Below are 57,671 nucleotides of genomic sequence, written 5' to 3'. Positions count from 1 at the left end.
GGTCAGACTCCGGCACTCTCCGGTGATGCCCGTTTCGCCCCCATCGATCTGCCCTATGCCAAGGAGCTGTGGGATGTGCCGGTGATCGGCCAGCTCTACAGCGAGCTGCTGAGCGGCCACTCCCTGCTGGAGTACGTGGCGTTTGCCTGCGTACCGCTGGCCTGGTGGGTGATGTTCCGTACCCGCTTCGGTCTGCGTCTGCGGGCGGTGGGCGAGGCACCCGCAGCGGTCGATACCGCCGGTATCTCGGTGGTGCGGATGCGCTACACCGCGCTCATCATCGGCGGCCTGCTGGCCGGTATCGGTGGCACCTATCTGGCGGTGGCCCAGACGGCTCAGTTCATCCCCAACATGAGTGCGGGCAAGGGCTTTATGGCGCTGGCGGCGCTGGTATTCGGCAAGTGGCGCCCCTGGAATGCCATGGCTGCCTGTCTGCTGTTCGGCTTCCTCGATGCGGTCGCCATCCGCCTGCAAGGGGTCAGCATCGGTGGCTTCGCCATTCCGGTGCAGGCCATCGAGGCACTGCCCTACATCCTGACCGTGTTCCTGCTGGCCGGCTTTATCGGCCGCGCCGTGGCACCCAAGGCGCTCGGCACCCCCTATGTGAAGGAGCGGGAGTAGCGCCTTTTATTGCGATATTCCCGATCACACAGATAACAGCAGGCCCACTTCGGTGGGCCTGTTTTTTTATGGATTGAGTGGCTGGTTACAGCAGGAAAATGGTCGCCAGCCCGAGGAAGATAAAGAAGCCGCCGGTGTCGGTGATGGCGGTGATCATCACGCTGGCCCCCACCGCCGGATCGCGGCCGAGGCGAGTCATGGTCATGGGGATGATGACCCCCATCAGGGCGGCCACCAGCAGGTTGAGCATCATGGCCAGGGTCATCACCGCGCCGAGCGCCGCATCCTGATAGAGCAGATAGGTGGCAAGCCCCATGGTGCCACCCCACACCAGCCCGTTGATAAAGGCGACCCCGAGTTCCCGCAGCAGCAGGAAGGAGAGGTTGCCCGCCTGAATGTGCTGCAGCGCCAGCGCCCGCACTATCATGGTGATGGTCTGGTTGCCGGTGTTGCCGCCGATCCCGGCGACGATAGGCATCAGGGCCGCCAGCGCCACCAGCTGGGAGATGGTGTGCTCGAACATGCCGATCACCCGCGAGGCGACAAAGGCGGTGCAGAGGTTCAGCGCCAGCCAGGCCCAGCGGGTCTTGACCGCCTTGGAGACAGGGGCGAACACGTCTTCATCCTCGCTGATACCCCCCATCCGGCGCAGGTCGGTGTCACTCTCCTCATAGACCAGATCCACCACCTCTTCGACGGTGAGGCGGCCCATCAGCTTGCCCTTGCCATCCACTACGGCGGCGGAGAGCAGGTCATCCCGCTCGAAGGTACGGGCGGCTGCTTCGTCGTTATCCTCCGGATCGAAGGTGACCGGATCCCGCTCCATCACGTCGCTCACCAAGGTGGCGGGCTTGTGCAGCAGCACAGTGGTGAGGGCCAGCTCCCCCAGCAGATGGTTGCGCCTGTCGATGACGAACAGCTTGTCGGTGTTGGCGGGGATCTTGCCGCGCAGCCGCAGATAGCGCTGCACCGTGGCCAGACTCACCTCGGGGCGGATGGTGATGATCTCGAAGTCCATCATGGCGCCGACGGTGTGCTTGCCGTAGCGGATCACCTCCCGCACCCGATCCCGTTCTTCGGGGGCCATATAGGTGAGCAGCCGCCCCATCAGGTTGCGCGGCAGGTATTGGCCCAGATAGATCTGGTCGTCGATATCCAGGGTGCGCAGGGCGTGCAGCAGCTCCTTGTCGCTCATCCCGCTGATCAGGCTGTCCCACACCGTCTCCGACGCTTCGACCAGAATCTGGCCGCGCTTCTCCTCCTCCACCAGTGCCCACAGGGCATGACGCTCATCGGGCGGCAGCGACTCCAGTGCATCGGCGACGTCGGCGGCGGGCAGCCCGTTGACCAGCGCGGTGAGTTCGCTGGTCTGATCGCGCTGCTCGGCATCCTGCACCACCTGCGGGTCGAGCAAGCTGTCGGTGAGGGCGTCATCGCGCAGCAGCAGGGTGAGAATGCGAGATCTGTCATCCGCGCGCTGCCTGGCGCTGTTCTTGATGGGAAGAGACATGGGATGAATTCCTGAGAGGGTAGCCAAGGGCTCAATGCCCATAGGATACCAGACTTAAAACAGCAGGTTATGACCGTGATGGGAGAAGAGGGAGGTAAAAGTGAGGCCACCAGCTGGTGGCCTCATGATCGTTTGCCGAGAATCCCTCAGGCGAGGGCGCGCTGAGCCTGTGGTGCCGAGCCAAACCAGGCGAGCTGGTCGGCCAGCGTCACCACCGAGCCCACCATGATCAGCGCCGGACTCTCGACCCCCACCGCCAGCGCGGGCAACTCTTCGAGAGTGCCGCGAATGACCCGCTGGCAGGGTTGGGTGCCGCGCTCGATCAGCGCCACCGGCGTATTGCTTGCCTTGCCGTGGGCCAGCAACTGCTCGCGAATGGTGGCGCAGGAGGAGAGCCCCATGTAAAACACCAGGGTCTGCTTGTCTTTGGCCAGCAGCGGCCAGTCGAGATCCCGGGCGCCCCCCTTGCCGTGAGCGGTGACGAAGCGCACGCTCTGGGCGTGGTCGCGATGGGTCAGCGGAATACCGGCGTAGGCCGCGCAGCCGCTGGCCGCGGTGATACCGGGCACCACCTGAAAGCCGATGCCGCTGCCAACGAGCGTCTCCAGCTCCTCGCCGCCACGGCCGAAGATAAAGGGGTCGCCCCCCTTCAGCCGCACCACTCGCTGCCCCTTCTTCGCCTCCTCCAGCAAGAGCTGGTTGATCCCCTCCTGCGGTACGCAGTGGTTGCCCGCCTGCTTGCCGACGAAGATGCGTTTGGCATCCCGGCGCACCAGCGCCATCACCTCGTCCGAGACCAGCCGGTCATAGACCACCACGTCCGCCTGCTGCATCTGGCGCAGGGCGTGCAGGGTGAGCAGACCCGGATCGCCGGGGCCTGCTCCCACCAGCACCACTTCGCCAGCGCTGTGGCTCTCGTCGGCAAACAGGTGGTCGGCCAGCTGGTGGGCAGAGGCGTGATCCCCCCGTGCCAGCGCCTGCCCGAGCCGCTCCGCCCCGAGCAGCCGCTCCCAGAAGCGGCGCCGCTCGCCCATGCTGGCGAAGCGGGCCTTGACCCGCTCCCGCAGGCTGCCAGCGAAGGCCGCGACGGCACCCAGATGCTGGGGCAGCAGGGCTTCCAGTTTTTCCCGCAGCAAGCGGGCCAGCACCGGGGCCTTGCCGCCGGAGGAGATGGCCACCATCAGCGGCGAACGGTCGATGATCGACGGCATGATGAAGCTGGAGCGTTTCGGGTCATCCACCACGTTGGCGAAGATCCGCGCCTGATTGGCGCTCTGGTAGACCAGGGCGTTCACCTCGCGCCGATCGGTGGCGGCCACCACCAGCCACTTGCCCGCCAGTTGCTGCGGCGCGAATTCACCGGCCAGCCACTCTATGCTCCCGTTGGCAGCCAGTTCCGCCAGCTCGGGGTCGAGCTCGGGCGCTACGACGGTGAGGCGAGCACCGGCATCCAGCAGCAGGCGCGCCTTGCGCTCCGCCACCTCGCCGCCGCCGACCAGCAGCACGGGTTTGTTGTCGAGTCGGCAAAAGATGGGCAAGTAGTCCATGGGGCCTCCGGATCAGGCTGTTTGGGTCTGGTTGGCGGTGGTGGTGGCTTTGCTCACCGCGACCGGGCGCTCAGCCTTGGGGGTGGCATACCAGTAGCCAAGGCCCATAAAGAGGGCACCGGAGACGGTGTTGCCCAGGGTCACCCACAGCAGGTTGTGGCCGATGCCGCCCAGGGTGTAGGCCTCGGAGTGGGCACCAAACCAGGAGAGGGCGAACAGGGTCATGTTGGCGATGGAGTGCTCGTAGCCGGAGGCGATAAAGGCGAGCAGGCACCACCAGATGGCGATGAAGCGGGCGGCCCCTTCGGTGCGCAGCGCCATCCAGATGGCGAGGCAGACCAGCCAGTTGCACAGCACGCCCTTCATGAACAGGGTCAGCGCCGGTGCCTGGGTCTTGGCCAGTGCCACCTTGTGCGCCAGGCTGCCCGCGTCCGGCAGCAGGCTGCCGCCATAGGAGTAGATGAGTGCCACCACGACGGAGCCAATCAGGTTGCCCGCCCAGGTCTGCGGCAGGATGCGCAGCAGGTCGGCCATGGTGATCTTGCCCGTCTTCACCCCGAAGGTAAGGAACATGGTGTGGCCGGTAAACAGCTCGGAGCCGGCGATGATCACCAGCGTCAGGGCGATGCCGAAGGTCGCCCCCATCACCAGCGGCCGGATGCTCGGATCCACCAGATTGCCGAGGGTGAAGATCAGGATGATGCCGAGGCCCACATAGGCCCCCGCCATGGCGGAGCTGAGCCAGAAGCCGAGCTTGTCATCCCGCTCGAAGCGGTTGATGCGGGCCGCGTTGGCGGCGCACTTGTTAATGGTTTCCGTGTACATCTTGTGAGTCCTTGAAAGGGCTGCCTGCAGGCAGCCCGAAAGAGAGTGAAATCGGCTTTAGACGGCGACCCAGACCTGCTGGTCGCGCACTTCAACGGGATAGCTGTGAACCGACATCACAGGGTTGTCGAAACAGTGGCCATCGCTCAGACGAAAGCGCTGCTTCTTGAGCGGGCTGGCCACCCAGAGTTCGCCGTCGTGTTCGCAGATCAGGCCCCGCGACAGCACGTTGGCGGCGAAGAAGGGATCCCGGTTGTCGATGGCGAATACCTCGGCCGCCGCGCTCGGGCGGAACAGGGCGATCTGGCGCCCTTCCAGCAGAGCACAGACGCCGGTGCCAGGGAGTATGTCGTTGAGTTGGCAGGCAAGTTTCATCATTTGGTCTCCACCTCGATCTGGTAGACGGGGATGCGCTCGGCCGGGGTGGCCGGTCGGTGCTGGTCGCGTTCGCTGACGAACTGAACGTCCGGGTCGCGCTTGTCGCTGTTGATGAAGTGGCTGAAGCGCTGCAACGCTTGCTCTTCGTTGAGGGTGCGCGACCATTCGCACTCGTAGCTGTCGATAAGGCGTTGGATATCGCGCTCCAGCGTCTCGGCCAGCCCCAGCTTATCGTCGACGATCACCTCGCGCAGGTAGTCGACGCCCCCCTCCAGATTGCCGAGCCAGACCGAGGTGCGTTGCAGTTTGTCGGCGCTGGTGACGTAGAACATCATAAAGCGGTCTATCAACCGGACTAACGTTTCGCGGTCGAGGTCAGACGCCAGCAGGTCGGCGTGGCGCGGCTTCATGCCGCCGTTGCCGCCCACATAGAGGTTCCAGCCCGCGTCGGTGGCGATGATGCCGACGTCCTTGCCCTGCGCTTCTGCACACTCGCGGGTACAGCCGGAGACGCCGAACTTCATCTTGTGCGGGGTGCGAATCCCCTTGTAGCGGTTCTCGAGGAAGACCCCGAGGCCAACGCTGTCCTGCACGCCGAAGCGGCACCAGGTGCTGCCGACGCAGGTCTTGGCCATGCGCAGCGCCTTGGCGTAGGCCTGACCGGTCTCGAAACCGGCCGCCAGCAGCTTGCGCCAGATGGCGGGCAGATCATCCTTCTGGGCCCCGAACAGGCCGATGCGCTGGGCGCCGGTGATCTTGGTGTAGAGCTTGTAGTCGCGGGCCACTTCGGCCACCGCCAGCAGCCCTTCCGGAGTCACTTCGCCACCGGCCATGCGCGGGATGACGGAGTAGCTGCCGTCCTTCTGCATGTTGCCGAGGAAGATATCGTTGGTGTCCTGCAACGGGATGTTGCGCGGGCTCAGCACATGCTCGTTCCAGCAGGAGGCGAGGATGGAGCCGACGGTCGGTTTGCACACCTCGCAGCCATAGCCCTGACCGTGTTTGGCCAGCAGCTCGTCGAAGCTCTTGATCCCCTCCACCTTGACCAGATGGAACAGCTCCTGACGGGAGTGGGGGAAGTGGGCGCAGAGGTGGTTGTTGACCTCGATGCCCTGCTTCACCAGTTCGGCGTTGAGCACCTGACTGATGAGCGGCACGCAGCCGCCGCAGCCGGTACCGGCCTTGGTGTGCTGCTTGATGGCGGCGAGGGTGGTGTGACCCTCGGCGACGGCCTGGGCGATGTCGCCCTTGGAGACGTCGAAGCAGGAGCAGATCTGGGCGCTTTCCGGCAGGGCATCCACCCCCAGAGTCGGCTTGGCACCGGCGTAGGCGGGCAGGATCAGGGTGTCCGGGTGGCTCGGCAGCGGCAGGGCGTTGAGCATCATTTGCAGCAGGTTGCTGTAATCTTCCACGTCACCCACCAGCACGGCGCCGAGCAAGCGGCTGTTGTCCTCGCTCACCACGATCTTCTTGTAGACGCCAGCCTGATCGTCCTGAAACACATAGCTGTGGCTGCCCGGAGTGCGGCCGTGGGCATCGCCGATGGAGCCGACGGAGACGCCGAGCAGCTTGAGCTTGGCGCTCATGTCCGCCCCTTCGAAGCGGCTGTCGCCGCCGAGCAGATGGTCGACGGTGATCTGGGCCATCTTGTAGCCCGGTGCCACCAGCCCGAAGAAGCGGCCCTGCCAGGCGGCGCACTCGCCGATGGCGTAGATGTCGGGGTCGGAGGTGAGGCAGTGATCATCGATGACGATGCCGCCGCGCTCGGCGATGGCCAGATCACCGTAACGGCCCAGAGTATCTTGCGGGCGAATGCCGGTGGAGAAGACCACTACGTCCACCTCAAGCTGGCTGCCGTCGGCGAAGGCGAGGCGGTGTTTCGCCTGCTCGCCGCCATGCATCAGGATCTCGCTGGTGCTCTTGCTGGTGTGTACCTGCACGCCCATGGATTCAATCTTGCGGCGCAGCAGCTGGCCGCCCTGACCGTCGAGCTGCTCGGCCATCAGCACTGGAGCAAACTCCACCACGTGGGTCTCGAGGCCCAGTGCCTTGAGGGCACCGGCCGCTTCGAGGCCAAGCAGACCGCCCCCGATCACCACCCCGCTCTTGCCGCTCTTGGCGGCGCTGCGGATGGCTTTCAGATCCTCGATGGTGCGATAGACGAAGCACTCGTGGTGCTGGCTGCCCGCAATGGAGGGCACCCAGGGGTAGGAGCCGGTGGCCAGCACCAGCTTGTCGTACCCGACCACTGTGCCCTTGTTGGAGTGCACTTCGCGGTTGGCCCTGTCGATTGTTTTCACCGCTTCGCCGAGCAGCAGGCGGATGCCGTGCTTGTCGTAGAAACCGGGTTTGACGAGGGAGAGATCTTCGCTGGTGTGATGGGAGAAGTAGGAGGAGAGATGGACGCGATCGTAGGCGGGGCGGGGTTCTGCACCGAAGACGGTGATCTCGTAGCGGCCCGGGTCGGCCCGCTCGATCAACTCTTCGATGAAGCGGTGCCCCACCATGCCGTTGCCCACAACGACCAGTCTGACTTTGCTCATGATTGCCTCTAGTTTGGAGTAATAAAACATCATTCTGGGGCTAGGCTACCCAGTCAGTCGGGGCGGGCAATTGATGCAAATCAAGTGTCTATTTATATATCTCGTCAGGGGTAATTCGATAAAATTCAAAGATATGCAAAAATAGGTATACCAGTTGATGATTTCTGGGCTGGCTCGGGGTGAGGGATGGTGGAGGGAAAGCCCGGTTTACCAACTGCCGGGGAGTGAAAACTTCTGCCGAAAAAAGGCCGGCCTCGCACTGGCGAGACCGGCATCAATGGGCATCAGCTGAGCAAGGCGGCGCGTCAGGCGATATGGCGGCGGAACATGGCGAGCGCCAGCGACAGGGTGACGCCGGCGATGGCGAGCAGCGGCCAGAGCAGGGGCCAGGCGGCCGACCAGTCGAACCCCTTGAGGAAGACCCCCTTGAGCAGCACGATGAAGTGGGTGAGGGGGTCGATGGCCGCCAGCCACTGGAACAGTTGCGGCATATTCTCCACCGGCGAGATGTAACCCGAGAGGATCACCGCCGGTACGGTGAAGGAGAAGACCCCGAGAAAGGCCTGCTGCTGGGTCGAGCAGAACGACGAGATAAAAAGCCCGATCCCGGCCAGCGCCAGCCCGTAGCAGACCATGCCCGCCATCAGCAGGCTGAGGCTGCCGGCAAAGGGGAGGTGAAAGACAAAACGGGCGGCCAGCGCGACTATGCACCCTTGCCCCACCGCCACCATGATGCCGGGCACTGCCTTGCCCGCCATGATCCAGCCTGCGGTGAGGGGGGAGACCAGCAGCTGATCGAAGGTGCCCTCTTCCCGCTCCCGCGCCACCGAGAGGGCGGTGACAATCAGACAGCCGGTGGTGGTGATGATGGCCACCAGCGCCGGCAGGATATGCCAGTGGAACTCGACGTTGGGGTTGTAGAGGTTGCGTACCGCCAGCTCGGGTTGCCCCTTGCCCTCACTTTGCCAGCGGGCAATCACCTGACTGATGTAGCCCGCCGCCACCTGACCGCCGTTGGAGCGGCGGCCATCGATAATCAGCTGCACCTTGGCCGGTTCGCCGCGCGCCAGCCGGCGCGAGAAATCCCCCGGAATAATCAGCCCGAGCAGCGCTTGCTGCCTGGTGATGGCCTCGGTCATGCCCGCCTCGCCTTGCACCGGGATGATGGTGGTGAAGGCGGGCATATGGGTGAGGCGCTCCAGCAGCTCGCGGCTCTGGGCACCGCCATCCTGGTTGTAGATGGCCAGCGTGTTGCCGGTCACCTCCAGAGTGGCTGCGAACGGGAAGAGGGCGGTCTGCAGCAGCACCGGCATGATGAGCAGAAAGCGCCCCTGGGTATTGCCCATCAGGGCCTGCAGCTCTTTTCGGATCAGCCACCAGAGTCGGATCAGCATGGGTTACTCCAGAGTGCGCCGCGTCTTGCGGGCGGTCAGGGCCAGCCAGAAACCCGCCAGCAGCAGCAGACAGAAACCGTTGACCAGCAGGATCGAGAAGACGCTGCCCGCCTGATAGAGGGTTTGCAAGGAGCTTGCGAAGTAACGGGCCGGAATGAGGTGGGTGATGGCCCGCAGCAGCGGCGGCATGCTGGCGATCTCGAACACGAAGCCCGACAGCATCACCGCGGGCAGAAAGGCGGCGATCAGCGCCGCTTGTGCGGCATTGAACTGGCTGCGCATCACGGTGGAGAGGAACAGACCGAGTCCGAGGGCGCTGCCGAGAAAGACGCTGGTGACCAGAAAGAGCAGCACCAAGGAGCCGCGCCATGGCACGCCCATCACCGCCACCGAGAAGAGCAGGCAGAGCAGCATGGCGATGATGCCAAGGCCATAGTAGGGCAACAGTTTGGAGAGCAGCAGCTCCCCCTTGGTGACCGGAGTGGCGAGCAGCGCCTCCATGGTGCCGCGCTCCCACTCCCGCGCCACCACCAGCGAGGTGAGCAGGGCGCCGATGATGGTCATCACCACCGCAATGGAGCCCGGCACCAGAAAGTTGCGGCTCACCAGCGCCGGATTGAACCAGGCGCGGCTCTCTATCGACACCGGCATGGCGACCCCCTCGCCAGCGAGCCACCCCTGCCAGATCCCCTGCACATAGTTGGTGACGAAGTTGGCGGTGTTGGGCTCGGAGCCGTCGGTCAGCAGCAGCGCCTGCGGCGTGCCATTGCCCTGACCGGCCATGGCGCGGGAGAAGCCGTCATCGATCACCAGCAGGCCGCGGATCTCGCCACGGGCCAGACTGGCGAGCAGGGACTCCTTGCTCGGGCCGCTGTGGATCTCCAGTGCGGTAGAGCCGCGCAGGGCCTGCTCCAGCCGCACCGCCGGGGCGCCGCTGTCGGTACGCCAGATGCCGAGGCGCAGATGGTCCACATCCAGATTGATGGCGTAACCCATTACCACCAGCAGTACCACCGGCATGATGAAGGCGATGAGGATGCTGCTCGGGTCACGGACGATTTGCAGCGTCTCCTTGCGGCAGAGTGCCTGCAGTCGCCGACGGTTGATGCTCATGCGTCCTCCTCGCTGGCCCGCTCGACCAGGGTGATAAAGGCCTCTTCCATTGTTGGCAAAGAACAGGTCGGCAAGGAGCCGGTTGGCAAAGAGGTCGCCGCCTCTTTGGCGGCCAGCCCCTTGAGGTCGTCCGGGGTGCCGAGCGCCAGCAGCTTGCCGCGATAGATGAGGGCGATGCGGTCGCAATACTCCGCCTCGTCCATAAAGTGGGTGGTGACCAGCACGGTGACGCCGTGGTCGGCCAGCGCGTTGATGTGCGACCAGAACTCGCGCCGGGTCACCGGATCGACCCCGGAGGTGGGCTCGTCGAGGAACAGCAGCGGCGGCTCGTGCAGCAGGGCGCAGGCCAGCGATAAGCGCTGGCGCAGGCCGAGCGGCAGGGATTCCGCCTTCTGATCGAGCCAGGGGGTGAGGGCAAAGGCCGCCACCATGGCGTCGATCCGCGTCTGCTGGTGACGGCCAAACAGGCCGTAGATACCGGCGAAGAAGGAGAGGTTTTGCGCCACGGTGAGCTGCTTGTAGAGAGAGAACTTCTGCGCCATGTAGCCGAGGCGCTGGCGCGCCGCCGAGGGGCTGTGGGCCAGATCGATGCCGGTCACCAGCGCCTGCCCCTCGCTCGGGCGCAGCAGGCCGCACTCCATCTTGAAGGTGGTGGACTTGCCCGCCCCGTTGGGGCCGAGCAGGCCGAAGATCTCGCCGCGGCGCACCGCAAAGCTGACATCATCGGTGGCGGCAAAATCGCCGAATCGTTTGGTGAGATGGCGCGCCTCGATCACCGCTTCGGGGGAGACTCCCTGCGGCAGTTCGGCTTCCCGCATCCCGGCCGCCAGACTCGACTCCCCGCCGGGGCCGCCGCCGAGCAGGTCGATAAAGGCATCCTCCAGCCGGGGCTGGGCCGGTTGAAAGGCGCCATTAGCTCGTTGCAGATAATCCAGTTGCAGCTCCGCCAGCGGCGGGGGCGTCATGCCCGGGTGCAGCAGCAGGCGAACCCGCTCCCCCGCCACCGCGCCATCCATCACTGCGGGGTGAGCCAGTGCCCGGCGCAGCAGGGCGCGTCGCTCACGGCCATCCAGTTGTCCCGCCTCCAGCAGCCAGCAGCGGCTGGCCATGGCCCCCATCAGATCGGCCGGCGTGCCGCTGGTGCGCACCTCGCCATCCGCCATCAGCAGCACGTGGTCGCACAGCTCCGCCTCATCGAGATAGGCGGTGCTCCAGAGCACCGTCATTCCCCCCCTGGCCAGCTCGCGCACCATCTGCCAGAGGGCGCGGCGGGAGATGGGATCGACCCCGACTCCGGGCTCGTCGAGCAGCAGCACGTCCGGGGTGCCGAGCAGGGCGCAGGCCAGCCCGAGCTTCTGTTTCATCCCGCCAGAGAGCTTGCCCGCCGGCCGCGCGGTGAAGCGGGCGAGATCGGTGAAGGCGAGCAGCCGAGCAAAGGTGGGCGTACGTTCCGGCTCCAGTACGCCGCGCAAGTCAGCGTAGAGGGTGAGGTTCTCCAGCACGCTGAGATCCTCGTAGAGGCCGAACTGCTGGGGCATGTAGCCGAGGCGCTGACGCAGCAGATCCCCCTCGCTCACCGGATCCAGCCCCAGCACCCGGATGGTGCCCGCTTCGGGGATCAGCAGACCGGCCAGCAGGCGCAGCAAAGTGCTCTTGCCCGCGCCGTCGGGGCCCACCAGCCCGGTGATGCCGCCAGTCGGAATGGTGGCCGAGATGGCGTTGAGGGCGACCCGCTCGCCAAAGCGTTTGCTGAGCCCCTCAAGGGAGATGGCGCTGTTCATGGAGCCAGCCTGACGGTGACCGGCATCCCTTGGCGCAGGGCCGGGTCGGGGTCCTGCACCACGATGCGCAGCCGGTAGACGAGGTGAGTGCGCAGGTCTGGCGTCTCCACCGATTTCGGGGTGAACTCGGCGGTCGGCGAGACAAAGCCCACCACCCCGTGATAGGGCTGATCCGGCCGCGAGTCGGTGGTGAGGGTCACCCTGGCGCCGCTCGGGAAGTGGCCGAGCCAGGGCTCCTCCACATAGGCGCGCACCCAGATCGGCGCGGTCAGGGAGAGGTTGAAGGCGGTCGCTCCGCTCTGCACCATGCTGCCGTTCTCGACGGCGCGGCTGATGATGATGCCGTCGCTCGGCGCGGTCAGGCTGGCGTCTGCCAGCGCCAGTTCGGCACTGGCGAGCGCCGCTTTGGCCCCTTCCAGCTGGGCATCGGACTGGGCGATCTCCTCCGGGCGATAGCCGGTTTCGAGCTGGGCGAGCTGCTCGCGGGCGGAGCGCACCTGCGCCTGGGTCTGGTCTCGCTGGGAGCGGGCGGTATCGAGCTGACCGCGGGAGATGGCGCCGGTGGCTGCCAATGCGCTCTGGCGGCGCCACTGCTGGTCGGCCTCCAGCGCAGCGGCTTCGGCGGCGGCCAGTGCGGCCCGGGCGCGGTCGGTCTCTTCGCTGCGATAGCCTTTGTGGATCAAGGCGTTGGCGGCAGTGAGCGCAGCCAGATTGGCGCGGGCGCTGTCGCGGCTGTGGGTGAGGGGAACCGGATCGAGGCGGGCCAGCAGTTGACCGGTTTTTACCCTATCCCCCTCATCGACCAGTACCTGATCGACACGGCCGCCGACCCGAAAGGCCAGATTGACGTCGCGAATATCGACGTTGCCGTAGAGGATGGAGCCGTCAGCCGGGCGCCCCTGCCACCAGAGATAACCACCGATAACGGTTAGCAGCAGGGCCACGATTGCAATGCGTTGCTTCATAGCGCTTCTCCTTGAGGAATATTGCACTGCAACCAGAGGTAACCACTGAGAACGGCCAGCAGCAGAGCTGCCATAGGGATGATGGCGATGGGTTGTTTCATGCCGTGTCTCCTTCCTTGATGTCGGTGGGGCGCAGGCCGCGCAGGGCCCATACCAGCCGCTGTCTGGCGGCCTCGGGGTTGTCTATCTGGCTGATAAAGGGGGCCGCCTGTTCGGGCAGCCAGCCGAGCTGGCGACCGCTGCCGGCGATCACCAGCGGCAGGCCGACCGACCCCATGATGAAGATCATCAGCTGGAGCGGGTGACCCGCGACCAGCGACCCTTCCGCCTGTGCCATCCGTACCTGTTCGATCAGCAGCAGGGGATGACGGCGTGGCAGGCTGAGCAGAAAGCGTTGGGCCGCCCCTTCACCTGCCAGCGCATCGCCAAACAAGTGGTTGATAAAGCCGCGCTGGCGTGCCACCAGCCCGATCAGCGCCTCCATGGTCGCCTCAAAGATGGCGATGGCAGAGGGGTAGGAGCCTTTGGCTGCCACCGCCTTGAGCTCGCCATAGAGGGGGGCGTACCAGAGCTCCACCAGCTCATCGATAAAGGCGTCGCGGTTGCCGAAGTGGTAGACGAAGGAGCCGAGGTTCACCCCGGCCGCCGCTGCCAGCTCGCGCACCGTCAGGCCGCGCAGCCCCTTCTCGGTGGCGATGGCGAGGCCGTTATCGAGCAGTTTTTGCCGGGTGGGATTCATCTTTCGGGTTCCTGTTGCGCAGATTTCGATCTGATTTATACGTATGTATAAATCAATTGCGCAGAAGTAGACAGATCTTTTTTTGAGCAGATTTCAGCAGGGATGAAAAACGGCGGGCGTTGGCAAGGGGAGGCTTGGAAATGCGCCGGGATTGAACGGGTTGCCGCAGATAAGGGCCAGAATTCGGGCAGATGACGGAGGCGGTGGAGAAATAAAAAACGCCTCCGCGAAGGGAGGCGTTTTATCGGGAGGGGCGCGCTTACAGAATAAAGCGGCTCAGATCTTCGTCTTCAATCAGCTTGCCGAGGTGGGCGTTGACGTAGTCGGTGTCGATGACAAAGGTCTCGCCGGACTTCTCGGAGGCGTCATAGGAGATATCTTCCATCAGGCGCTCCATCACGGTGTGCAGACGACGGGCACCGATGTTTTCGGTACGCTCGTTGACCTGCCAGGCCGCTTCGGCCAGACGGCGGATACCATCCTTGGTGAACTCGATGTTGACCCCTTCGGTGGCCATCAGCGCCTTGTACTGATCGGTCAGGGAGGCGTTCGGTTCGGTCAGGATACGCTCGAAGTCATCGGTGGTCAGCGCGGTCAGCTCGACCCGGATCGGCAGACGGCCCTGCAGCTCGGGGATCAGATCTGACGGCTTGGCGATCTGGAAGGCGCCGGAGGCGACAAACAGGATGTGGTCGGTCTTGACCATGCCGTGCTTGGTGTTGACGGTGCAACCCTCGACCAGCGGCAGCAGGTCGCGCTGTACCCCTTCACGGGAAACATCGGGGCCCGAGCTCTCGCCGCGCTTGCAGATCTTGTCGATCTCGTCGAGGAAGACGATGCCGTTGTTCTCGACTGCGGCAATGGCCTTCTGCTTCAGCTCTTCCGGATTGACCAGACGAGCCGCTTCCTCTTCGATCAGCGCCTTCATGGCCTCTTTGACCTTGATCTTGCGCTTCTTCTTCTGGTTCTGGCCCAGGTTCTGGAACAGCCCCTGCAGCTGGTTGGCCATCTCTTCCATGCCCGGCGGGGTCATGATTTCGACGCCCATCGGGGAGGCGGAGAGCTCCAGCTCGATCTCTTTGTCATCCAGCTGACCTTCCCGCAGTTTCTTGCGGAAGATTTGGCGGGTGTTGGAGTTGTCGGCCTTCTCTTCCTCACCCCAGGTGTTGCGCGGGTTGGGCAGCAGGGCGTCGAGGATGCGCTCTTCGGCGGCCTCCTCGGCGCGGTATTTCATCTTCTCCATCTCGGTTTCGCGCACCAGCTTGATGGCGGCATCGGTCAGATCGCGGATGATGCTGTCCACTTCCTTGCCGACATAGCCCACTTCGGTGAACTTGGTCGCTTCCACCTTGATGAAGGGGGCGTTGGCCAGCTTGGCCAGGCGACGGGCGATCTCGGTCTTGCCGACACCGGTCGGGCCGATCATCAGGATGTTTTTCGGGGTTACTTCATGGCGCATCTCTTCGTCGAGTTGCATCCGGCGCCAGCGGTTGCGCAGGGCAACGGCAACGGCGCGCTTGGCATCGGCCTGACCAATGATGTGTCTGTCCAGCTCGTGGACGATTTCTCTCGGGGTCATCTCGGACATGATGGTGTTCCTGTATCCGGGGCGGGCAGGGCCCGTCCCTTGGGAAATTGGTTTTGGCTGGTGGCCTTATTTGGCGGCCTTACTTGGCTGCGTAGTCCAGCACTTCGATGGTGTGGTTGCCGTTGGTGAAGACGCAGATGTCGCCCGCAATCTTGAGGGACTTCTCGACAATGGTCCTGGCATCCAGCTCGGTGTTTTCCAGCAGCGCGATGGCGGCGGACTGGGCGAAGTTGCCGCCGCTGCCGATGGCGATGAGATCGTGCTCCGGCTGCACCACGTCACCGTTGCCGGTGATGATGAAGGATTTGTGTTCGTCGGCCACGGCCAGCAGTGCTTCGAGGCGGCGCAGGGCGCGATCGGTGCGCCAATCTTTGGCCAGCGCCACGGCGGCGCGCTCCAGATTACCCTGATGGGCCTGCAGTTTTGCTTCGAAACGCTCGAGCAGGGTGAAGGCGTCGGCGGTACCGCCAGCGAAACCGGCCAGTACCTTGCCGTTATAGAGACGATGAACCTTGCGGGCGTTGCCCTTCATGACGGTGTTGCCAAGAGAGACCTGGCCATCGCCACCGATGACGACCTGACCGTTGCGGCGAACTGAAACTATGGTAGTCACTTTACTTACCTCGCTTGAGCCGAATGACGGCCTGACTGTGCATGGCAAGAAAGATGGGGATGGTAAACGGGCTTTTCAACCCTGCCTTTGGTCGGGATAAACGGGGGGAGCAAACAGCGTGGGTGCGCGTGGCACCAAAAGAACAGGGCCGGGTGTTGCCACCCGGCCCTGCGTCATCGGTAAGCGGATTACCCTTTCTTGGGAATGCAGCCGCTGATGCCGGAGCTCTGCAGCTTGCTGTTGGCCGCGTCGGCGGCCGCCTTGCCGTTGAAGGGGCCCACCATCACCTTGTAGACGGTGCCGTTGGCGCCATTGATCACCTGCAGGCTGGAAGAGAGGCCGGCGGTGAAGGCGATACGTGCCTTGAGCGACTCTGCAGAATCCTGCGAGCGCAGGGCGGCGCACTGCATCATGTAGCGACCACTGTCGGCGGCTGCGGTCTGGGCTGGCGGGGTGGCCGCTTTAGCCTTGGCCGCTTCGGCGCGCTCCCGTTCCAGCTCGGCGCGGATCACCCGCTCCATCCGTTCCCGTTCGGCCTTGCGGTCGATCGCCTGCTCTTGCGCGTTGGCAACCGGTGCACCCGAGGTAGCAGGGGTGGTCGCCGGATTGGGCTGATAGGGCTTGGGCTGGCCGATGGGCGTTCCCGGTTGGGGAATGTCGGTCGGCACCGGCTGCGGCAGTTTTTCCGGCTGCAGGGTCATGGTATCTGCCGGCGGTGGCGGCAGCACACCCGGCTGGGTCGGCGGCTCTATGATATCGACCTGCTTGTTCTCAAGCCGTTCGATGTAGCTCCACTTCTCCTGAGGCAGCCCGTTATTCTGCGCTTTTGGCTTGTTGGCCTTTACCTGCTCCTCAATGGTGGGGGCGTCGTTGCCCTTGCCATTGATCATGTAAAGGAAGCCACCAAAGCCTGCCAGCAGTGCCACGACCAGCAGCACTGGAATAACAGGAAAGCGGCGAGGGGCCGCTTTCTTGGTATTGCGGCCACCCGCCCGACGTCGCGGGCGGCTGCCGACATAATCCCGGGTTGCCATCTATTACATACGCTCCAGGGTATGGATGCCCAGTACGCCGAGGCCCAGCTTCAGCACCTTGGCGGTGGCGGCGCACAGCAGCAGACGGCTCTGACGGGTTGCCTCGTCCACGCCATCCTTGTTGATCGGGCAGGCTTCATAGAAGGTCATGAAGTTGCCGGACAACTCGTACAGGTAGGTACAGAGCAGGTGCGGCATGCCTTTGTCGGCCACGCCGTTGACCGCGTCGGAGAACTGGATCAGCTTCTGGGCCAGCACCTCTTCCGCTTCTTCGTTCAGGGTCACCTTGCCGGTCAGCGTCTCGGCATCGATGTTGGCCTTGCGGAAGATGGACTGGATACGGGTGTAGGCATACTGCAGGTAAGGGGCAGTGTTGCCTTCAAACGACAGCATCATGTCCCAGTCGAAGATATAGTCGGTGGTACGGTTCTTGGAGAGATCCGCATACTTCACCGCGCCCATGGCGATGGCGTTGACCACGTTGGCCTTCTCTTCGGCAGAGAGGTCGCTGTTGCGGCTCTCCAGCAGGGCGGCGGCACGCTCTTCGGCCTCGTTCAGCAGGTCAACCAGCTTGACGGTACCACCGGAGCGGGTCTTGTAGGGACGACCGTCCTTGCCCAGCATCATGCCGAAGGCGTGGTGCTCGAGCGGTACGGATTCCGGCACATAGCCCGCCTTGCGGGTGATGGTCCAGGCCTGCATCAGGTGCTGGTGCTGACGGGAGTCGATGAAGTACATGACACGGTCGGCGCCCAGAGTTTCATAACGGTATTTGGCACAGGCGATGTCGGTGGTGGTGTAGAGGAAACCGCCATCGCTCTTCTGGATGATGACGCCCATGGCCTCGCCATCCTTGTTCTTGAACTCGTCCAGGAAGACAACGGTGGCGCCTTCGCTCTCGACCGCCAGCCCCTTGGCTTTCAGGTCGGCCACGATCTCCGGCAGCATGTCGTTGTACATGGACTCGCCCATGATGTCCTTGTTGGTCAGGGAGACATTCAGGCGGTCGTAGTTGATCTGGTTCTGTTCCATGGTCATGTCGACCAGCTTCTTCCACATGGTACGGCAGTACTCATCGCCGCCCTGCAGCTTGACCACGTAGTTACGGGCGCGCTCGGCGAAGGCTTCGTCTTCGTCGTAGCAACGCTTGGCCTGGGTGTAGAAGGCTTCCAGATCCTTGAGTGCCATGTCGCTGGCGTGCTCGTTGGACATCTTCTCCAGATAGGCGATCAGCATGCCGAACTGGGTGCCCCAGTCGCCGATGTGGTTGGCGCGGATCACTTTGTGGCCGAGGAACTCCAGCGCACGCGCAGCTACGTCACCGAGTACGGTGGAGCGGATGTGGTGCACCGCCATCTCTTTGGCCACGTTGGGGGCGGAGTAGTCCACCACCACGGTTTGTGGCGCGGGCAACCGTACGTTGGCGTTGGCAGAGGTCACCATGGCCTCGACCTGACCGGCCAGCCAGCGCTGGTCGAAGAAGAAGTTGATGAAGCCGGGACCGGCGATCTCGACCTTGGCGATCAGGTCGGAGGCGGGCAGGTGCTCGATGATGGCCGCTGCCAGCTCACGGGGATTCTTGCGGGCCGGTTTGGCCAGCAGCATGGCCAGGTTGGTAGCCAGGTCGCCGTGAGCTTTTTCCTTGCATCGGTCTACTTGCACGCGGGCTTCCAGGTCCGCCGGCAGGACGCCTGCTGACTTGAGATTGGCTACCGTTTGTTCAAGTAGATGATGAATATGCTCTTTCATAACTGACCACCAAGGTTGCGCGTCGAAAAATGACTGATATATAAGGGCGTGAATTTTACCCGCATCGGCCCGAGAAAACTATAGGGATGACCCGCCGCTCGCTGTCGGGCGGATATTTCACTGCGTTTGGCGCCATATTCCAGAATATTGGGCGGAAATTACGGTGCTTATCCATTTCTACTGCATATCGAAGCGGCTTGTCCAGGCTATTTTCCCCTGATTGTTAAGGGTTTTTCCTTTCCCGATGACGGGAATGATCTCCTCCCTCTGGCCCGGCGTATCAACAGAGGTTCCCAACCGAGGAGTTTGCGATGCGACTGGCGCTGTTTCCCCTATCTGCCCACCTGCTGCCCGGCGGCATCATGCCGCTGCGGATCTTCGAACCGAGATACCAGCGGATGATCGCCGAGGCGGGGGAGTCCGGCTTTGCCCTCTGCATGGTGGACCCTCGCCAGCCCGATGCCCTGCGCAACATGCTGCCCATCGCCACCCGGGTCACCATCATCGATTTCGACCGGCTGCCGGACGGCATGCTCGGGATCACGGTGCAGGGGATGGAGCGGGTGCAGATAGAGGATCTGTGGCAGGAGCCAGACGGCCTGCGCATCGGCGAGGTGACGCCGCTGACGGCCTGGCCGCCCCGGCGGCTCCATCCCGATCAGTTGCCGCTGGTTGATGCGCTGCGGGAGGTGTTTGCCGACTATCCCGACTATGCCGCCCTCTATCCCGCGCCCCGCTGGGACGATGGCAACTGGGTGGCCCAGCGCTGGCTGGAGGTGCTGCCGATCCCCCCCGAGCAGAAACAACTGCTGCTGGCCGCCGCCGACAATCAGCCCGCCATCGCCCTGCTCAAGGGGGTACTGGTTGCCAGCCACTGATTTTTTCCTGACCCGCTGATCCGGCAGCACCGCAAGGCCGTACAAGTCATCACAACAGCACGCTCGACAGCACACCAAAGGGATGGCGCAATGGCATATACTGGCCAACCACACTCGACCATACGCAGGACCTCGCCCGTGATGGATAACCCGGATGGCGACCTCAAATCTCTGCTGATCAGGGTGGCAGAGCAGGCCGACAAGGCTGCTTTTGCCCGCCTGTTCCAACACTTTGCGCCGCGAATTCGCAGCTACGGCCTGCGCCACCTCGGTAGCGAGGCCAACGCCATGGAGCTGGTGCAGGAGACCATGCTGCTGGTGTGGCAGAAGGCGCGCCTCTACCACCCCGAGAAGGGGGCGCCGACCACCTGGATCTATACCGTGATGCGCAACCAGTGCTTCGACATGCTGCGCCGTCGTCGCGCCAGCAAGGAGGATCTCTGTGCCGAGGAGATGTGGCCCGTGCTGGAGTTTCAGGCTGAAGAGGAGCACTTGAGCGGGGGGGAAGATGCGGTGCTGACCCGTCAGATGGCCCACTATCTGGGCACCCTGCCGGAGCCGCAACAGCAGGTGGTGCGCGGCATCTATCTGCAGGAGTTCTCCCAGCAAGAGCTGGCGGAGCGACTCGGCGTGCCGCTCGGTACCATCAAGTCCCGCCTCCGGCTGGCGTTACAGAAACTGAAAGAGCAAGTGGAGCAAGGCCATGATTAAAGCCCATCCGACCGACCCTATGCTGCGTGCCTTCGCCGCCGACGAGCTCCCTCTGCCGCTGGCGGTGGGGCTCTCCGCCCACTGTGAACTCTGCCCCGATTGTGCTGCCCGACTGAAGACATTCGAAGAGGAGCTGGCGCAGCAATATCTTGCCTCGCCAGCAGAGCCCGAGCTGGACTCCCGCGATGACGTGGCGCTGGATGCCGGATTCGACGCCATGCTGGCGGATATTCTGGCGCAGCCCGAACCGGTTGCCGCACCCGTTATCGATCTGCCCCGAGCCCAGCCCGGCGAGCTGGAGGTGGCCGGTCACGCCTACCGCTTGCCACGGGTGTTGGCCCGCTACCGTTCGCCCAGGTGGCGCCATATCGGTGCCATTCGTCAGCAGAGCCTGCCGCTGGACGAGATGGGGGCGCGCGCCAGCCTGCTCCATATCGAGGCGGGTGGCCGCATCCCCGAGCACACCCATCAGGGCTATGAGCTGACCCTGCTGCTGGCGGGCACTATCGAGGATGGCGATACCCTTTACAAGGCGGGAGATTTTATCTGGCGCGATGCCAGCCACTCCCATAGCCCGCATACGCCGGATGGCTGCCTTTGCTACACGGTGCAGGATGCGCCGGTGCAGTTCACCAAGGGGTTGTCGCGGCTGCTGAACGGCATCAGCCAGCACCTCTACTGAGCTAAACCTCGCCATAGAACTCGCCATTGAAAAAGGGACCAGATTGGTCCCTTTTGTCATTTCATTGCAGGCTGCCGGTCAGGCGACAAACACCAGATAGACGGCGAACGCCACGATAAAGCGGTAGATGGCGAACGGGATGAAGTCGAGACGACGGATCAGCGCCAGGAAGGTCTTGATCGCAAACATGGCCACCACGAAGGCGGTGATAAAGCCCACCGCAAACATCGGGAAGTCGGCCATGGAGAGGAAGTCGCGGCTCTTGTAGAGATCCAGCCCACTAGCCGCCATCATCATGGGCACCGCCATGATGAAGGAGAACTCGGCCGCCGCGTGACGGCTGATCCCCATCAGCATGCCACCACTGATGGTGGCGCCGGAGCGGGAGAAGCCGGGCCACAGTGCCAGACACTGGAACAGACCGATACCGAACGCCTGCTTGTAGCTGATGTCATCCAGGGTTTCGGCGCTGACGGCCGGGCGTAACTTCTCGGCGATGATCAGCAGGATGCCCCCCGCGATCAACGCGTACATCACTGTCTCTGGCCCGAACAGATGGGCCTTGATCCAGCTGTGGATGGCGAGGCCGACCACGATGGCGGGCAGCATGCCGAGGATGACGTGGATCAGCGACAGGGTGGCATGATCCTGAGAGGGCTTCTGGCCAAAGTGGATGCCAATCAGGCCAAACAGGCGGCGCCAGAACACGGCGACCACGGCGAGGATGGAGCCAAGCTGGATCACCACTTCGAAGGTGGCGGCCTTGGGCCCTTCAAAGCCCAACAGATGGCCGACGATGATCATGTGGCCGGTGGAGGAGACGGGGAGGAACTCGGTCAGCCCCTCGACGACGCCCAGAATAAAGGCGACCAGCAGGCTATAAGTGTCAGTCATCGAACAAACAATCCTTACTTCGTTGATGTAAAAACGCCCCGGAAGGGTCTCGGGGCGGCTTATCTTGCTCGATTGTGACTGCTGAGGCTATGTAAAAATCATGAAACCTTTAAGTCAGTCGCGGATAAAACGGTAGCGGGTCTGGTGGTGATAACGCTCGCCCGGCAGCAGCCAGGGGGTGCCCAGTTCGGGGCGATTGGGGCTGTCCGGCAGCTGTTGCGCCTCAAGACAGAAGCCGTCGTGATCCTGGTGCGACAGGCCGCTACGGTTCGGGGTGTTGGCCAGCCAGTTGCCGGTGTAAAACTGCAGTGAGGGCTGGTTGGTGTAGACCTCCATCGCCAGCTGGCGATCCCCCGAGACCACCCGTGCTGCACACTCGGCAGCCGGGCCGTTGAGCACAAACGCGTGATCGTACCCCTTGGCCTGTTGCTGCTGGGGATGGCTCAGCCAATCCTGGCCAATCAGGCGCTCGTGGCGCAGATCGAACGACCCCTCCACCGGGGTGATGGCAATCGGCAAACCGCTCGGATCGGTGGGCAGGAAGTTATCGGCGTTAAGGCTGATGAGGTGATTGCGCACATCGCCGCCATCGGTTTGCCCATCGAGATTGAAGTAGGCGTGGCTGGTGAGGCTGACTGGGGTCGGCGCATCTGTGCTGGCGACAAAATCGATCACCAGATCGCTCTGCTCCAGCCGATACTCCAGCGTCACCCGCAGATTGCCGGGAAAGCCCTGATCCCCTGCTCGGGAGAGCAATACCAGCTTGACCCGATCTGCCTCCAGCTCCCTGATTTGCCAGCGCTGGCGATGAAAGCCTGTCAGCCCGCCGTGCAGACAGTTGGGTGCCTGATTGGCATCCAGCGGCCAGCGCTGGCCATCGCGCACCAGCTCGGCGCCACCGATGCGGTTGGCAAAGCGGCCCGCCACCGCACCCAGCCACACCTGCTGGGTGGGATAGGCCTCGTCGGCACAGCCCAGCAGCACTTCACGACGCTGACCCGCTACCGGCAGGGTGAGGGAGGTGAGGGTGGCGCCGAAATCGAGGCCGCGCAGGCGCAGCCCCTCCTCGTTTTCCAGCTCGAAAGGGATCATGGTGCTGCTCATAACTTGCCTGCACCTGTGTTGCCGATCCGGCAGACGTAGCCGTCGGCCTGCATCATAAATGGGCTCATAGTTTTCCCGCCCCCGCGCTGGCACGGCAGACGTAGCAGTCAGCCTTGAGGCCGGAGATGGCCGGATACTCTGCCTCGACCGCGGCGATCACCTCGGCCACCTTCTCCGGGCGCAGCAGGGCGACCACGCAGCCGCCGAAGCCGCCGCCGGTCATCCGCACGCCGCCATCAGTTCCGATGTTGGCCTTGATGATATCTACCAGACCGTCGATGGCGGGCACGGTGATCTCGAAGTCATCGCGCATGGCGGCGTGCGACTGGGCCATCAGCTCGCCGAGGCGGGTCAGATCGTGGCTCGCCAGCGCATCGGCGGCCGCCAGGGTGCGGGCGTTTTCACCGACGATGTGGCGGGCACGGCGGTAGCAAGCATCATCCAGCCCGGCCTTGCCCGCTTCCAGTCCGGTCAGATCGAGGTCGCGCAGCGCCTTGACCCCATAGTGACGAGCGGCGGCCTCGCACTGCTGACGGCGGGTGTTGTATTCGCTGTCCACCAGACCGCGGCGCACGTTGGAGTTGACGATCAGCACCGCCAGATCCGCCGGCATGGGGATGAGACGGGTCTCCAGCGAACGGCAGTCGAGCAGCAGGGCGTGATCGGTTTTGCCGCTGGCGGAGATCATCTGATCCATGATGCCGCAGTTGCAGCCAACGAACTTGTTCTCCGCCTGCTGACCGTTGAGGGCGATCTCGGCCTGGCTGATGTCGAGCCCCAGCGCCTCCTTGAAGGCCTGACCGATAGCCACTTCCAGTGAGGCGGAGGAGGAGAGCCCCGCTCCCTGCGGCACGTTGCCGGAGACCACCAGATCGAGGCCGCGCAGGGCATAACCACGTTCTTGCAGATATTTCACTACGCCGCGGATGTAGTCGCTCCAGCGCTGGTCGGCGTGGTGCTCGATGGGCTGGCCGAGGTCGAACTGGTCGCGCTGGTTGTCGTAGTCGGCGGCGATCACCTGCACTTGCTGGTCATCGCGCAGGCCGATGGCGACGCAGGTCTCGTAGTCGATGGCGCAGGGCAGCACGAAGCCGTCGTTGTAGTCGGTATGTTCACCGATGAGGTTGACGCGACCGGGGGCGCGCACCAGCAGATCGGGCGCTTTGGCAAATTGCTCGGCAAAAACGGTGCTGACGCGTTGGCTGGGGGTCATAGGGCCTCCTCATTGGTGTGGCTGGTCTGGGTGTAGTGAATGGGGCTCAGGGCACGCAACCGTTCGGCTGCTTGTTCGGGAGTGAGGTCACGCTGGGTCTCTGCCAGCATCTCGAAGCCGACCATGAATTTGCGCACGGTGGCGGAGCGCAGCAGGGGCGGATAGAAGTGGGCGTGCAACTGCCACGCCTCGGGGCACTCCGACTTGGGCGGTGCAAAGTGCCAGCCCATGGAGTAGGGGAAGCTGCACTCGAACAGGTTGTCGTAGCGGCTGGTGAGCTCCTTGAGCGCCACCGCCAGATCCTGTTGCTGGGCCTGGGTCAGGTTCAGCATGGAGGGGACGTGCGCCTTGGGCAGCAGCAGGGTTTCGAACGGCCAGGCGGCCCAGAAGGGAACCACGGCAAGCCAGTGTTCGGTCTCCACCACGATGCGCGAGCGATCCGCCAGCTCCCGCTCCACATACTCCAGCAGCATGGGGCGGCCGTGCTCGGCCAGCCAGTCGCGCTGGTGCTGCTCCTCACGGGCGATCTCGTTGGGCAGGAAGTCGCTGCCCCAGATCTGGCCGTGGGGGTGCGGGTTGGAGCAACCCATGACGGCCCCTTTGTTTTCAAATACCTGCACCCACTCCCACTGGGCTGACAGCTCGGCGACCTGATCCATCCAGGTGGTGATCACCCCCTCGATGGCGGGTAGCGGCAGCTCGGGCAGGGTCTTGCCGTGATCCGGCGAGAAGCAGATGACCCGGCTGGTGCCACGGGCGGCTTCCAGCTTCAGCAGGGGATCGCCTGCATTGTCGGCGGCCGGGGTGTCCTGCATCAGGGCGGCGAAGTCGTTAGTAAAGACGAAGGTGCCCTGATAGTCGGGGTTGATGTCACCGGTGACCCGGGTGTTGCCAGCGCAGAGGAAGCAATCGGGATCGTGGGCCTGTTTGGGGGCCTGACTCACCTTCTCCACCTGCCCCTGCCAGGGGCGTTTGGCCCGGTGGGGTGAGACCAGCACATACTGGCCGGTCAGCGGGTTGAAGCGGCGATGGGGATGATCGACGGGGTTGAACATCATCTCTCCTGAATAAAATATGGAAAATTAAAGTCGTTTATTAACGGGGAGCAGGCAGGCCTACTCCTCGTAACCGTTCGGATTGGCGGATTGCCAGCGCCAGCTGTCGGCGCACATGGCGTCGATGTCGCGGGTCGCCTGCCAGCCCAGTTCACGCTCGGCCTTGGCCGGATCGGCCCAGCAGGCGGCGATGTCGCCCGGGCGGCGCGGTTCGATGCGAAATGGCAGCGGCTTGCCACAGGCAGCAGAGAAGGCGGCGACCAGCTGCAACACGCTCTGGCCCTGACCGGTACCCAGGTTGTAGGTGTGCACGCCACCCTTGCCAGCGCAGTGTTGCAACGCCTTGACGTGCCCCTCGGCGAGATCCATCACGTGGATGTAGTCGCGTACGCCGGTGCCGTCCGGGGTGGGGTAATCGTTTCCAAAGACCGAGAGGCAGTCGCGACGGCCGATGGCCACCTGGGTGATATAGGGCATCAGGTTGTTGGGGATACCTTGCGGATCTTCACCCATGGTGCCCGATTCGTGGGCGCCGACCGGATTGAAGTAGCGCAGCAGGGTCATGCTCCAGTGCGGCTCGGCCAGCTGCAGATCCTCGAGGATCTCCTCAATGATCAGCTTGGATCGCCCGTAGGGGTTGGTGGCGCTGCGGGGGAAATCCTCGAGGATCGGCAGGCTGGCCGGATCGCCGTAGACGGTCGCCGAGGAGCTGAACACCAGATTGTGCACGCCAGCCCGTTTCATCGCCTGCAGCAGGGTGAGGGTGCCACCGAGGTTGTTCTCGTAATAATCCAGTGGAATGCGGGTCGATTCACCGACCGCTTTGAGGGCGGCAAAGTGGATCACCGCATCGATCTGCTGTTCGGCAAAGATCCGGTCCAGCAGGGCTGCATCGCGAATATCCCCTTGATAGAACACGGGTTGCTGGCCGCTGATGGCGGCGACTCGGGCCAGCACGCTGCGCTTGCTGTTGCCGAGGTTGTCGACCACCACGGGATTCATGCCTGCCGCTTGCAGGGCCAGACAGGTGTGGCTGCCGATATATCCGCAGCCGCCGGTGACCAGAACGTTCATCTTGCTCTCCACTGAAAAAGTGTCTGGAAGGAGTCTAGCCGAGGGTGTGGCGACCAAACTGTGAGCTTGCTTGCAAAACAGTGTAAACGATTACACTGTTTTTGTGATTATCCTGACAGCAGATATTTATTTCACCCCTGTTTTCAATGGGTTTGCTGGGTATAATGGCGCTCTATTGCACAGTGAAAGAAGTGAAAACAGCATGAGCACCATCAAGGATGTCGCCCGTTTGGCCAATGTGTCGGTGGCAACGGTTTCACGGGTGATGAACAACTCCCCCAAGGCCAGCGCCGCGTCTCGCGAAGTGGTGCAGAAGGCCATGGCCGAACTGGGCTACACCCCCAACGCCAACGCGCGGGCTCTGGTCAGCCAGACCTGTGACACCATGGGCGTCGTGGTAGGTGACGTGGCGGATCCCTTCTTCGGTGCACTGGTGAAGGGGGTCTCCGGCATCGCCGTCGAGCAGAACCTCCACCTGCTGATGGGCAACGGTTTTCACAAGGCGCGTCAGGAGCGTGAAGCGATCGAGCTGCTGATCGGCAAGCGTTGCGAGGCGCTGGTGGTGCACAGCAAGGCGCTGAGCGACGAAGAATTGTGCGATTACGCCATGCGGGTGCCCGGTATGGTGCTGATCAACCGCGATATTCCGGCCCTCAGAGGGCGCTGCATCGCCCTCAACAACCGGCTGGGTGCCGCCACGGCGACCCGTCATCTGATCGAGCTGGGCCACCGCCATATCGCCTTTATCAGCTCGGATCACGCCATCGAGGATGCCACCTTGCGCCTGCAGGGTTATCAGGATGGGTTGATGGAGGCTGGGCTGGCAGCCGATCCCGAGCTTATCGAGAGCGGCACGCCGAACGAGGAGGGGGGCGATCGTGCCATGCTCAACTTGCTGGCCAAGGGGCTCAAGGTGACCGCCGTGGTTGCCTATAACGATGCCATGGCGGCTGGCGCCATCTCCGTGCTGGCGGACAACGGCCTGCGAGTGCCGGAGGAGGTCTCGGTGGTGGGTTTCGATGACATCATCTATGCCAGATACCTGAGGCCCAAGCTCTCCACCATGCGCTATCCCATCGAGCTGATGGCGGCCCAGGCGGCCAAGCTGGCTATTCAGCTGGCGGCGGGGGAGAGTGAAGCGACCCAGAGCCGGATCTATACCCCCACCCTGATCAATCGCCACTCGGTTGCACCGGTTCGGGCCGGATAGCCCCCTTTTGCGGCCCTGTTCGGGGCCGTTTCTTGCACAATTATTGTTTTACCTATTTTTAATCATTTTTACTCCGCTTTACTTAACAAATTCAGTGTAATCGTTTACATCTGTGTGAGCGAGATCGCCGTTCCCTGCGTCATACTTCTCTAGACTGAATACGTTTTCCAATCAGCAGGGAGAGAGTGAATGCTCAGGGAGATAGTGGCGCGTCAGGATTGGCAGACTCAGGCCATTACGTCGGTAAACCGGCTGGCTGCCCATACCCCCATGTTCAGCTGGCGCAGCGAAGCGGATGCCAGAGGTGATCTGGCCTCTTCCTCCCGTCTCTTGCTTGATGGCGAGTGGCGCTTCTCCTTCTTTGCCGCCCCCGAGCGGGTGCCCGAGAGCTGGTTGGCGCAGGATCTGGTGGATGCCACACCCATTACCGTGCCGGGCAACTGGCAGCTGGATGCCGCCTATCCGTCTGAGCGGCCGCTCACCGATGGCCCCATCTACACCAATATCAAATACCCCTTTCCCTGCGATCCGCCCCGGGTGCCGGCAGAGAACCCCACCGGTTGCTACTCTCGCGAGTTCGATCTGCCCGCCGACTGGCTGGTCAGCGGCCAGAGCCGGATCATCTTTGACGGGGTGAGCAGCGCCTTCCACCTGTTCTGCAACGGCCGCTGGGTCGGCTACTCCCAGGACAGCCGCCTGCCCGCCGAGTTCGATCTGACCTCGTACCTGCACGCCGGTTGCAACCGGTTGGCGGTGCTGGTGCTGCGCTGGTCTGACGGTTCCTATCTGGAAGATCAGGATATGTGGTGGCTGTCGGGGATCTTCCGCTCCGTCAGCCTGCTGCACAAACCGGCCCGCCATCTGATGGATATGCGGGTGACTCCCGAGCTGGATGCCTGTTATCGGGATAGCCGTCTCAAGATTGCACTGCAGGCGGCTAATGCGGCCGGTCTGTCGGTGGAGGCCAATCTCTATGACGGCGGCGAGCGGGTCGCGACCCTGCGCCAGCCGATCGGCACCCAAGTCATTGACGAAAAAGGGGCTTATGACGATCGCACCGAACTGTGGTTCGATGTGGCTGCGCCGCGCAAGTGGAGCGCCGAGACGCCCCATCTCTATCGACTGACCCTGACCTTGCTGGATGAGCAGGGCCAGGCCATCGAGAGCGAGGCGTGCGATGTGGGCTTTCGGGTGGTGGAGATCCGTGGCGGCCTGCTGCGGGTCAACGGTCAGCCGCTGCTTGTTCGCGGTGCCAACCGTCATGAACACCATCCCGCCAAGGGTTATGCCATCGATCGCGCCACCATGGAGCGGGATCTGCTGCTGATGAAGCGGCACAATTTCAATGCGGTGCGCTGTTCCCACTATCCCAACCATCCCGACTTCTATCGCCTCTGCGACCGGCTCGGCCTCTATGTGGTGGACGAGGCGAATCTGGAGACTCACGGCATGACCCCCATGGGGCGGCTGGCGCGGGATCCCGCCTGGAGCAACGCCTTTCTGGAGCGGGCGACCCGCATGGTGGCGCGGGATTTCAACCATCCCTCGATCATCATCTGGTCGCTGGGCAACGAGTCGGGTTACGGCCCGGCCCACGATGCCATGTATGGCTGGATCAAGCGCAGCGACCCGAGCCGTCCGGTGCAGTATGAGGGGGGCGGGGCTGATACCCCGGCCACTGACATCATCTGCCCCATGTATGCCAGAACCCATCAGGATCAACCCTTCCCGGCGGTGCCCAAGTGGGCGCTGGCCAAGTGGATCGGCCTGCCCGGCGAGCACCGGCCGCTGATCCTCTGCGAATATGCCCACGCCATGGGCAACAGTCTGGGGGGCTATGCCCACTACTGGCAGGCGTTTCGCGATCATCCACGTCTGCAAGGCGGGTTTGTCTGGGATTGGGTCGATCAGGGGCTCGACAAATACACCGCCGATGGCCGCCACTACTGGGGCTATGGCGGCGACTTCGGTGATGTGCAAAACGATCGTCAGTTCTGCTGCAACGGTCTGCTGTTCCCGGATCGCACCCCCCATCCCGCCCTGTGCGAGGCGAAGCGCGCCCAGCAGCCGTTCCGCTTCACCCTGCTTGAGCACACCCCGCTGCGGGTGTGGATCGAGAGCGAATACCTGTTCCGGGAAACCGATAACGAGCGGCTTTGCTGGCAGCTGTGCGAGAACGGCCATGTGCAGCAGCAGGGGGAGATCTTCCTTGAGCTGGCGCCGCAAGGGGTAGTCGAGTTGACCCTGAGCGAGGCGTTGCCCCCCTTTGCGGCAGGCTCACTGGCCTGGCTCGATCTGGCCATCGTTCAGCCACAGGCCACCCTCTGGTCGCAGGCGGATCACAAGGTCGCCCGTCAGCAGTTCACCCTGCCGACCCCCCTTGCCCTGCCTGCTCCTGCCGCCGCCGCCACCCTGAGCGAGCAGCCGGATGGCTGGCGGATCACTGCCGCAAACAGCCAGTGGTGGCTCGACAAGCTGAGCGGCCGCATCACCAGTTGGCAAAAATCGGGGCAGGAACAGCTGTTGGCGCCGATCATGGATCACTTCTACCGCGCGCCGCTGGACAACGACATCGGCACCAGCGAAGCGGATCACGCCGATCCTGGCTCCTGGATTGCTCGCTGGCAGGGCTGTGGTCTCGGTCAGTGGCAACACCGCTGTTTGGGGATCGCGGTCGCCGGAGCGGATATCCGGGTCAGTCACGGTTACGTCCACCACGATGAGCTGTTGCTGGTGAGTCACTGGCATCACCGCTTTGCCGACGACGGCACCATGAGCCTGGAGATAGAGACCGAGCTGGCGCAGGCGTTGCCGTCGCTGCCGCGGATCGGTCTGCTGCTCCATCTGGCCGAGGTGCCGGCGCGAGCCGAATGGCTGGGTCGAGGCCCTCACGAGAACTATCCGGATCGCCTGCTGGGCGCCGATCTGGGGCGCTGGAGTTTGCCGCTGGAGGCGATGCACACCCCTTACATTTTCCCGAGCGACAACGGCTTGCGCTGCGATACCCGTCAGCTGCAGCTGGGCAGCACGACGGTGAGCGGCACCTTCCATTTCAGTGCCAGCCGCTTCAGTCAGCAACAGCTGGCCGCTGCTCGTCACCAGAGCGATCTGGTGGCCGAAGAGGGGCTGTGGGTCTGTCTCGATGGCGCCCACATGGGGGTAGGTGGCGATGACTCCTGGAGCCAGAGCGTGCGTCCCGAGTATCAGTTGCTGGGGCGCCGTTACCGCTGGGGTTGCACGCTCGGTTGAATCAGTCGGACCGTTTTGACAACAGAGCGATAACGACTAGCCTCTATGCAGTGGAATTGTTTGAGTCTCGCATTCGGATTTAATTTTTATGTCATTGATAAATAAAATAAAACTTTCAATGTAACAGAGTGTAATCGTTTTCATTTTGTCGTCATGATCACAGAAGAAATGACAACAAACTGATTACATTGACTGGCGCTTGCTCAATTGCTCGCCACCCTACAAACAAACAGATAGATACATCGGAGCACACACAATGAAAAAACTGACGACCGTTGCCGCCCTGCTGATGGGCATGATGGCTGGCGCCAATGCCCAGGCTGACACCCGTATCGGGGTGACCGTCTACAAATACGATGACAACTTCATGGCGGTAGTGCGCAAGGCCATCGAGAAGGAGGCGGCGGCCACTCCGGGTGTGGAGCTGCTGATGAACGACTCCCAGAACGACCAGTCCAAGCAGAACGACCAGATCGATGTGCTGCTGGCCAAAGGGGTGAAGGCGCTGGCCATCAACCTGGTTGACCCGGCAGCGGCGCCGGTGGTGATCGAGAAGGCTCGTGGTGAAGATATCCCGGTGGTCTTCTACAACAAGGAGCCGAGCGCTACCGATCTGGCCAGCTATGACAAGGCCTACTACGTGGGTACCGACTCCAAGGAGTCAGGGATCATCCAGGGTCAGCTGATTGCCAAACACTGGAAAGCCCATCCGGAGTGGGATCTGAACAAGGATGGCGTGATCCAGTTCGTGCTGCTGAAAGGGGAGCCGGGCCACCCGGATGCGGAAGCCCGTACCTCCTACGTGATCAAGACCCTGAACGATGGCGGCGTCAAGACTGATCAGCTGCACATGGATACCGGTATGTGGGATACCGCCATGGCGAAAGACAAGATGGACGCCTGGATCTCCGGCCCCAACGCCAACAAGATCGAAGTGGTCATCGCCAACAACGATGGCATGGCAATGGGCGCGGTCGAGTCACTGAAAGCCCAGGGCAAGAGCAATATCCCGGTATTCGGCGTCGATGCGCTGCCGGAAGCGCTGGCCATGGTCAAGAGCGGTGCCATGGCCGGTACCGTGCTGAACGATGCGGCCAACCAGGCCAAAGCCACCTTCGAGTTGACCAAGAACCTGGCTGAAGGCAAACCGGCCGGTGAAGGTACCAGCTGGAAGATCGACAACAAGGTAGTGCGCGTTGCCTACGTCGGTGTGGATAAAGACAACCTGTCCCAATTCGAGTAATTCCCCCTCCAGGGCAAGGGAGATCCCCTTGCCCTTTTTTCAACCAGATGTGATGGCTGATATGACAACACAGCAACAATCAGAATGGCTGTTGGAGATGATTGACGTCAGTAAGAGCTTTCCCGGCGTCAAGGCACTCGATAATGTCAATTTACGGGTCCGTCCTCATTCTGTGCATGCGTTGATGGGCGAGAACGGAGCGGGGAAATCCACCCTGCTCAAGTGCCTGTTCGGCATTTACGAGAAGGATCAGGGCAAGATCTTCTTCAAGGGGCAGGAGATCAACTTCACCTCCTCGAAAGAGGCGCTGGAAAATGGCGTATCCATGGTGCATCAGGAGCTCAACCTGGTGTTGCAGCGCTCCGTGATGGATAACATGTGGCTCGGTCGCTACCCCACCAGAGGGTGGTTTATCGACCACGGCAAGATGTATGACGACACCAAGCGCATCTTCGATGAGCTCGACATCGACATCGACCCGCGGGTCAAGGTGGCGACCCTGTCGGTTTCCCAGATGCAGATGATCGAGATCGCCAAGGCGTTCTCCTACGACGCCAAGATCGTCATCATGGACGAACCCACCTCCTCCCTGACCGAGAAAGAGGTGAACCACCTCTTCAAGATCATCAACAAGTTGAAGGAGAAGGGGTGCGGCATCGTCTACATCTCCCACAAGATGGAGGAGATCTTCCAGCTCTGTGACGAGATCACCATATTGCGGGATGGCCAGTGGGTGGCAACCCAGCCGCTCAAGGGCATGACCATGGATCAGATCATCGGGATGATGGTCGGCCGTGAACTGACCCAGCGCTTCCCGGAAAAAACCAACCAGCCGAAAGAGGTGATCCTCGAGATCGAGCATCTGACGGCGAAGAATCAGCCCTCCATTCAGGATGTGACCTTCAACCTGCACAAGGGGGAGATCCTCGGCATTGCCGGACTGGTGGGGGCCAAGCGCACCGATATCGTCGAGACCCTGTTCGGTATTCGCGATCGAAGCCAGGGCAGCATCAAGCTGCACGGCAAAGAGGTGGCCAACCACAACGCCCACGAAGCGATTCGCAACGGCTTTGCGCTGGTGACGGAAGAGCGCCGCTCCACCGGCATCTATTCGCGGCTCGATATCGCCTTCAACTCCCTGATCGCCAACATGGACAGCTACAAAGGCTCCATGGGGCTGCTCAGCGACAACAAGATGAAGAGCGACACCCAGTGGGTCATCGACTCCATGCGGGTTAAGACGCCGACCCAGCAGACCCAGATCGGTTCCCTCTCCGGGGGCAACCAGCAGAAGGTGATCATCGGTCGCTGGCTGCTGACCCAGCCGGAGATCCTGATGCTCGACGAGCCCACCCGCGGCATCGACGTCGGGGCCAAGTTCGAGATCTACCAGCTCATCCTGGAGCTGGCGAAGAAGGACAAAGGGATCATCATCATCTCGTCAGAGATGCCGGAATTGCTGGGGATCACCGACCGCATCATGGTGATGAGCAACGGCCGGGTCGCCGGGATTGTCAATACCAAAGAAACTGACCAGAGCGAGATACTGCGCCTGGCATCTCTGTACCTCTAGAGACAGGAAGACATTTATGGAGTCGGCTAAAAATTTCAATCTGATGCAGGCGCTCAAGGAAAACGCCATCTATCTGGTGCTGCTGGTGCTGCTCATGGTCATCGTGATCCAGGAGCCATCCTTCCTGAGCCTCACCAACTTCAGCAACATCCTGACCCAGTCCTCGGTGCGGGTCATCATCGCGCTGGGGGTGGCGGGCATCATCATCACCCAGGGGACGGATCTCTCGGCCGGTCGTCAGGTCGGTCTGGCGGCACTCATCGCGGCAACCATGTTGCAGGCGCTGACCAACGTCAACAAGGTGTTTCCGACACTGGGGGAGGTGCCTATTCCGGTGGTGATCCTGCTGGTGTGTGTGGTGGGGGCGCTGATTGGTCTGGTCAACGGTCTGATCGTCGCCTATCTGAACGTCACCCCGTTCATTACCACCCTGGGCACCATGATCATCGTCTACGGTATCAACTCCCTTTACTTTGACTCGGTCGGGGCCTCGCCGGTGGCCGGGTTTGATCCCCGCTTCTCCAGCTTTGCCCAAGGGTTTATCCGGATAGGAGGATTCAAGCTCTCGTATCTCACCTTCTATGCCGCCATCGCCAGCGTCTTTGTCTGGGTGCTGTGGAACAAGACCCGCTTTGGCAAAAACATCTTCGCCATCGGTGGCAACCCAGAGGCGGCCAAGGTCTCCGGCGTCAACGTGGCGGTCAATCTGGTGATGATCTATGCGCTGGCAGGGGTCTTCTACGCCTTCGGCGGCATGCTGGAAGCGGGCCGTATCGGTAGCGCCACCAACAACCTCGGCTTCATGTACGAGCTGGATGCCATTGCGGCGTGCGTGGTGGGCGGCGTGTCGTTTGCTGGCGGGGTGGGGACGGTTGCGGGTGTGATCACCGGCGTACTCATTTTCACCCTGATCAACTATGGTTTGACCTATATCGGGGTCAGCCCTTACTGGCAGTTCATCATCAAGGGCGGCATCATCATTCTGGCGGTGGCACTGGATTCCATGAAGTACGCCAAGAAGAAATAACGATTGGCAGAGAGGGTTGGCGCTGCCAGCCCTCTCTTCTGGAGGGAACCCATGCCATTCAAGGTCAAGATTTACCTCTTGCTGCTACTGGCCATTCTGGTCACCATCGGCACCGCCGGGCTCAGCGTGAATCACTTCATCAGTGGCTACATTCGCACTCAGGCTACCCACAACATCAACGAGCAGATCACCCTGGTCAAAGAGAAGCTGGCCAGCGACATCAATCAGAAAATCCTGTTGGCCGCCAACCTCAACTTCGGGGTGACCAACGTCAAGAAGACCCTGCAAGAGACCGGCTTTCACAACATCGTCAAGGTGATCGGCGACATGGCATTCGACGTGAGCGGGGTCATCAACGACAGCGCCAGGGTCGATGCGCTGCGCAAGCTGATCTCCGCCGCCAACAACCAGATCACCGTCAGCTCGCTGCAACAGGTGGATGGCAAGCCGGTCATCACCATTCTGGTGCCGCGCGGCGCCGATTCCGCCTATCTCTACTACCTCGACATGAGCGAGTTCAAAAGCCTGCTGGAGAAGATGAGTGGCGAGGGCCGTTACTTCTCGCTGGCCGACAGTCAGGGCAACAGCCTCTATGACAGCAAGCCGCAGGGGGAGAGCGAAGCGCGCCCCAACCAGCTGGATATCCGCGGCAGCAGCTGGACCCTGACCGGCTATATCGATCTTGACTACATCCGTGCCATGACCCGGTCACTCAATGGCCAGATCATCATGGCGCTGTTCGGTGTGGCGATCGTGGTGATGGTGTTGGCGATGCTGGCGCTCAACGTGGCCTATCGACCCATTGTCTCGTTGCGGGATCTGGTGCTGGAGCTCTCCCGTGGCAGCGGTGATCTCACTCGCCGGCTGGCGGTGACCAGCAAGGATGACCTCGGTCAGATCTCGGCCGGTATCAACCGCTTTATCGAACGGTTGCAGGAGATGATGGGGGAGGTGAGGCAGGCAAGCGGCCAGCTCAACAGCGGCATCGAGGGGTTGGCCAACCAGACCGGCGCCGCCCAGTCCCTGCTGGCGGACCATGTGCGCGAGACCGAGCAGGTGGTGACCGCCATCAACGAGATGAGCCGCACCGCGGTTTCCGTCTCCGAGAGTGCGGCCAGCACCGCCCAGCTTACCGGTCAGAGCCAGCAGCTGGCGAGCCAGTCCCGTCAGGTGGTGGATCAGGCGATGGCCAGCGTGATGGCGCTGGTGGACGAGGTGGAGGAGACCGCCCGCTCCATCGAGGCGATGCAGCAGGATGTGCAGCAGATTGGCTCTGTGCTGGGGGTGATAGGCAGCATTGCCGAACAGACCAACCTGCTGGCGCTCAACGCCGCCATCGAAGCGGCCCGCGCCGGTGAGCAGGGCCGCGGCTTTGCGGTAGTGGCGGACGAGGTGCGTTCCCTCGCGGCCCGCACCCAGAAGAGCACGGCCGAGATCCAGACCATGCTGGCCAGCCTGCAGCGCGGCACTCGGACGGTGGTGGAGGCCATGGGCAACACCAAGCAGAGCTGTCAGGGGGCGGCCGAGAACACCACCAAGGTCAACGAGTCGCTGGATCTGATGGCGGGAGAAGTGGTGGAGATCAACGATCTCATCAGCCATATCGCCACGGCGGCGGAGCAGCAGAGCGCGGTGGCCGAAGAGATCAATCGCAACATGAGCGCCATCGCCGAGGTGATCCGCCAGCTGACCCACAATGGCGAAGCGACGGTCGCCAGCTCTGCGGCGATGGGGCAGACCTACGACCGGCTGCGGGAGATCGTGGGCCACTTCCGGTTGGAGTGAGGCCGGTGTTCAGTCAATAACAAAACAGGGCCATCCGGCCCTGTTGTTGTTTTCCTGTCTGCCTGAATCAACCGGCCTTGCGGCGCAGATAGACCCCGGCTTCCATGTGATGGGTCCAGGGGAACTGGTCGAACAGGGCGAAACGGGCGATTTCGTGGGTTTCGCCCAGCACGGCCATGTTGGCCTGCAGTGTCTCGGGGTTGCAGGAGATGTAGAGGATGTTGTCGTACTCCTGCACCAGCTTGACGGTGGCATCGTCGAGACCGGCGCGGGGCGGGTCGACGAAGATGGTGTTGCACTGGTAGCTCTTGAGATCGATCCCCTTGAGGCGGTTGAACTCCCGTTCACCACGCATCGCCATGGTGAACTCCTCGGCCGACATACGCAGGATGATCAGGTTGTCGACGCCGTTGGCGGCGATGTTGAACTGGGCGGAGTCGACGCTCGGCTTGGCGATTTCGGTGGCCAGCACCTTGCGGAAGTTCTGCGCCAGCGCGATGGAGAAGTTGCCGTTGCCGCAATAGAGCTCCAGCAGGTCCCCTTCGCTCCCCTTGGTCACATCCAGCGCCCAGGCCAGCATCTGCTCGTTGATGGCGGCGTTGGGCTGGGTGAAGCTGTTCTCCACCTGCTTGTAGATGAGCTGGCGACCCGCCACGTTGAGCTGTTCGATGACGAAGTCATCCCCCAGACAGATCTTCTGCTTGTGGGCGCGGCCAATCAGTTGCAGCTCGAACCCCTTGGCGCGCAGATCGGCCTGCAGCGCTTCGGCGGCCTGTTGCCATTCGGCCTCCAGCTTGCGGTGATAGAGCAGGCTGACAATGATCTGGCCGGACTGGGTGGAGAGGTAGTCGATCTGGAACAGCTTGCGGCGCAGCACCGGGTGTGGGCGCAGCCCCTCCAGCAGCAGCGGCATCAACTGGTTGATGAGGCGGCTGGCGGTAGGGAAGTGGTCTATCTTGATGATCTCTTTGGTCGCCGGGGCATACATGCAGTGGAAGAGGTCATCCCCTTCGTGCCAGATGCGAAATTCGGCGCGCATCCGGTAATACTCCGCCGGTGAGCTGTGCACTTCCAGCGCCGGGAGGGTGAAGCCGGCAAACAGCTCGGTGAGGCGAGCGCGCTTTTCGTCGAGTTGGGCCTGATAGTCGGCCGCGGTTCTAGGCGCCGGAGCGTTCGCGGAAGGCTGTTGGGATTGGGTCATAAATACCTCACATGCACACCGGCCGGGCCGGGTCGAAATCGGGGGAAGGCAACAGGCCACCCAAAGGGGCCCGATTTTAAAAGCCAGCCGCAGATTGTCCAGCATTTTGTGGTCAAGAAGTGTTCAGTCAGGCCGATAGCTGATCTACAGGCATGGTGGGAGGACACATTATGCAGATCGAAGGCGTGGGCGCAGCCCAACCCAAGGGAGTGGGTGTTTCTCCCAAATCGCCCCAACAGGCGGAGCAGAAACAGGTCAAGAGCGAGGAGGCGGTCTCCTTGCACAAGCCGCCCAAGTGGGCGCAGGTGCTGATCCAGCAGGCATTGCAGTTCTCGCTGGAGATCAACGGCCAGGGCTATCAGGCTCCGAAGGTGAAAGAACCTGAGGAGATCACCCCGGAGACCCTGTTCGACTTCCAGTCGGTGGCGGACAACGTGCTGCAGTTCGTGACCGGGCGGCTCGGTGCCGCGCGCGCCGATGGCAAATCCGACGACGACCTGACCGGGATGATGGAGCAGGCCCGCAAGGGGGTCGACAAGGGCTTTGAGGAGGCGAAGAAGCAGCTCGGCAAGTGGGCGACCGACAACGACGATATCAAAACTGGTATCGATCAGAGCTACAAGCTGATCCAGAAAGGGCTCGAGGAGTTCGAGAAGGAGTTCTTCGGCAAGGTTTCTCCGACCGACATGGGACAGGCCGAGATGGCCAGTCGCCAGCAGGGGTATCTGGAGATCCAGACCAAGGATGGCGACAAGGTGGTGCTGCGATTCAACGATAGCTGGCAGACCAAGTCCCAGAGCAGCGAGAGCGGCAGCCAGTTCAGCCTCAAGTCAAGCCAGAGCTTCAGCTTCTCGCTGGAGGGGGATCTCAGCAGCGACGAGATGGAGTCCATCGGCAAGTTGGTCAAAGGGATCGACGAGCTGGCGGGGAACTTCTTCTCCGGCAACTTCGAGGATCTGCTGGACAAGGCGGGCGAGCTGAAACTGGATGACAGTCAGCTGGCCTCCTACTCCCTCAAGCTCAAGCAGAGCGTCAAGCTGAGCCAGACCTATCAGGGGGCGCACTCCCTGCAGGATCTGATCAAGCCGTTTGCCGACTATCTGCCCAAGCTGGATCAGGTGCAGAAACAGGCGGATAGCCTGCTGCCACCCTCCCAGCAACAGGCGCTGACCCCGGCCGTGTTGGCCGCAAGAGGGGAAGAGGACCCGGTACAGGTCGATCGCTTCACCAGCTTCAACCAGCGGATGCTGGAGGCGCTGCGGATGATCAGCCAGTTCCAACCGTCCACCGAGCCTGCTGGCAAGAGCGCCTGAGCCGCCAGCGTGCAACCCAAGCCATAACCTGCCGTTTGCCAGCCCTTCCCGGTGCTGGCAAACTGGCCTTTTCTCCCATCCGGTTGCCCCATGAACCCCAAGAAGCCAAGAGACAAGCGCGAGCTCTGCTACCCCTTTATCTTCGAAACCTCGCTCAAATGTGATTTTGAAATCGCCACCGACGAGCTCTGCTGTCAGGTCGGAGCCGTGCTGTCACACCTTGTACCGGATGCCGATACCGAACCCATGCTGGCGGATCTCGCGGCGCTGCAGCGGCTTATCTACAACCTCAACGGCTCGGTGCGCGGCAAGCTGGGGATTTTCGATGCAGATCTTGAGTGGCTCAAGGCCCGTTATGACTACTACAACGAGGCGAGTCGCGGCAGCGTCACCGGTTTCGTGCTGCCGCAGGGGCCGCAGCCCATCCCCACCCTCCATCTGTGCCGCTGTGGCAGCAAGAAGGTGGTGCGGCTGCTGGTGCGGCTGGAAGAGAGCGGGGTGGTCTTCGATCCCATTCTCTATCGCTTCGCCAACCTGCTGGCCAACTTCTTCTTCGTGCTGACCGTCTACCTCAAGCAGCGCTGGCAGGTGCCGGAAGTGCCCTACGTCAGCATCAACTACTGATGGCGGCGGGCAAGGGGCCAGACGCCATGGTGGATTGAACGGAATAAAAAAACCGGAGCCTTGGGATCCGGTTTTTTTTCAGCGCGTCAGTCGCCCGCTTAGCTGGAGATCAGCACCCTGGCCGAGTTGGCGGGGATGGTGAGCTGCACCTCGCCCTGTACCACTTCGAACTTCTCGCCGTTGAAGGCGTCGGTGAAGCGGCTGGCGGGGCTGGCGGTCTGCCACAGAGGCAGGCTGATGGTGCGTAGCTCGCTCGGATGACGGTTGCAGGCCACCACAACCTGATCGCTTTGCAGGGTGCGGGCGAACACATAGCTGTGGGGCCCGGCATAGAGGGTCTGGATGTCGCCACGGCGCAGGGAGGGGCGCTGGCGGCGGATCTGGATCAGGCGGCGATAGTGGTCGTGCAGCACGTGATCCCAGTCTGTGGTATCCCACGGGAAGCAGCGGCGGCAGTCCGGGTCGTTGCCGCCGGAGAGCCCTACTTCATCGCCGTAGTAGATGGACGGCACGCCGATATAGGTGAGCAGCAGGGTGGCGGCCAGCTGCATCCGCTGTTTGTCTTCACCCAGCAGGTGGAGGAAGCGGGCTGTGTCGTGACTGTCCAGCAGGTTGAACTGGGCCAGCTGGTTCTTGAACGGGATATGGGCCCGCGCCAGCTTGAGCCAGCGATCCAGCTCTTCGGCGCTGATCTTGATGGGGTGGTAGGCGATATCCTGCCCCGCCAGGAAGGCGCGGATCGGGTGGGCGAAGCCGTAGTAGTTCATGGCGCCATCCTCCTGATCCCCTTGCAGCCACTGACTTGCCTCGAAGAAGTGTTCACCGAGCACGTAGGCGTCCGGGTTCTCCTGCTTCACCGCCCCGCGAATGGCACGCACATGGCTACGGTTACCCTCGGCGGTGCCGCGCTCCCCCAGCATGTGGATGACGTCAAAACGCCAGCCATCGATCTGATAGGGGGCGCGCATCCAGTAGCGGAGGATGGCGTCGTCGGCCCGATAGACGGCGTCCTGCACCTTCTCGCAGGAGAAGTCAAGCTTGGGCAGGCTGCGAATGCCCTTCCAGCTGACGTAATCCCCTTCGTTATCATAGGTGTAGAAGCTGCGCCACGGGGAGTCCGGGTTGCTGTTGGCCCCCAGCGGCGGGCAGAACCAGGGGTGCTGGGTCGAGGTGTGGTTGACCACCGCATCGAGAATGATCTTCATGCCGCGCTGGTGCAGGTTGCGGGTCAGCTCGGCGAACTGTTCGTTGCTGCCGAGGTGGGCATCCACCTTGAAGTAGTCCTGGGTGTCGTACTTGTGGTTGCTCGGCGAATCGAAGATGGGGTTGAGGTAGAGCGCCGTCACCCCGAGAGACTGCAGGTAGTGCAGCTTGGCATCGATGCCAGCCAGATCGCCGCCGTAAAATTCGCAGGCGCCGTGGCCCTCTTCGTGGCGGCTGACCGGCTCACCCCACGCCTTGCTGATCACCGCCTTGCCGCGGTACTCGTACTCGTGATGCTTGACGCTCAGCGACGGATCGCCGTTGCAGAAGCGGTCGGGGAAGATCTGGTAGAACACCTGATCCTGCACCCAGGCCGGTGGCTGGTGCAGGCTGTTGAAGCGAAAATGCTGCTCCCGTGGCGGCATGGCGGGGCTGACACCGGCCCCGTGTAGCCACCACTGCGCCTCGTCGGTGAGGCACTTGAAGCAATAGAGGTGGATATCCTGCCCCTTGCCAAGTGGCAGGGTAGCTTGCCACACCTGCAGCCGGTCGCGGGTCGAGACCGCCGTCATCGGGATCAGGTACTCCTCGTTATCCGGCTCGTGGCGTAGCCACACCTCGCGGATCGGGGCGTCCAGTTCGCTGAACAGGGTCAGTTGCAGTGCGTCGGCGCTCTCTTTGAACCAGGGCGCCACCTGGGGATGAAACAGAAACGGATGGGTCATGATGCTTATTGAGTCAGAAGATCGGCGAGGGCGTTACCCTGTTCGTGGAGCGTTTCGAGCTGGCCTGCCAGCGACTTGGGATCCAGTCCCAACTGGTCGGCGAGCGGTTTGGGGAAGCGGGCGATGATGGCCTGGGCAGGCACTCCCGCATTCCAGGCGAAGGAGATAAACACGGCGAGGCGGATCAGCACCGCCTCCTTGCTGACCGGATCGTGGGAGAGCGGGTCAAGCTGCTGGGAGATGGCATCGACGAAGGCCTCGGAGAGGTTCCAGCGCCGCGCCAGCTCGGCACCGAGCTGGGCATAGTCGTAGCCCAGCATCTCCCGCTGGGCCTCGACCCGGCTGCTGCCGTTCTGGATCGCCAGATTGATGAGCTCCGCCTCTTCCGGCAGGGTGCTCTGGATGAGCAGTTCACCGATGTTGTGGATCAGGGCACAGGTGAAGGCGGTCTCGGGATCGAGTGCCTTGGTCTCCTGGGCCAGGGTCCTGGCTATGGTGGCGACCTGGAAGGTCTCGGTCCAGAACTTGTTCTTGTCGAAGCTGGGCGGGGCCTTGAAGCTGCCGATGATGCCGGACGCGACCACCACGGAGCGCAGCCGGTTGAAGCCGAGCCGGATCACCGCCTGTTCGATGGAGGTCACTTCGTTGCCCCGGCGCAGGGCGGCCGAGTTGGCCATCCGCAGCACCTTGACGCTGATCACCTGATCCATGGCGATCTTGGCCGCAATCTCGTCGATGCGGGCATTCTCGTCGTTGAAGCTCTGCATCAACTCGTGCAGCAGCTTGGGAATAGTGGGGAGTTGTTTGATCTTGTCAAACAGGCGATCCATCGACATGGCTGAGGCAGCCTCCATTGCGAACTCTGCCTCATATTGTGCCACAGCCGGACAACATGTTCCTGTTTGTGATGCGGCTTTGTGATGGGGATTGCTGGCGCTAGAGCACCCAGTCGCGCAAGGTGTATTCCAAACGGTGCTGTTTACCCTGCAGGATCAGGGTCTGGCTGGTGCCACTCAGGGTGGCTCCCTCGGTCAGCGTGGTCAGCACGGCCTGTTCGATGGTGTCCAGCGGCGGCATGCAGGCCATTTCGGTGCTACCCAGACTGGTGACCCACAACTTGTCATCTTCCAGATGGCCCTGACCGAAGTAGCGGTTGCAACCGGCGATGCCGTTGACGGTGAAGTGCTCGCCGATCTCGAAATCGGGGGGATTGTCGCGTAAGGCGGCGACCGGTTCGCCATCCAGTTTGCTCAGTACCCAGTGGTGATGTTGCAGATCTTGCTGAACAAAGGCGGTCGAGCTGCAGCCAGCGAGCAGTAGCAGGGGGATCAGCAGAAAGGGCAATCTGGGCATGAGGGGGCTCCGGTTGGGGGAGCGTCAAGAATACCCCTTTTGAGCATACGAGAGCAGGGTGCGAGAGGGGATGACCGACCGCTTCTGTCGCCCCTTGTCCCGCACCACTGTCGCTTAATGGCAACACCTTGGTGATGTTGCCACCAGTTTGCGCTATCTCAGGGCTCAGTTGGCGAACAGACGCTCGGCATAACGGGCCAGATCTGTGGCAATTGAACCGACGTCATCACCCCCTCGAACGGGGAGTGATGGGGCGCTTTGCGCTATTTCAGGGCTCAGTTGGCGAACAACCGTTCGGCATAACGGGCGAGACCGGCGGCTACCGAGCCGAAGTCATCGCCCCCCTCGAGCGGGATGGAGGGGAGCTTCTGGCGGATAAAGCGGGCGATCAGCGGCGAGCGGGCGCTACCGCCGGTGACGAAGATGCGATCAGGCTGCACACCGGCGGCGGCAATCGCTTCGTCCATCAGCTCGCCAATCTTCTCCAGCAGCAGGGCCGAGGCGTTGGCCAGCTGGTCGCGGGTCAGCTCCGCTTCCAGCCCTTTTTCCAGCTCGGCCAGCGACTGGCGATTAAGCTCCTGCTCCGAGAGGGCGATCTTGCCCTGCTCGGCGCGCCACACCAGCTGGTGGCTCAGCTTGTGGGCCCGCAGGTTGGCCAGACGCCCCAGCTTGCTGCCGGGCTGGCTGTCGAGCTGCAGATCCTGCAGCTGGCGGGCGGTGTCGAGACTGTAGAAGCGGCTCTGGGCACTGACGTCGTTGATGGCGGCCGCATCCCAGAACAGCGGGTGGGGCAGTGGCTTGCCGGTCTTGAGGGTCTCGTGCATGCCGAGCAGCGGCATCATCCCCTCCACCGTCAGGCGGATATCGAAGTCGTTGCCGCCGATCCGCTGGCCGCTGTGGCCGAGCAGATCGCCGCTGCGATCCAGTTGATCGCGGTAGCTGGGGCCCATTCGCAGCATGGAGCAGTCGGTGGTACCGCCACCGATATCCACCACCAGCACCACGGCGTCTTCGGTGAGGCGCGCCTCGAATTCAAACCCGGCGGCCACCGGTTCATAGAGGAACTCCACCTGCTCGAAACCGGCCAGACGTGCCGCCTCGGTCAGGATGGCGATGGCTTGGCTGTTGCTCTCTTCCCCTGCCAGCCCCTGGAAGTTGACCGGACGACCAATTACCGCTTGGCGGATCGGGGCGCCGAGCTGCTGCTCCGCCTGCTGGCGGACGTGGAGCATCATGGCACAGACGATGTCTTCAAACAGGGCGATCTGGGGTACCTTGAGGCCATAGGCACCGAGGAAGGATTTCGGCGACTTGATGTAGTAACCGTCGTCCGGCTCTTCCAGATAGCGCTCCAGCGCGGCACCGCCGAAGCTCAGCTCGTCGATCAGCCCCTCTTCGCGCATCTGGCGGCGAACCATCTGGGCACGGGTGACCACAGGGCCACGCAGCTTGAGGTATTCCGCCTGCTGGGCCGGTGCCAGCCCTTCGGCCAACAGACCGGCGATGGCATCCCGGTGGGGGGCGTGCAGGGTGGAGGGGAGATAGCGGGATGCGCCGAGATTGAGCAGCCTGGGGCTACCTTGTTCCATCACGGCCACGGCACAGTTGGAGGTACCGTAATCAAATCCGATGAACATGTTTGCCAGACTCCAGAGTCAGAACGGAGGGCTGGCCTACCCGAAGGTGCCGGGTCTCACCACCCGACGCATGGTCGGAGGGACAGTGAGTAAATCCGATCAACATGGGCGCCAGACTCCTGAATAAAAAGGGGGGCTAGCCTACCCGAAGGCGCCGGGTCTCACAACCCGGCGCGTGACGAAGAGAGGGCGAGCCCTTATTCCACTTCGTTGTCGGAGCGGCCCTGGCTCTCGATGGCGCGGATATTGCCGAGGGTGGTATCGGCGATGGCGTGCAGCGCCTCGCGGGTCAGGAACGCCTGATGGCCGGTGAATAGCACGTTGTGGCAGGCGGACAGACGGCGGAACACGTCATCGGTGATCACTTCGTTGGACTTGTCGGAGAAGAAGAGATCCTCTTCCTCTTCGTAGACATCCAGCCCCAGTGCGCCGATGCGGGAGGTCTTGAGCGCCTCAATGGCGGCGTTGGAGTCGAGCAGGCCGCCACGGCTGGTGTTGATGATCATCACCCCGTCCTTCATCTTGGCGAACGCCTCCTTGTTCAGCAGGTGGTAGTTCTCTTTGAACAGCGGGCAGTGCAGGCTGATGATGTCGGATTGGCGGAACAGGGTGTCGAGATCCACGTACTCGGCCCCCAGCTCGATGGCTGCCGGATTCTGGTAAGGATCGTTCACCAGCAGGCGTACCCCAAAACCCTTGAGGATGCGCAGGGCGGCCAGACCGATCTTGCCGGTGCCGATGACACCGACTGTCTTGCCATACATGTTGAAGCCGACCAGCCCTTCCAGCGAGAAGTTGGCATCGCGGGTGCGCTGATAAGCCTTATGGATGCGGCGGTTGAGGCACATCATCATGCCGACGGCGTGCTCGGCGGTCGCCTCGGGGGAGTAGGCAGGCACCCGCACTACTTTCAGCCCCAGCTCTTTGGCGGCGGCCAGATCCACGTTGTTGTAACCGGCGCAGCGCAGCGCGATCACCCGGGTGCCGTTGGCAGCCAGTTCGGTCAATACCTCGCGGTCGGCATCGTCATTGACGAACAGACACACCACCGGGAAGCCGTGAGCCAGTCGGGCCGTTTTGGCCTCCAGCCGCACATCGAAAAACTCCAGGTCGAAACCGTACTGGCTGTTGGCCTGGTTGAAATGCTCTTTGTCATAGCTCTTGGTACTGAATACGGCGACTTTCATGGTGTGTGCTCCGTAGTATGTGTGTCGTCAAATTACAACAAAATGGGTCGGCCATCACCGGACAAACCGGCTGGTTATTGTCCCCACGGCATAATGGGAACGGCGCTGACTGCACTCTTGTACGAACCATCCACCAGTTTGGTGCTGTAGGTCAGGTAAACCAGCGCATTGCGTTTCTTGTCGTAAAAACGCACCACTTTTTGTTCCTTGAACACCAGCGAGGTGCTGACGTCGAACACCTCTTCCCCCGCCTTCAATTTCTCGGGCAGGGTGATGGGGCCGATCTGGTGGCACGACAGGGAGGCGTGGGAGGGATCTTCCGCCAGTCCCAGCCCGCCTTTGACGCCACCGGTTTTGGGGCGTGCCAGATAGCAAGCAACGCCGTCGATGCGCGGGTCGTCGAACGCCTCGACCAGGATCTTGTGGTTGGGGCCAAACAGCTTGAAGGCGGTGCTCACCTCGCCGACCGGGTCGGCCTTGTCGGCCAGCACCGGGCCGGCAAACAGTGCCCCCAGCAGCAGGGGCAGGGCGCGGCGAAGGGTGTTATTGCTCGTGTGGCGATGTGTCATGGTCTCTCCTGTTGGCCCTCCTCAGTAGGGAAGGCGCAAGCGACGATAGAGGCTGGCAAGCACCCAGGCGGGGCCTATCAGCAGAAATTGCAGGTCGGCGAGGAAGGAGGGGCGCTTACCCTCGATCTTGTGGCCGACAAACTGGGCTATCCAGAGCAGCACGAACGCCGCCACTGCGGGCCACAACAGCGGCCCCTGCCACTGGTGGCAGAGCCACAGTCCCAGCGCAGTCAGCCCGGCCATCCCCGCGAACAGCGAAAATGACAGCTGCAGATAGAACAGCAGCACCGGAATGGCTGCCACTGCCGCCCAGTTGAGGGGCTCTGGCAAGGGGCCGTGTGGCAGACACCAGAGCAGCGCCAGCGAGCAGAGATAGATGCCCGGCACCGCCAGCTTGTGGATGGCAACGTTGACCGGATGGCGATGGCTCTGGCCGTACTCCGCAAACCACTCCTGGATTCCCTTCATGGCACCTCCCTGGCGCACTGTGCTCACGCTGCCCGACCCTCATGGTCAGGCGCTCGGGATGCTTATCCCTGCGGTGGATAATCCCAATATTGGGCCGGAATGGATTTTAGCAACGGGGTCATGTCCGGATTGGGCAGGGCGATGGTGACCCGCTGATCGAGGTTGGCGCTGGCCAGCGCTTCGCGGATCTTGGGGTTGTCATGGAAGAATTTCATGAAGCTGCCATCGGCATAGGCCCGCTCCAGCCCGGTCTGAAGCGCCTTGGCCAGCTTGGGGTATTCGGGGCTGACGAAGAAGAACTGGGCGAAGGGGTAGCGGATCAGCAGATGCTGCTCGATGGCGAGGTTGGGATACTGCGCCACCAGCTCACTGCGCTCGGCGAAGATTTCCACCAGGGCACGGGGGAAGAAGTCGATCTTGTCGCCGTCGTTGATGAGGCGAAACAGGCTGCTGTATCGGCCGGAGAAGGTCGGGATCCCTGCATTTTCCAGGATCTTGTTGTCGGCCCACCCCACCCCTTGCGCCGCCTTCAGCTGTTTGAGGTTGGCCAGGGTATTGATCTGGTTGAACTTCTCCTGAGCGTCCGCGTGGATGAACGACAACCGCAACCCTTCCAGCCCGCGAAACAGCGGAATGGGGACGGCAATCAGGGAGGATTCGAGTGCGCTGGAGGTGCCCATCCAGAAGACGTTGATGGTCTTGCCCTTGCTCAGCTGCTGCTGGAGGGTGAACTGGTTGAGGTCGAGTTCGACAGGCTGGATGCGAAAGGGTTGCCCGGAGCGGGTCAGAGCCAGTTCCAGCAGCTTGTACTGGTACTCCTGGTCAAGATTGTTGACGGGACGGCTGGGGACCTTGACCGTCAGAACCTGTGCTTGTGCCAGCAGCGGCAGGCACAAACACAGCTTGATGAGCCATTTCACTCTCTGTTCTCCTGTAGATTCCGGAACGTGTCCGGAGTCTAACAGAACTTGTCACCATCTTGTTGCGAGGCGGTGTGCAAGGTTTGAGCGTTGGGCTCTGCCTTGCTGGCCGCCTGTTGCACCAGAATGGTGACGGTTCTTCGAAGAATCAGGCGACGCGACGGAACACATGGGTATCGTTAAATTCCTTGGTGCTCTGGCATTCGACGCAGAAACGGGATTCTGGACGGGCATGCAGCCGCTTTATGGAGATCTCGTCACCGCAAGATTCGCAGTAACCAAAATCCCCTTCGCTGATGCGCTTCAATGCGCCCCGCAGCTTGCGAAGGTGCAGTTTGTCGTGCTCGATGCGGTTCAGCTCCAGACGGCGGGCTTCCTCGATACTGGCACGGTCAATTTCATCAGCCATCTCGTTGGTGTCGGTGGCGATGGCCTGGCTGGCCTGGGAGTTCAGGCGCTCTTCGAGCTCGACGATCTGTCGCTCGATCTGCCCCTTGTAAAAGGCCAGTTGGTCTTCAGTCATGAAATCACACATACGATTAACTACCAGTCAGTTTACTAACCCAATTATCCCTGTTTATGGGGGCTGTCTGCCTACAGACCAAGCCCTTGTATCCCGATTTGCACCTGTTTCATGCAAGAGAGTGCAAATCAGGGCGGGCCTTGTACCAAAAAAATGCAGCCAAGCAAAGCAAATAGGGTAAGGATTGTGCGCCTTTGCAAAAAAATGGCCCGTTCCGACGGGGGATCGGTCGGGTTCCGGCACCCGCGGCCCCCTCTGTTGGCATCGGCTTTGCAATGCTCTGCAAGGGCGGGATCGGCGGGCGGAGTCCGGATTTGAGTGTTTAGTATTTGGTGCCGACCTGGTCATTATATGCGCCGTTATTTATAGTTTTTTAAACACACCCGCTTGACATTGCCCTTGATGGCGGGCTTTTATGGTGATGTTGATTACAATTTTATAACAAGGGTGTTCCATATATTAGACACCCTTGCCAATGGCAACCGTAAAGTCGGGGTTTAACATGGACAGTATCAAAGGCTGGATGGAGAGCAATCGCATCACGGAAGTGGAGTGTCTGTTCCCGGATTTCACCGGCAACGCCCGGGGCAAGATCATCCCAGCCAACAAGTTTTTGCGCGAAGGGGGCATGCGTCTGCCCGAGGTGATTTTCACCCAGACGGTGACCGGTGAATATCCGGATGACGACAGCATGATCGACCCGCTGGAGCGGGACATGCAGCTCTATCCCGACCCCAACACCATCCGTTTCGTCCCCTGGGCGCTGGAGCCAACCGCGCAGGTTATCCACGACTGTTTTGACATCAACGGCAAGCTGATCGACATCGCGCCGCGCTCCGTGCTGCGTCGGGTTCTGTCATTTTACGAGAAGCAGGGCTGGAAGCCGGTGGTCGCCCCCGAGCTGGAATTCTATCTGGTCAAACGCAACGAAGACCCCGACTATCCGCTGGTGCCGCCGGTGGGTCGCAACGGCCGCCCGGAGACCGCCCGCCAGTCGTTCAGTATCGATGCGGTCAACGAATTCGACCCCATCTTCGAAGACATGTATGACTACTGCGAGGCGCAGGAGCTGGAGGTCGATACCCTGATCCACGAATCGGGTGCCGCCCAGATGGAGATTAACTTCCTGCACGGGGATGCCATCGATCTGGCGGATCAGGTGTTTCTGTTCAAGCGCACCATGCGTGAGGCAGCCCACAAGCACGGCATCTACGCCACCTTTATGGCCAAGCCGATGAGCGACGAACCCGGCTCCGCCATGCATATCCACCAGAGTCTGGAAGATGTGAACGGCCACAACCTGTTCGGTACCGCGAGCGGCGGCAACAGCGAACAGTTCATGCACTTCATCGCCGGTCTGCAGAAATACACCCCGGCGGTGACGGCCCTGCTGGCCCCCAACGTCAACTCCTACCGCCGCCTCACCTTTGGCGAGAGCGCGCCGCGCAACGTCCAGTGGGGCGTAGAGAACCGCACCTGCGGGTTGCGGGTGCCCTTCTCCGACCCGAGTGCGCGCCGGGTAGAGAACCGCTTCGCCGGTGCCGATGCCAACCCCTATCTGGCGCTGGCCGCCACCTTGGCCTGTGGCTATCTCGGCATGATGGAGAAGCTGGAGCCCATGCAGGAGATGAAGTCGAGCGCCTATGACCTACCCTACAGCCTGCCCCGCTCGCTGGAGGAGGCACTGAGCCATCTCGAACAGTGCGAGCCCATCAAGGAGATGTTGGGCGAGCGCTTCACCCGCGCCTTCGTGGCGGTCAAACGCAAAGAGTACGAGACCTACTTCGGGGTGATCAGTCGCTGGGAGCGGGAGTTCCTGCTGCTGAACGTCTGATCCCTCTGTAACGGGGAGGCCAGAGTTGGCCTCTCCGGTCCCTGTATCGAAGACACCGGAACGCGCGTCAGGTGGCGGCAGCCACCTGTGAGTGGCTGTGGCTGCGAGCATGCCAGCCTGCCTGATGAATTGACAAAATAATCCTGCTAAATCGAAGGAATCGAGGAGCAACAAATGCAGCAGACAACCCGTGAGTGGCAACAGCTGGATGCCAGCCACCACCTGCACCCCTTTACCGACTTTCAGGCCCTGAACAAGAAGGGCTCGCGCATCATTACCAAAGCCAGTGGCGTCTATCTGGAAGATTCCGACGGCAAGCGCATTCTCGACGGCATGGCGGGCCTGTGGTGCGTCAATATGGGCTATGGCCGACAAGAGCTGGTGGATGCCGCCACCCGTCAGATGCAACAGTTGCCCTACTACAACCTGTTCTTCCAGACAGCTCACCCGCCGGTGATCGAGCTGGCGACCCTGCTGGCCGAAGTCACGCCGTCTCACCTCAACCACGTCTTCTTTACCGGCTCCGGCTCCGAGTGCAACGACACTGTGCTGCGGATGGTGCGCCACTACTGGGCCAGCAAGGGGCAGCCTGATAAACAGGTGATCATCAGCCGTCACAACGCCTATCACGGCTCTACCGTGGCGGGGGCGAGTCTGGGCGGCATGAAGGGGATGCATGCCCAGGGTGGCCTGCCCATTCCCGGCATAGTGCACATCGACCAGCCCTATCACTTCGGTGAGGGGCAGGGGATGAGCGCCCATGAGTTCGGGTTGGAGCGGGCCCGTCAGCTGGAGCAGAAGATTCTGGAGCTGGGGGTGGACAAGGTGGCCGCCTTTATCGGCGAGCCGATCCAGGGGGCGGGGGGCGTCATCATTCCGCCTGACAGCTACTGGCCGGAGATCCAGCGCATCTGCGATCACTACGGCATTCTGCTGATCGCCGACGAGGTGATCTGCGGCTTTGGCCGTACCGGCCACTGGTTTGCCAGCGAAGGGTTTGGCATCAAGCCGGACCTGATGTGTCTGGCCAAGGGGATTACCTCCGGCTATTTGCCGCTCGGCGCCGTCATGGTGAGCGACCGGGTCGCCAAGGGGCTGGTGGAGGAGGGGGGCGAGTTCAACCACGGCTTCACCTACTCGGGCCATCCGGTCTCCTGCGCCGTGGCGGTGGCCAATATCCAGCTTATGCAGAAAGAGAGCATAGTTAAGCGAGTGCATGATACCATCGGCCCCTATTTGCAGCGCCGCTGGGCCGAGCTGGCCGATCATCCGCTGGTGGGGGAAACCCGTGGCCGCGGGCTGGTGGCCGCGCTGGAAATCGTGCAGGACAAGCAGACCAACCGGCGTTTCCCGGCCCACGCAAATGCGGGGATGACCTGTCGGGAGTTCTGCTTTAACAATGGCTTGGTGATGAGGGCGGTAGGCGATACCATGATCATATCGCCCCCCTTGGTGATCACCGAGGAACAGGTTGATGAATTGGTCGATCTGGCCAGGCGCAGTCTGGATCTGACAGCCGAAAAGCTGAAAGGTTGAGGTGGGTCGGGCAGGTTGGCATGCGCATACAATTTGCTTAGGAGACAAGGATGATGTCTTTCAAAACAGGAGTGATCGCTGCCTCTGTGGCTCTGGTCATGGCAAGTGCCGGAGCAATGGCTGAAGAGAAGGTGCTGCACGTCTACAACTGGAGCGACTATATCGCGCCGGATACCCTGGATAACTTCCAGAAAGAGACGGGCATCAAGGTGGTATATGACGTATTCGACAGCAACGAGGTGCTGGAAGCCAAATTGCTGGCGGGTAGCTCGGGCTACGACATCGTGGTGCCATCCAACCCCTTCCTGGCCAAACAGATCAAGGCGGGCGTGTTCCAGAAACTGGACAAGTCCAAGCTCTCCAACTGGCAAAATATGGATCCCGGCCTGCTCAAGGCGCTCGAGCCGAGCGATCCGGGTAACCAGTATTCCATCCCCTATCTGTGGGGCACCATCGGTTATGCCTACAACGCCGAGAAGGTGAAGGCGGTGCTGGGTGCCGATGCCCCGGTCAACTCATGGGATCTGGTGTTCAAGCCGGAGAACATGGCCAAGCTGAAAGAGTGTGGCGTCTCCTTCCTCGATTCACCGACCGAAATGCTGCCGGCTGCCTTGCAATATCTGGGCTTCAAACCGGATAGCCAGAAACCGGCCGAACTGAAGAAGGCGGAGGAGTTGTTCCTCTCCATTCGCCCCTATACCGCCTATTTCCACTCCTCCAAGTACATCTCGGATCTGGCCAACGGCAACCTTTGCGTCGCGGTTGGTTACTCCGGTGACTTGCAGCAGTCCAAGGCGCGGGCAGCCGAAGCCAACAATGGCGTGGCGCTGACCTACACCATTCCGAAAGAGGGGGCGGGCAGCTTCTTTGACATGATCGCCATTCCGGCGGATGCCAAGAACGTCGAGGCCGCCCACACCTTCATCAACTACCTGATGAAGCCCGAGGTGATCGCCAATATTACCAACGTGGTGCAGTTCCCGAACGGCAACAAGGCGGCGACCCCGCTGGTGGATGAGGCGATCCGCACCGATCCGGGTATCTACCCCGATGCGGCAACCCTGCAGAAGATCTACACCTTCCCGGATCTGCCGGCCAAGGTGCAGCGGGTGATGACTCGCAGCTGGACCAGGATCAAGTCCGGCAAGTAAGTAACGAATGCCCCTCCCGGTCCGCAGTTCGGCCGGGAGGGTAGTGATGCCATCCATCCGGATGGGCCGCGCGAATGGATGCGCAGACGGTCAACCACTGCAACAGGAGAACTGACACCGTGAAGACAACCAAATTGCTAACCATAGCGCTGACCATGGGATTGGCGAATGTGGCCCAGGCTGCCCCTGTGCTGCACTTTTACAACTGGTCTGACTATATCGGCGAGACCACCCTCAGCGATTTCCAGCAGGCGACCGGGATCAAGACCGTCTATGACGTGTTTGACTCCAACGAAACCCTGGAGGGCAAGTTGCTGACGGGGCGAACCGGTTACGATTTGGTGGTGCCCTCCAATAATTTCCTGGCCAAGCAGATCAAGGCGGGAGCGTTCCAGAAGCTGGACAAATCCCTGCTGCCCAATATGGCCAACCTGGATCCCGTGCTGCTCAAGCAGCTCGACAAGGTGGATCCGGGTCATCAGTACGCGGTGCCCTATCTGTGGGGGACCAACGGCATCGGCTACAACGTCGACAAAATCAAGGCGGTGCTGGGGGTCGACAAGATTGACTCCTGGGCCACCATCTTCGAACCGGAAAACATGGCGAAACTCTCGCGCTGCGGTGTCGCCTTCCTCGACTCTGCCGACGAGATGATCCCTGCTGCCCTCAACTACCTCGGACTCGATCCCAACAGTCATGCGACGGGGGATATCAAACAGGCCGAGGCGCTGCTGCTCAAGGTGCGGCCCTATGTGGCCTACTTTCACTCCTCCAAATACATCGGCGATCTCGCCAATGGTGACATCTGCGTGGCAACCGGTTTTTCCGGCGACATCCTGCAGGCCGCCGCCCGCGCCGATGAAGCTGGCAAGGGGGTGAAGATTGCCTACAGCATTCCGAAAGAGGGGGGCAATCTCTGGTTCGACATGATGGCGATCCCGGCTGATGCCACCAATGTCAAAGAGGCGCACGCCCTCATCAACTACGTCCTGCAGCCCGAAGTGATCGCCAAGGTGAGCGACTATGTGGGCTACGCGAATCCCAATGCCAGGGCGGGCGAATTTATGGATGAGGCGGTGCGCAACAACGAGGAGGTTTATCCCCCTCAGGCCGTGCTTGAGCGGCTCTATGTGCAGGAAGCACATCCCCGCTCGGTACAGCGTCTAATCACCCGGAGTTGGACCAAGATCAAGTCCGGAACCTAACCTTGGTGCCCGTTCGGGGGCGCCAAATCGCTTTTATGGATCGGCCGTGAGGTCGGTATCACGTTGGGGAGTTTGGTAATGGCGATAGCCTCCAGTGCCTACAAGAAAGCCCTCGAGGGCAGTCAGCAGCGCAAAGAAGTGCTGGTGAAGATTGATCGGGTAAGCAAGCAGTTCGACGAAACGCTGGCGGTCGATAACGTATCTCTCAATATCCACAAGGGCGAGATTTTCGCCCTGCTCGGTGGTTCCGGCTCCGGCAAGTCGACCCTGCTGCGGATGCTGGCCGGTTTCGAGCGTCCGACCGAGGGGCGGCTGTTCCTCGACGGGGTCGACATCACCGACATGCCGCCTTACGAGCGCCCCATCAACATGATGTTCCAGTCCTACGCCCTGTTCCCACATATGACGGTGGCGCAGAACATCGCCTTTGGCCTCAAACAGGATGGCCTGCCCAAGGCGGAGGTCGATGCCCGGGTGGAGGAGATGCTCAAGCTGGTACAGATGACCCAGTATGCCCGTCGCAAGCCGCATCAGCTCTCCGGTGGTCAACGCCAGCGGGTAGCGCTGGCCCGTTCGCTGGCCAAGCGTCCCAAGTTGTTGCTGCTCGATGAACCCATGGGGGCGCTGGACAAGAAGCTGCGCTCCAAGATGCAGCTGGAGCTGGTGGAGATCATCGAGCGGGTCGGGGTGACTTGCGTCATGGTGACTCACGATCAGGAAGAGGCCATGACCATGGCGGAGCGGATCGCCATCATGCACCTCGGCTGCATCGAGCAGATCGGCAGCCCGATGGATATCTACGAGACCCCGGCCAGTCGGCTGGTGTGCGAGTTCATCGGCAACGTCAACTTGTTCGACGGCCTGCTGGTGGAGGATGAGCAGGACCACGCCACCATCGCCTGTGCCGATCTGGAGCAGCCCATCTATGTGGGCCACGGCATCAGCTCCCGCGCCGAGAACAAGAAGGTGACCTACGCCCTGCGGCCGGAAAAATTGCTGATGAGCCTGCAAAAGCCGGAGGAGATCGAGCACCCGGACTTCAACTGGACCAAGGGTGAGGTCTATGACATCGCCTATCTGGGCGGTCACTCGGTTTATCACATCCAGCTGCCCTCGGGCAAAATCGTTCAGGCTTTCATCGCCAATGCCGAACGCCACGGCAAGCGGCCAACCTGGGATGACCAGGTGTTCCTCTACTGGGAAGATGACAGCGGCGTGGTGCTGCAATCATGAAGTTCTTGCAACGACTGAAGCGGGTCGGGGGGCGCCGGCTGGTGATCGGCATCCCCTTCTTCTGGCTGTTCCTCTTCTTCCTGCTGCCCTTCGTCATCGTGGTGAAGATCAGCTTCGCGGAAGCGGATGTGGCGATCCCGCCCTACACCGATGTGGTGAGCTGGGCCGACAATCAGCTCACCATCCTGCTCAACATGGGCAACTACCTGCTGCTGCAGGAGGATGAGCTCTATATCGCGGCCTATCTGGGATCCCTCAAGATGGCCTTCATCAGCACCCTGCTCTGTTTGCTGATTGGCTATCCGATGGCCTACTCCATCGCGCGGGCCAACAAGGAGACCCAGACCGTGCTGCTGCTGCTGATCATGATGCCGACCTGGACCGCCATTCTGATCCGGGTCTATGCGTGGATGGGGATCCTCAGCAACAACGGCCTGCTCAACAGCGTCTTGCTGGGGATAGGGGTGATCGACGAGCCGCTACAGATCCTCAACACCAACCTGGCGGTCTATATCGGTATCGTTTACTCCTACCTGCCGTTTATGGTGCTGCCGCTCTACGCCAATCTGGTCAAGCATGACCAGAGCCTGCTGGAGGCGGCCTCCGATCTCGGTGCCCGCAACCTGACCCGCTTCTGGCGGATCACGGTGCCGCTCTCCAAGAACGGCATTATCGCTGGCTGCATGCTGGTGTTTATTCCGGTAGTGGGGGAGTTCGTTATTCCGGAAATGCTGGGTGGCCCTGAGACCCTGATGATCGGTAAGGTGCTGTGGCAGGAGTTCTTCAACAACCGCGACTGGCCAGTCGCCTCTGCGCTTGCGGTGGTGATGCTGGCGGTGCTGATCATTCCGATCATCCTCTTCAACCGTAACCAGGCCAAAGAGCTGGAGGGTAAAGCATGATGAAAACAGCGTTGTTCAATCCCGTATCCAGCCGCTGCAACCGTAACCAGTTCAGAGCGCTGGAGGACAAGGCATGATGAGACGTTTCGGTTTTGCCAAACTGATGCTCTGGCTGGGGTTGCTGTTTATCTACCTGCCCATGGTCATCATGGTGATCTACTCCTTCAACGCCTCCAAGCTGGTGACGGTGTGGGGTGGCTGGTCGCTCAAGTGGTACTTCGGCCTGCTCGACAACAAGCAGCTGATCGGGTCTGTGTTCCGCTCGCTGGAGATCGCCTTCTACACCGCGATCGCCGCAGTGGCGCTGGGAACGGTGGCGGCCTTCGTGCTGACCCGAATTCCCCACTTTCGTGGTCGAACCCTGTTCGGCGGCATGGTGACGGCGCCGCTGGTGATGCCCGAGGTGATCACCGGTCTGTCGCTGCTGCTGCTGTTCGTGGCGATGGCCCAACTGGTGGGATGGCCCGCCGAGCGGGGCATGCTGACCATCTGGATCGCGCACACCACCTTCTGTACTGCCTACGTGGCGATCGTGGTGTCAGCGCGGTTGCGGGAGCTGGATCTCTCCATCGAGGAGGCGGCGATGGATCTCGGCGCCAAGCCGTGGAAGGTGTTCTTCCTGATCACCATCCCGATGATCGCCCCTTCGCTGGCGGCAGGCGGCATGATGTCGTTCGCGCTGTCGCTGGATGATCTGGTGCTTGCGAGTTTCGTCTCCGGCCCAGGCTCCACTACCCTGCCGATGGAGGTCTTCTCGGCGGTGCGACTCGGGGTGAAACCAGAGATCAACGCGGTGGCCAGCCTGATCCTGTTGTCGGTATCGCTCTTTACCTTCGGTAGCTGGTATCTGATGGCCAGGGCGGAGAAGCGCCGTCGTGCCGAGATCGCCATGACCACCCAGATGCAGGCCGTCGTCTGACGGCATGCTAAGATCCGCCTACTCTCGTCAATCTGGAGGATGAGTATGCGGATCTCCCTTTTTAGCGGTCGTGGCACCGAGCTGGTGCCCGGCCTCATCAGCGCCATTCACAAGCAACCGATCTCTGCACCAGTTCGCTGTACCTTTGCCGGTCTGGAAGGGGATGAACAGTCTGACCAGCGCCACCACGCTGGCCCGGATCGGGCGCTCCACTACTATCCGGCCGACCACTACCTCTGGTGGCAGACCTGGCAAACCGCGCTGGGTCTTCCAGCACCACGCACCCCCTGGCAGCCTGCAGCTTTTGGCGAGAATCTCTCCGGTATCGGGCTGGCCGAGGCGAAAGCCTGCATTGGCGATGTCTATCGGCTCGGTGAGGCGCTGATCCAGATCAGCCAGCCGAGATCCCCCTGCTTCAAGCTCAACCAGCGTTTTGGCTATGGCCAGATGTCGCAGGTGATGCAGCTGGGTGGCCGTTGTGGCTGGCTGCTGCGGGTGCTGGAGGAGGGGATGATCGCGCCCGATGCGACCATGGAACTGGTAGACAGGCCCTATCCCGAGCTGACGGTGAAGCGCACGGCGGATATCCTGTTCAATCAGGTACGTAACGAGACCGACCTGCTGCTGTTGCTGGAAAATCCGGCTCTCTCGCCCAACTGGCGCCAGCATGCAGCCGACTGGCTGGAGCATGGCACTGTGGCTGACTGGCAGCGCCGTCTGCTGGGGCCAGCATCCCTGCGCTTGGCCTGACTGCGGGTTGCCGGAATGTCACCAGCTGGCTGCATCCCGGTAAACGGGTGAAAGGAGTGCTGAATAGTTGAGCGAATGGCACTTTTTTTCCTGCCAAATGCAAAAAAGGCTTGTGTCGGGTCGGGGCTTTCGGTAAATTCCCGTCCCGCAGACATCGGTGTGTAGCGCAGCTTGGTAGCGCACTTCGTTCGGGACGAAGGGGTCGGAGGTTCGAATCCTCTCACACCGACCAAATTTGAAAAGGCCGCTCAATAGAGCGGCCTTTTTGCATTTGCATTCCGCCGCGCGCTACCCTTTTCTCTGCCGACCTGCCGACCTGC

The 57,671-nt window shown here is 61.9% G+C and carries 49 protein-coding genes and 1 tRNA gene (1 of these 50 running past the window's edge); 21 read left to right on the top strand and 29 right to left on the bottom strand.

Going from position 1 to position 57,671, the window contains the following annotated elements; translation table 11 throughout:
* Window positions 1-621 carry the 3' portion of an ABC transporter permease gene (locus tag BN1115_RS06640; protein WP_005342529.1) on the top strand. The gene continues 345 nt to the left of window position 1, outside the view, so the window shows 621 of its 966 coding nt (coding positions 346-966); its start codon lies beyond the left edge, outside the window; its stop codon occupies window positions 619-621.
* An 85-nt stretch (window positions 622-706) separates the two neighbouring features.
* Here the strand turns inward: BN1115_RS06640 and mgtE are convergent, their stop codons facing one another.
* The 14 genes from mgtE to argS all read right to left on the bottom strand — a co-directional run bounded on the left by mgtE (window position 707) and on the right by argS (window position 18,400).
* A complete protein-coding gene (gene mgtE / locus BN1115_RS06635) occupies window positions 707-2,131 on the bottom strand; it encodes a magnesium transporter (RefSeq protein WP_042656567.1) in 1,425 nt (474 codons plus the stop codon).
* Window positions 2,132-2,277: 146 nt separating this feature from the next.
* Window positions 2,278-3,678, bottom strand: coding sequence for a siroheme synthase CysG (gene cysG, locus BN1115_RS06630; RefSeq protein WP_042656566.1), 1,401 nt, complete (start codon window positions 3,676-3,678; stop codon window positions 2,278-2,280).
* A gap of 12 nt (window positions 3,679-3,690) precedes the next feature.
* Complete coding sequence (nirC, locus tag BN1115_RS06625) at window positions 3,691-4,503, bottom strand: nitrite transporter NirC (protein ID WP_042656565.1); 813 nt, start codon at window positions 4,501-4,503, stop codon at window positions 3,691-3,693.
* Between the two features lie 57 nt (window positions 4,504-4,560).
* On the bottom strand, window positions 4,561-4,878 hold the full coding sequence (gene nirD, locus BN1115_RS06620) for a nitrite reductase small subunit NirD (RefSeq protein WP_042656570.1): 318 nt from the start codon (window positions 4,876-4,878) through the stop codon (window positions 4,561-4,563).
* Window positions 4,878-7,424 (bottom strand): nitrite reductase large subunit NirB, encoded by a 2,547-nt coding sequence (nirB, locus tag BN1115_RS06615; protein ID WP_042656564.1) that lies wholly within the window; start codon window positions 7,422-7,424, stop codon window positions 4,878-4,880. Before nirB ends, nirD begins: the two co-directional genes overlap by 1 nt.
* A gap of 305 nt (window positions 7,425-7,729) precedes the next feature.
* Complete coding sequence (locus tag BN1115_RS06610) at window positions 7,730-8,818, bottom strand: ABC transporter permease (RefSeq protein ID WP_042656563.1); 1,089 nt, start codon at window positions 8,816-8,818, stop codon at window positions 7,730-7,732.
* A gap of 3 nt (window positions 8,819-8,821) precedes the next feature.
* Window positions 8,822-9,931, bottom strand: coding sequence for an ABC transporter permease (locus tag BN1115_RS06605; RefSeq protein WP_042656562.1), 1,110 nt, complete (start codon window positions 9,929-9,931; stop codon window positions 8,822-8,824).
* Window positions 9,928-11,712 carry an ATP-binding cassette domain-containing protein gene (locus BN1115_RS06600; protein WP_042656561.1) on the bottom strand — a complete coding sequence of 595 codons (1,785 nt, stop codon included), beginning with the start codon at window positions 11,710-11,712 and terminating at the stop codon, window positions 9,928-9,930. The genes BN1115_RS06605 and BN1115_RS06600 overlap by 4 nt, the downstream gene beginning before the upstream one ends.
* Window positions 11,709-12,677: a secretion protein HlyD gene (gene hlyD / locus BN1115_RS06595; RefSeq protein WP_042656560.1), complete on the bottom strand. Its 969-nt coding sequence runs from the start codon at window positions 12,675-12,677 to the stop codon at window positions 11,709-11,711. Before hlyD ends, BN1115_RS06600 begins: the two co-directional genes overlap by 4 nt.
* Before the next feature lie 97 nt (window positions 12,678-12,774).
* On the bottom strand, window positions 12,775-13,416 hold the full coding sequence (locus BN1115_RS06590; protein ID WP_042656559.1) for a TetR/AcrR family transcriptional regulator: 642 nt from the start codon (window positions 13,414-13,416) through the stop codon (window positions 12,775-12,777).
* Window positions 13,417-13,675: 259 nt separating this feature from the next.
* The gene (gene hslU, locus BN1115_RS06585) at window positions 13,676-15,004 is read right to left on the bottom strand and encodes an HslU--HslV peptidase ATPase subunit (protein WP_042059467.1); all 1,329 of its coding nucleotides are present in this window, start codon (window positions 15,002-15,004) and stop codon (window positions 13,676-13,678) included.
* 79 nt (window positions 15,005-15,083) lie between these two features.
* Window positions 15,084-15,617 (bottom strand): ATP-dependent protease subunit HslV, encoded by a 534-nt coding sequence (gene hslV / locus BN1115_RS06580; RefSeq protein ID WP_005342555.1) that lies wholly within the window; start codon window positions 15,615-15,617, stop codon window positions 15,084-15,086.
* A 188-nt stretch (window positions 15,618-15,805) separates the two neighbouring features.
* The gene (locus BN1115_RS06575; protein ID WP_042656558.1) at window positions 15,806-16,651 is read right to left on the bottom strand and encodes an SPOR domain-containing protein; all 846 of its coding nucleotides are present in this window, start codon (window positions 16,649-16,651) and stop codon (window positions 15,806-15,808) included.
* A 3-nt stretch (window positions 16,652-16,654) separates the two neighbouring features.
* Complete coding sequence (argS, locus tag BN1115_RS06570; RefSeq protein WP_042656557.1) at window positions 16,655-18,400, bottom strand: arginine--tRNA ligase; 1,746 nt, start codon at window positions 18,398-18,400, stop codon at window positions 16,655-16,657.
* Between the two features lie 311 nt (window positions 18,401-18,711).
* On the opposite strand from argS, the gene BN1115_RS06565 reads away from it, so the two are divergent.
* From BN1115_RS06565 to BN1115_RS06555, 3 genes are all read left to right on the top strand, one after another.
* Window positions 18,712-19,278, top strand: a complete 567-nt coding sequence (locus BN1115_RS06565; protein WP_042656556.1) for an LON peptidase substrate-binding domain-containing protein — start codon at window positions 18,712-18,714, stop codon at window positions 19,276-19,278.
* Between the two features lie 141 nt (window positions 19,279-19,419).
* Window positions 19,420-19,989, top strand: coding sequence for a sigma-70 family RNA polymerase sigma factor (locus BN1115_RS06560; RefSeq protein ID WP_042656555.1), 570 nt, complete (start codon window positions 19,420-19,422; stop codon window positions 19,987-19,989).
* Window positions 19,982-20,671 carry a ChrR family anti-sigma-E factor gene (locus BN1115_RS06555; RefSeq protein ID WP_042656554.1) on the top strand — a complete coding sequence of 230 codons (690 nt, stop codon included), beginning with the start codon at window positions 19,982-19,984 and terminating at the stop codon, window positions 20,669-20,671. The genes BN1115_RS06560 and BN1115_RS06555 overlap by 8 nt, the downstream gene beginning before the upstream one ends.
* 78 nt (window positions 20,672-20,749) lie before the next feature.
* Here BN1115_RS06555 and bacA read toward each other — a convergent pair whose 3' ends face one another.
* From bacA to galE, 5 genes are all read right to left on the bottom strand, one after another.
* Window positions 20,750-21,565, bottom strand: coding sequence for an undecaprenyl-diphosphate phosphatase (gene bacA / locus BN1115_RS06550; RefSeq protein WP_042656553.1), 816 nt, complete (start codon window positions 21,563-21,565; stop codon window positions 20,750-20,752).
* 114 nt (window positions 21,566-21,679) lie between these two features.
* Entirely contained in the window at window positions 21,680-22,669 is a 990-nt protein-coding gene (galM, locus tag BN1115_RS06545) for a galactose-1-epimerase (RefSeq protein ID WP_042656552.1), read from the bottom strand.
* 64 nt (window positions 22,670-22,733) lie between these two features.
* Entirely contained in the window at window positions 22,734-23,882 is a 1,149-nt protein-coding gene (galK, locus tag BN1115_RS06540; protein ID WP_042656551.1) for a galactokinase, read from the bottom strand.
* Window positions 23,879-24,937: a UDP-glucose--hexose-1-phosphate uridylyltransferase gene (locus tag BN1115_RS06535; protein ID WP_042656550.1), complete on the bottom strand. Its 1,059-nt coding sequence runs from the start codon at window positions 24,935-24,937 to the stop codon at window positions 23,879-23,881. Before BN1115_RS06535 ends, galK begins: the two co-directional genes overlap by 4 nt.
* A gap of 60 nt (window positions 24,938-24,997) precedes the next feature.
* A complete protein-coding gene (gene galE / locus BN1115_RS06530; RefSeq protein ID WP_042656549.1) occupies window positions 24,998-26,011 on the bottom strand; it encodes a UDP-glucose 4-epimerase GalE in 1,014 nt (337 codons plus the stop codon).
* A 202-nt stretch (window positions 26,012-26,213) separates the two neighbouring features.
* Between galE and BN1115_RS06525 the strand changes: the two genes are divergently transcribed.
* From BN1115_RS06525 to BN1115_RS06500, 6 genes are all read left to right on the top strand, one after another.
* Complete coding sequence (locus BN1115_RS06525) at window positions 26,214-27,221, top strand: substrate-binding domain-containing protein (RefSeq protein WP_042656548.1); 1,008 nt, start codon at window positions 26,214-26,216, stop codon at window positions 27,219-27,221.
* Between the two features lie 189 nt (window positions 27,222-27,410).
* Window positions 27,411-30,470: a beta-galactosidase gene (locus BN1115_RS06520; RefSeq protein WP_042656547.1), complete on the top strand. Its 3,060-nt coding sequence runs from the start codon at window positions 27,411-27,413 to the stop codon at window positions 30,468-30,470.
* Between the two features lie 256 nt (window positions 30,471-30,726).
* The gene (mglB, locus tag BN1115_RS06515; RefSeq protein ID WP_042656546.1) at window positions 30,727-31,713 is read left to right on the top strand and encodes a galactose/glucose ABC transporter substrate-binding protein MglB; all 987 of its coding nucleotides are present in this window, start codon (window positions 30,727-30,729) and stop codon (window positions 31,711-31,713) included.
* A 52-nt stretch (window positions 31,714-31,765) separates the two neighbouring features.
* Window positions 31,766-33,286 (top strand): galactose/methyl galactoside ABC transporter ATP-binding protein MglA, encoded by a 1,521-nt coding sequence (mglA, locus tag BN1115_RS06510; RefSeq protein ID WP_042059543.1) that lies wholly within the window; start codon window positions 31,766-31,768, stop codon window positions 33,284-33,286.
* 16 nt (window positions 33,287-33,302) lie between these two features.
* Entirely contained in the window at window positions 33,303-34,313 is a 1,011-nt protein-coding gene (gene mglC / locus BN1115_RS06505; RefSeq protein WP_033136342.1) for a galactose/methyl galactoside ABC transporter permease MglC, read from the top strand.
* A 51-nt stretch (window positions 34,314-34,364) separates the two neighbouring features.
* Window positions 34,365-36,098: a methyl-accepting chemotaxis protein gene (locus BN1115_RS06500; protein ID WP_042656545.1), complete on the top strand. Its 1,734-nt coding sequence runs from the start codon at window positions 34,365-34,367 to the stop codon at window positions 36,096-36,098.
* A gap of 67 nt (window positions 36,099-36,165) precedes the next feature.
* Here the strand turns inward: BN1115_RS06500 and trmA are convergent, their stop codons facing one another.
* Window positions 36,166-37,299 carry a tRNA (uridine(54)-C5)-methyltransferase TrmA gene (trmA, locus tag BN1115_RS06495; RefSeq protein WP_042656544.1) on the bottom strand — a complete coding sequence of 378 codons (1,134 nt, stop codon included), beginning with the start codon at window positions 37,297-37,299 and terminating at the stop codon, window positions 36,166-36,168.
* 170 nt (window positions 37,300-37,469) lie between these two features.
* Between trmA and BN1115_RS06490 the strand changes: the two genes are divergently transcribed.
* Together BN1115_RS06490 and BN1115_RS06485 are read left to right on the top strand one after the other, a co-directional pair.
* Complete coding sequence (locus tag BN1115_RS06490) at window positions 37,470-38,612, top strand: DUF5610 domain-containing protein (RefSeq protein ID WP_042656543.1); 1,143 nt, start codon at window positions 37,470-37,472, stop codon at window positions 38,610-38,612.
* Window positions 38,613-38,702: 90 nt separating this feature from the next.
* The gene (locus tag BN1115_RS06485; protein ID WP_042656542.1) at window positions 38,703-39,236 is read left to right on the top strand and encodes an ATP--cob(I)alamin adenosyltransferase; all 534 of its coding nucleotides are present in this window, start codon (window positions 38,703-38,705) and stop codon (window positions 39,234-39,236) included.
* 98 nt (window positions 39,237-39,334) lie between these two features.
* Here the strand turns inward: BN1115_RS06485 and malZ are convergent, their stop codons facing one another.
* The 9 genes from malZ to BN1115_RS06440 form a co-directional block, all read right to left on the bottom strand.
* Window positions 39,335-41,164: a maltodextrin glucosidase gene (gene malZ, locus BN1115_RS06480; RefSeq protein WP_042656541.1), complete on the bottom strand. Its 1,830-nt coding sequence runs from the start codon at window positions 41,162-41,164 to the stop codon at window positions 39,335-39,337.
* A gap of 5 nt (window positions 41,165-41,169) precedes the next feature.
* Complete coding sequence (locus BN1115_RS06475) at window positions 41,170-42,018, bottom strand: HDOD domain-containing protein (RefSeq protein WP_042059510.1); 849 nt, start codon at window positions 42,016-42,018, stop codon at window positions 41,170-41,172.
* An 82-nt stretch (window positions 42,019-42,100) separates the two neighbouring features.
* Entirely contained in the window at window positions 42,101-42,517 is a 417-nt protein-coding gene (locus tag BN1115_RS06470; protein WP_042656540.1) for an META domain-containing protein, read from the bottom strand.
* Window positions 42,518-42,792: 275 nt separating this feature from the next.
* Window positions 42,793-44,154, bottom strand: a complete 1,362-nt coding sequence (yegD, locus tag BN1115_RS06465) for a molecular chaperone (RefSeq protein WP_042656539.1) — start codon at window positions 44,152-44,154, stop codon at window positions 42,793-42,795.
* Window positions 44,155-44,351: 197 nt separating this feature from the next.
* Window positions 44,352-45,341 (bottom strand): 2-hydroxyacid dehydrogenase, encoded by a 990-nt coding sequence (locus tag BN1115_RS06460; RefSeq protein WP_042656538.1) that lies wholly within the window; start codon window positions 45,339-45,341, stop codon window positions 44,352-44,354.
* A 74-nt stretch (window positions 45,342-45,415) separates the two neighbouring features.
* Window positions 45,416-45,910 (bottom strand): CreA family protein, encoded by a 495-nt coding sequence (locus BN1115_RS06455; RefSeq protein ID WP_042656537.1) that lies wholly within the window; start codon window positions 45,908-45,910, stop codon window positions 45,416-45,418.
* A 21-nt stretch (window positions 45,911-45,931) separates the two neighbouring features.
* A complete protein-coding gene (locus tag BN1115_RS06450) occupies window positions 45,932-46,378 on the bottom strand; it encodes an Mpo1 family 2-hydroxy fatty acid dioxygenase (RefSeq protein ID WP_042656536.1) in 447 nt (148 codons plus the stop codon).
* 62 nt (window positions 46,379-46,440) lie between these two features.
* A complete protein-coding gene (locus tag BN1115_RS06445) occupies window positions 46,441-47,298 on the bottom strand; it encodes a hypothetical protein (protein WP_042656535.1) in 858 nt (285 codons plus the stop codon).
* Window positions 47,299-47,446: 148 nt separating this feature from the next.
* Entirely contained in the window at window positions 47,447-47,833 is a 387-nt protein-coding gene (locus BN1115_RS06440; RefSeq protein ID WP_042059525.1) for a TraR/DksA family transcriptional regulator, read from the bottom strand.
* 490 nt (window positions 47,834-48,323) lie between these two features.
* Between BN1115_RS06440 and BN1115_RS06435 the strand changes: the two genes are divergently transcribed.
* From BN1115_RS06435 to BN1115_RS06395, 9 genes are all read left to right on the top strand, one after another.
* Window positions 48,324-49,655, top strand: a complete 1,332-nt coding sequence (locus BN1115_RS06435; RefSeq protein ID WP_042656534.1) for a glutamine synthetase family protein — start codon at window positions 48,324-48,326, stop codon at window positions 49,653-49,655.
* Window positions 49,656-49,829: 174 nt separating this feature from the next.
* On the top strand, window positions 49,830-51,191 hold the full coding sequence (locus BN1115_RS06430) for an aspartate aminotransferase family protein (RefSeq protein ID WP_042656533.1): 1,362 nt from the start codon (window positions 49,830-49,832) through the stop codon (window positions 51,189-51,191).
* A 53-nt stretch (window positions 51,192-51,244) separates the two neighbouring features.
* Window positions 51,245-52,342, top strand: a complete 1,098-nt coding sequence (locus BN1115_RS06425; RefSeq protein ID WP_082034808.1) for a polyamine ABC transporter substrate-binding protein — start codon at window positions 51,245-51,247, stop codon at window positions 52,340-52,342.
* Window positions 52,343-52,461: 119 nt separating this feature from the next.
* Window positions 52,462-53,547, top strand: coding sequence for a polyamine ABC transporter substrate-binding protein (locus BN1115_RS06420; RefSeq protein WP_042656531.1), 1,086 nt, complete (start codon window positions 52,462-52,464; stop codon window positions 53,545-53,547).
* Window positions 53,548-53,625: 78 nt separating this feature from the next.
* Window positions 53,626-54,780 (top strand): polyamine ABC transporter ATP-binding protein, encoded by a 1,155-nt coding sequence (gene potA, locus BN1115_RS06415; RefSeq protein WP_024945572.1) that lies wholly within the window; start codon window positions 53,626-53,628, stop codon window positions 54,778-54,780.
* On the top strand, window positions 54,777-55,682 hold the full coding sequence (locus BN1115_RS06410; RefSeq protein WP_042059538.1) for an ABC transporter permease subunit: 906 nt from the start codon (window positions 54,777-54,779) through the stop codon (window positions 55,680-55,682). Before potA ends, BN1115_RS06410 begins: the two co-directional genes overlap by 4 nt.
* 73 nt (window positions 55,683-55,755) lie before the next feature.
* The gene (locus tag BN1115_RS06405; protein WP_374759803.1) at window positions 55,756-56,601 is read left to right on the top strand and encodes an ABC transporter permease subunit; all 846 of its coding nucleotides are present in this window, start codon (window positions 55,756-55,758) and stop codon (window positions 56,599-56,601) included.
* A 45-nt stretch (window positions 56,602-56,646) separates the two neighbouring features.
* On the top strand, window positions 56,647-57,351 hold the full coding sequence (locus BN1115_RS06400) for an MOSC domain-containing protein (protein WP_042656530.1): 705 nt from the start codon (window positions 56,647-56,649) through the stop codon (window positions 57,349-57,351).
* Window positions 57,352-57,506: 155 nt separating this feature from the next.
* Window positions 57,507-57,583: transfer RNA gene (locus BN1115_RS06395), tRNA-Pro, on the top strand.
* The last annotated feature ends 88 nt before the right edge of the window (window positions 57,584-57,671 follow it).

The organism is Aeromonas allosaccharophila (assembly GCF_000819685.1).
GTDB lineage: Bacteria > Pseudomonadota > Gammaproteobacteria > Enterobacterales > Aeromonadaceae > Aeromonas > Aeromonas allosaccharophila.
Note: the sequence above shows the minus strand (reverse complement) of the source record. Positions and strands in the feature narration are given on the sequence as shown.

Coding starts and splice junctions, on each gene's coding strand:
- nirD (WP_042656570.1), bottom strand. CDS start 4,878: ATGAAACTTGCCTGCCAACTCAACGACATACTCCCTGGCACCGGCGTC.
- BN1115_RS06400 (WP_042656530.1), top strand. CDS start 56,647: ATGCGGATCTCCCTTTTTAGCGGTCGTGGCACCGAGCTGGTGCCCGGC.
- BN1115_RS06490 (WP_042656543.1), top strand. CDS start 37,470: ATGCAGATCGAAGGCGTGGGCGCAGCCCAACCCAAGGGAGTGGGTGTT.
- BN1115_RS06430 (WP_042656533.1), top strand. CDS start 49,830: ATGCAGCAGACAACCCGTGAGTGGCAACAGCTGGATGCCAGCCACCAC.
- BN1115_RS06605 (WP_042656562.1), bottom strand. CDS start 9,931: ATGAGCATCAACCGTCGGCGACTGCAGGCACTCTGCCGCAAGGAGACG.
- nirC (WP_042656565.1), bottom strand. CDS start 4,503: ATGTACACGGAAACCATTAACAAGTGCGCCGCCAACGCGGCCCGCATC.
- mgtE (WP_042656567.1), bottom strand. CDS start 2,131: ATGTCTCTTCCCATCAAGAACAGCGCCAGGCAGCGCGCGGATGACAGA.
- potA (WP_024945572.1), top strand. CDS start 53,626: ATGGCGATAGCCTCCAGTGCCTACAAGAAAGCCCTCGAGGGCAGTCAG.
- BN1115_RS06575 (WP_042656558.1), bottom strand. CDS start 16,651: ATGGCAACCCGGGATTATGTCGGCAGCCGCCCGCGACGTCGGGCGGGT.
- mglB (WP_042656546.1), top strand. CDS start 30,727: ATGAAAAAACTGACGACCGTTGCCGCCCTGCTGATGGGCATGATGGCT.
- BN1115_RS06525 (WP_042656548.1), top strand. CDS start 26,214: ATGAGCACCATCAAGGATGTCGCCCGTTTGGCCAATGTGTCGGTGGCA.
- argS (WP_042656557.1), bottom strand. CDS start 18,400: ATGAAAGAGCATATTCATCATCTACTTGAACAAACGGTAGCCAATCTC.
- BN1115_RS06460 (WP_042656538.1), bottom strand. CDS start 45,341: ATGAAAGTCGCCGTATTCAGTACCAAGAGCTATGACAAAGAGCATTTC.
- cysG (WP_042656566.1), bottom strand. CDS start 3,678: ATGGACTACTTGCCCATCTTTTGCCGACTCGACAACAAACCCGTGCTG.
- yegD (WP_042656539.1), bottom strand. CDS start 44,154: ATGTTCATCGGATTTGATTACGGTACCTCCAACTGTGCCGTGGCCGTG.
- BN1115_RS06565 (WP_042656556.1), top strand. CDS start 18,712: ATGCGACTGGCGCTGTTTCCCCTATCTGCCCACCTGCTGCCCGGCGGC.
- BN1115_RS06500 (WP_042656545.1), top strand. CDS start 34,365: ATGCCATTCAAGGTCAAGATTTACCTCTTGCTGCTACTGGCCATTCTG.
- mglA (WP_042059543.1), top strand. CDS start 31,766: ATGGCTGATATGACAACACAGCAACAATCAGAATGGCTGTTGGAGATG.
- galK (WP_042656551.1), bottom strand. CDS start 23,882: ATGACCCCCAGCCAACGCGTCAGCACCGTTTTTGCCGAGCAATTTGCC.
- BN1115_RS06535 (WP_042656550.1), bottom strand. CDS start 24,937: ATGTTCAACCCCGTCGATCATCCCCATCGCCGCTTCAACCCGCTGACC.
- BN1115_RS06610 (WP_042656563.1), bottom strand. CDS start 8,818: ATGCTGATCCGACTCTGGTGGCTGATCCGAAAAGAGCTGCAGGCCCTG.
- BN1115_RS06470 (WP_042656540.1), bottom strand. CDS start 42,517: ATGCCCAGATTGCCCTTTCTGCTGATCCCCCTGCTACTGCTCGCTGGC.
- bacA (WP_042656553.1), bottom strand. CDS start 21,565: ATGACTGACACTTATAGCCTGCTGGTCGCCTTTATTCTGGGCGTCGTC.
- mglC (WP_033136342.1), top strand. CDS start 33,303: ATGGAGTCGGCTAAAAATTTCAATCTGATGCAGGCGCTCAAGGAAAAC.
- BN1115_RS06435 (WP_042656534.1), top strand. CDS start 48,324: ATGGACAGTATCAAAGGCTGGATGGAGAGCAATCGCATCACGGAAGTG.
- BN1115_RS06520 (WP_042656547.1), top strand. CDS start 27,411: ATGCTCAGGGAGATAGTGGCGCGTCAGGATTGGCAGACTCAGGCCATT.
- galM (WP_042656552.1), bottom strand. CDS start 22,669: ATGAGCAGCACCATGATCCCTTTCGAGCTGGAAAACGAGGAGGGGCTG.
- BN1115_RS06450 (WP_042656536.1), bottom strand. CDS start 46,378: ATGAAGGGAATCCAGGAGTGGTTTGCGGAGTACGGCCAGAGCCATCGC.
- BN1115_RS06455 (WP_042656537.1), bottom strand. CDS start 45,910: ATGACACATCGCCACACGAGCAATAACACCCTTCGCCGCGCCCTGCCC.
- BN1115_RS06425 (WP_082034808.1), top strand. CDS start 51,245: ATGTCTTTCAAAACAGGAGTGATCGCTGCCTCTGTGGCTCTGGTCATG.
- BN1115_RS06485 (WP_042656542.1), top strand. CDS start 38,703: ATGAACCCCAAGAAGCCAAGAGACAAGCGCGAGCTCTGCTACCCCTTT.
- BN1115_RS06475 (WP_042059510.1), bottom strand. CDS start 42,018: ATGGAGGCTGCCTCAGCCATGTCGATGGATCGCCTGTTTGACAAGATC.
- BN1115_RS06590 (WP_042656559.1), bottom strand. CDS start 13,416: ATGAATCCCACCCGGCAAAAACTGCTCGATAACGGCCTCGCCATCGCC.
- galE (WP_042656549.1), bottom strand. CDS start 26,011: ATGAACGTTCTGGTCACCGGCGGCTGCGGATATATCGGCAGCCACACC.
- nirB (WP_042656564.1), bottom strand. CDS start 7,424: ATGAGCAAAGTCAGACTGGTCGTTGTGGGCAACGGCATGGTGGGGCAC.
- BN1115_RS06440 (WP_042059525.1), bottom strand. CDS start 47,833: ATGTGTGATTTCATGACTGAAGACCAACTGGCCTTTTACAAGGGGCAG.
- BN1115_RS06560 (WP_042656555.1), top strand. CDS start 19,420: ATGGATAACCCGGATGGCGACCTCAAATCTCTGCTGATCAGGGTGGCA.
- hslU (WP_042059467.1), bottom strand. CDS start 15,004: ATGTCCGAGATGACCCCGAGAGAAATCGTCCACGAGCTGGACAGACAC.
- trmA (WP_042656544.1), bottom strand. CDS start 37,299: ATGACCCAATCCCAACAGCCTTCCGCGAACGCTCCGGCGCCTAGAACC.
- BN1115_RS06405 (WP_374759803.1), top strand. CDS start 55,756: ATGATGAGACGTTTCGGTTTTGCCAAACTGATGCTCTGGCTGGGGTTG.
- BN1115_RS06555 (WP_042656554.1), top strand. CDS start 19,982: ATGATTAAAGCCCATCCGACCGACCCTATGCTGCGTGCCTTCGCCGCC.
- malZ (WP_042656541.1), bottom strand. CDS start 41,164: ATGACCCATCCGTTTCTGTTTCATCCCCAGGTGGCGCCCTGGTTCAAA.
- BN1115_RS06410 (WP_042059538.1), top strand. CDS start 54,777: ATGAAGTTCTTGCAACGACTGAAGCGGGTCGGGGGGCGCCGGCTGGTG.
- BN1115_RS06600 (WP_042656561.1), bottom strand. CDS start 11,712: ATGAACAGCGCCATCTCCCTTGAGGGGCTCAGCAAACGCTTTGGCGAG.
- hlyD (WP_042656560.1), bottom strand. CDS start 12,677: ATGAAGCAACGCATTGCAATCGTGGCCCTGCTGCTAACCGTTATCGGT.